The sequence below is a fragment of the Leptospira alstonii serovar Sichuan str. 79601 genome (assembly GCF_000347175.1).
Taxonomy (GTDB): Bacteria; Spirochaetota; Leptospiria; order Leptospirales; family Leptospiraceae; genus Leptospira; species Leptospira alstonii.
Genome location: NZ_ANIK01000093.1, coordinates 1 through 57,671, shown reverse-complemented (window position 1 = coordinate 57,671; position 57,671 = coordinate 1). Strand labels below are relative to the sequence as shown.

At 37.6% G+C, this 57,671-nt stretch carries 58 protein-coding genes (1 of these 58 running past the window's edge); 6 read left to right on the top strand and 52 right to left on the bottom strand.

Going from position 1 to position 57,671, the window contains the following annotated elements; all coding sequences use genetic code 11:
• The 52 genes from LEP1GSC194_RS17010 to LEP1GSC194_RS16760 all read right to left on the bottom strand — a co-directional run.
• Positions 1 to 60, bottom strand: the 5' end (the start) of a protein-coding gene (locus LEP1GSC194_RS17010; protein WP_020774724.1) for a class I SAM-dependent methyltransferase. Its footprint begins 672 nt before the window's first position; only the first 60 of its 732 coding nucleotides appear in the window; it begins with the start codon at positions 58 to 60; its stop codon lies off the left edge, out of view.
• The gene (locus tag LEP1GSC194_RS17005) at positions 53 to 958 is read right to left on the bottom strand and encodes a hypothetical protein (RefSeq protein ID WP_020774730.1); all 906 of its coding nucleotides are present in this window, start codon (positions 956 to 958) and stop codon (positions 53 to 55) included. The genes LEP1GSC194_RS17010 and LEP1GSC194_RS17005 overlap by 8 nt, the downstream gene beginning before the upstream one ends.
• Positions 955 to 1,527: a hypothetical protein gene (locus LEP1GSC194_RS17000; RefSeq protein WP_021064583.1), complete on the bottom strand. Its 573-nt coding sequence runs from the start codon at positions 1,525 to 1,527 to the stop codon at positions 955 to 957. The genes LEP1GSC194_RS17005 and LEP1GSC194_RS17000 overlap by 4 nt, the downstream gene beginning before the upstream one ends.
• 54 nt (positions 1,528 to 1,581) lie before the next feature.
• Complete coding sequence (locus LEP1GSC194_RS16995) at positions 1,582 to 2,109, bottom strand: GNAT family N-acetyltransferase (protein ID WP_231384494.1); 528 nt, start codon at positions 2,107 to 2,109, stop codon at positions 1,582 to 1,584.
• Between the two features lie 124 nt (positions 2,110 to 2,233).
• Positions 2,234 to 4,045 carry a carbamoyltransferase C-terminal domain-containing protein gene (locus LEP1GSC194_RS16990; protein ID WP_021064589.1) on the bottom strand — a complete coding sequence of 604 codons (1,812 nt, stop codon included), beginning with the start codon at positions 4,043 to 4,045 and terminating at the stop codon, positions 2,234 to 2,236.
• Between the two features lie 159 nt (positions 4,046 to 4,204).
• Positions 4,205 to 5,068, bottom strand: coding sequence for a class I SAM-dependent methyltransferase (locus tag LEP1GSC194_RS16985; RefSeq protein WP_020774711.1), 864 nt, complete (start codon positions 5,066 to 5,068; stop codon positions 4,205 to 4,207).
• A 90-nt stretch (positions 5,069 to 5,158) separates the two neighbouring features.
• Positions 5,159 to 6,136 (bottom strand): radical SAM/SPASM domain-containing protein, encoded by a 978-nt coding sequence (locus LEP1GSC194_RS16980; protein WP_017810302.1) that lies wholly within the window; start codon positions 6,134 to 6,136, stop codon positions 5,159 to 5,161.
• Positions 6,137 to 7,207 (bottom strand): iron-containing alcohol dehydrogenase family protein, encoded by a 1,071-nt coding sequence (locus LEP1GSC194_RS16975; protein ID WP_020774702.1) that lies wholly within the window; start codon positions 7,205 to 7,207, stop codon positions 6,137 to 6,139.
• Between the two features lie 14 nt (positions 7,208 to 7,221).
• On the bottom strand, positions 7,222 to 7,854 hold the full coding sequence (locus LEP1GSC194_RS16970) for an acylneuraminate cytidylyltransferase family protein (RefSeq protein WP_017810303.1): 633 nt from the start codon (positions 7,852 to 7,854) through the stop codon (positions 7,222 to 7,224).
• Positions 7,855 to 7,861: 7 nt separating this feature from the next.
• Positions 7,862 to 9,049, bottom strand: coding sequence for a DegT/DnrJ/EryC1/StrS aminotransferase family protein (locus LEP1GSC194_RS16965; protein ID WP_020774735.1), 1,188 nt, complete (start codon positions 9,047 to 9,049; stop codon positions 7,862 to 7,864).
• 22 nt (positions 9,050 to 9,071) lie between these two features.
• On the bottom strand, positions 9,072 to 11,333 hold the full coding sequence (locus tag LEP1GSC194_RS16960; protein WP_020774706.1) for an N-acetylneuraminate synthase family protein: 2,262 nt from the start codon (positions 11,331 to 11,333) through the stop codon (positions 9,072 to 9,074).
• A 24-nt stretch (positions 11,334 to 11,357) separates the two neighbouring features.
• Positions 11,358 to 12,506 (bottom strand): LA_1612 family putative O-antigen biosynthesis protein, encoded by a 1,149-nt coding sequence (locus LEP1GSC194_RS16955; RefSeq protein ID WP_021064596.1) that lies wholly within the window; start codon positions 12,504 to 12,506, stop codon positions 11,358 to 11,360.
• 227 nt (positions 12,507 to 12,733) lie between these two features.
• Positions 12,734 to 13,789 carry a nucleotidyltransferase family protein gene (locus tag LEP1GSC194_RS16950; RefSeq protein WP_020774727.1) on the bottom strand — a complete coding sequence of 352 codons (1,056 nt, stop codon included), beginning with the start codon at positions 13,787 to 13,789 and terminating at the stop codon, positions 12,734 to 12,736.
• 395 nt (positions 13,790 to 14,184) lie between these two features.
• Positions 14,185 to 15,345, bottom strand: coding sequence for a UDP-N-acetylglucosamine 2-epimerase (gene neuC, locus LEP1GSC194_RS16945; RefSeq protein WP_021064604.1), 1,161 nt, complete (start codon positions 15,343 to 15,345; stop codon positions 14,185 to 14,187).
• Entirely contained in the window at positions 15,342 to 16,343 is a 1,002-nt protein-coding gene (neuB, locus tag LEP1GSC194_RS16940) for an N-acetylneuraminate synthase (RefSeq protein ID WP_020774709.1), read from the bottom strand. Before neuB ends, neuC begins: the two co-directional genes overlap by 4 nt.
• Before the next feature lie 7 nt (positions 16,344 to 16,350).
• Positions 16,351 to 16,971 carry an acetyltransferase gene (locus LEP1GSC194_RS16935; protein ID WP_020774703.1) on the bottom strand — a complete coding sequence of 207 codons (621 nt, stop codon included), beginning with the start codon at positions 16,969 to 16,971 and terminating at the stop codon, positions 16,351 to 16,353.
• Positions 16,964 to 18,127 carry a LegC family aminotransferase gene (locus LEP1GSC194_RS16930; protein ID WP_020774719.1) on the bottom strand — a complete coding sequence of 388 codons (1,164 nt, stop codon included), beginning with the start codon at positions 18,125 to 18,127 and terminating at the stop codon, positions 16,964 to 16,966. Before LEP1GSC194_RS16930 ends, LEP1GSC194_RS16935 begins: the two co-directional genes overlap by 8 nt.
• Complete coding sequence (locus LEP1GSC194_RS16925; protein WP_020774725.1) at positions 18,127 to 19,119, bottom strand: NAD-dependent 4,6-dehydratase LegB; 993 nt, start codon at positions 19,117 to 19,119, stop codon at positions 18,127 to 18,129. Before LEP1GSC194_RS16925 ends, LEP1GSC194_RS16930 begins: the two co-directional genes overlap by 1 nt.
• Positions 19,120 to 19,121: 2 nt before the next feature.
• A complete protein-coding gene (locus LEP1GSC194_RS16920; protein ID WP_020774707.1) occupies positions 19,122 to 19,796 on the bottom strand; it encodes an acylneuraminate cytidylyltransferase family protein in 675 nt (224 codons plus the stop codon).
• A 200-nt stretch (positions 19,797 to 19,996) separates the two neighbouring features.
• A complete protein-coding gene (locus tag LEP1GSC194_RS16915) occupies positions 19,997 to 20,602 on the bottom strand; it encodes a class I SAM-dependent methyltransferase (RefSeq protein ID WP_020774715.1) in 606 nt (201 codons plus the stop codon).
• A 212-nt stretch (positions 20,603 to 20,814) separates the two neighbouring features.
• Complete coding sequence (locus LEP1GSC194_RS16910) at positions 20,815 to 21,747, bottom strand: NAD-dependent epimerase/dehydratase family protein (protein WP_021064603.1); 933 nt, start codon at positions 21,745 to 21,747, stop codon at positions 20,815 to 20,817.
• Entirely contained in the window at positions 21,744 to 22,148 is a 405-nt protein-coding gene (locus LEP1GSC194_RS16905) for a sugar 3,4-ketoisomerase (protein ID WP_017809393.1), read from the bottom strand. The genes LEP1GSC194_RS16910 and LEP1GSC194_RS16905 overlap by 4 nt, the downstream gene beginning before the upstream one ends.
• Positions 22,135 to 23,085 carry an NAD-dependent epimerase/dehydratase family protein gene (locus LEP1GSC194_RS16900; RefSeq protein WP_017809394.1) on the bottom strand — a complete coding sequence of 317 codons (951 nt, stop codon included), beginning with the start codon at positions 23,083 to 23,085 and terminating at the stop codon, positions 22,135 to 22,137. The genes LEP1GSC194_RS16905 and LEP1GSC194_RS16900 overlap by 14 nt, the downstream gene beginning before the upstream one ends.
• A 6-nt stretch (positions 23,086 to 23,091) precedes the next feature.
• Positions 23,092 to 23,622 (bottom strand): dTDP-4-dehydrorhamnose 3,5-epimerase, encoded by a 531-nt coding sequence (gene rfbC / locus LEP1GSC194_RS16895; protein ID WP_020774695.1) that lies wholly within the window; start codon positions 23,620 to 23,622, stop codon positions 23,092 to 23,094.
• Positions 23,623 to 23,645: 23 nt separating this feature from the next.
• Positions 23,646 to 24,422: a methyltransferase, TIGR04325 family gene (locus LEP1GSC194_RS16890; protein WP_020774720.1), complete on the bottom strand. Its 777-nt coding sequence runs from the start codon at positions 24,420 to 24,422 to the stop codon at positions 23,646 to 23,648.
• Positions 24,423 to 24,443: 21 nt separating this feature from the next.
• Positions 24,444 to 25,541 carry a DegT/DnrJ/EryC1/StrS family aminotransferase gene (locus tag LEP1GSC194_RS16885; RefSeq protein WP_020774738.1) on the bottom strand — a complete coding sequence of 366 codons (1,098 nt, stop codon included), beginning with the start codon at positions 25,539 to 25,541 and terminating at the stop codon, positions 24,444 to 24,446.
• Positions 25,538 to 26,767 carry a methyltransferase domain-containing protein gene (locus tag LEP1GSC194_RS16880; RefSeq protein ID WP_020774698.1) on the bottom strand — a complete coding sequence of 410 codons (1,230 nt, stop codon included), beginning with the start codon at positions 26,765 to 26,767 and terminating at the stop codon, positions 25,538 to 25,540. Before LEP1GSC194_RS16880 ends, LEP1GSC194_RS16885 begins: the two co-directional genes overlap by 4 nt.
• Before the next feature lie 207 nt (positions 26,768 to 26,974).
• On the bottom strand, positions 26,975 to 28,099 hold the full coding sequence (locus LEP1GSC194_RS16875; RefSeq protein ID WP_051185276.1) for a TIGR00180 family glycosyltransferase: 1,125 nt from the start codon (positions 28,097 to 28,099) through the stop codon (positions 26,975 to 26,977).
• A 51-nt stretch (positions 28,100 to 28,150) separates the two neighbouring features.
• On the bottom strand, positions 28,151 to 29,947 hold the full coding sequence (locus LEP1GSC194_RS16870) for an ABC transporter ATP-binding protein (RefSeq protein ID WP_020774734.1): 1,797 nt from the start codon (positions 29,945 to 29,947) through the stop codon (positions 28,151 to 28,153).
• A 248-nt stretch (positions 29,948 to 30,195) separates the two neighbouring features.
• On the bottom strand, positions 30,196 to 31,416 hold the full coding sequence (locus LEP1GSC194_RS16865; protein ID WP_231384495.1) for a TIGR04372 family glycosyltransferase: 1,221 nt from the start codon (positions 31,414 to 31,416) through the stop codon (positions 30,196 to 30,198).
• Positions 31,417 to 31,539: 123 nt separating this feature from the next.
• Positions 31,540 to 32,655, bottom strand: a complete 1,116-nt coding sequence (locus LEP1GSC194_RS16860) for a class I SAM-dependent methyltransferase (protein WP_021064597.1) — start codon at positions 32,653 to 32,655, stop codon at positions 31,540 to 31,542.
• 3 nt (positions 32,656 to 32,658) lie between these two features.
• Positions 32,659 to 33,384, bottom strand: a complete 726-nt coding sequence (locus LEP1GSC194_RS16855) for an SDR family NAD(P)-dependent oxidoreductase (protein WP_036043526.1) — start codon at positions 33,382 to 33,384, stop codon at positions 32,659 to 32,661.
• A complete protein-coding gene (locus LEP1GSC194_RS16850) occupies positions 33,381 to 34,604 on the bottom strand; it encodes a class I SAM-dependent methyltransferase (RefSeq protein WP_021064577.1) in 1,224 nt (407 codons plus the stop codon). Before LEP1GSC194_RS16850 ends, LEP1GSC194_RS16855 begins: the two co-directional genes overlap by 4 nt.
• On the bottom strand, positions 34,597 to 35,130 hold the full coding sequence (locus LEP1GSC194_RS16845) for a WbuC family cupin fold metalloprotein (RefSeq protein ID WP_020774739.1): 534 nt from the start codon (positions 35,128 to 35,130) through the stop codon (positions 34,597 to 34,599). Before LEP1GSC194_RS16845 ends, LEP1GSC194_RS16850 begins: the two co-directional genes overlap by 8 nt.
• The gene (locus tag LEP1GSC194_RS16840; RefSeq protein ID WP_021064579.1) at positions 35,123 to 36,304 is read right to left on the bottom strand and encodes a class I SAM-dependent methyltransferase; all 1,182 of its coding nucleotides are present in this window, start codon (positions 36,302 to 36,304) and stop codon (positions 35,123 to 35,125) included. The genes LEP1GSC194_RS16845 and LEP1GSC194_RS16840 overlap by 8 nt, the downstream gene beginning before the upstream one ends.
• Before the next feature lie 133 nt (positions 36,305 to 36,437).
• On the bottom strand, positions 36,438 to 36,785 hold the full coding sequence (locus LEP1GSC194_RS23375) for a hypothetical protein (RefSeq protein ID WP_017808261.1): 348 nt from the start codon (positions 36,783 to 36,785) through the stop codon (positions 36,438 to 36,440).
• Positions 36,782 to 38,353 (bottom strand): acyltransferase family protein, encoded by a 1,572-nt coding sequence (locus tag LEP1GSC194_RS16835; protein ID WP_020774696.1) that lies wholly within the window; start codon positions 38,351 to 38,353, stop codon positions 36,782 to 36,784. The genes LEP1GSC194_RS23375 and LEP1GSC194_RS16835 overlap by 4 nt, the downstream gene beginning before the upstream one ends.
• An 84-nt stretch (positions 38,354 to 38,437) precedes the next feature.
• Positions 38,438 to 39,103 carry a class I SAM-dependent methyltransferase gene (locus LEP1GSC194_RS16830; protein WP_021064592.1) on the bottom strand — a complete coding sequence of 222 codons (666 nt, stop codon included), beginning with the start codon at positions 39,101 to 39,103 and terminating at the stop codon, positions 38,438 to 38,440.
• 3 nt (positions 39,104 to 39,106) lie between these two features.
• Complete coding sequence (locus tag LEP1GSC194_RS16825) at positions 39,107 to 39,544, bottom strand: NUDIX hydrolase (RefSeq protein WP_020774728.1); 438 nt, start codon at positions 39,542 to 39,544, stop codon at positions 39,107 to 39,109.
• 3 nt (positions 39,545 to 39,547) lie between these two features.
• Positions 39,548 to 39,940: an LIC12192 family sporadic carbohydrate cluster protein gene (locus LEP1GSC194_RS16820; protein WP_017808121.1), complete on the bottom strand. Its 393-nt coding sequence runs from the start codon at positions 39,938 to 39,940 to the stop codon at positions 39,548 to 39,550.
• Positions 39,937 to 40,731, bottom strand: a complete 795-nt coding sequence (locus LEP1GSC194_RS16815) for a sporadic carbohydrate cluster 2OG-Fe(II) oxygenase (protein ID WP_020774710.1) — start codon at positions 40,729 to 40,731, stop codon at positions 39,937 to 39,939. Before LEP1GSC194_RS16815 ends, LEP1GSC194_RS16820 begins: the two co-directional genes overlap by 4 nt.
• 115 nt (positions 40,732 to 40,846) lie before the next feature.
• On the bottom strand, positions 40,847 to 41,779 hold the full coding sequence (locus tag LEP1GSC194_RS16810; RefSeq protein WP_020774733.1) for a transketolase family protein: 933 nt from the start codon (positions 41,777 to 41,779) through the stop codon (positions 40,847 to 40,849).
• 11 nt (positions 41,780 to 41,790) lie between these two features.
• Positions 41,791 to 42,588: a transketolase gene (locus tag LEP1GSC194_RS16805; protein ID WP_020774718.1), complete on the bottom strand. Its 798-nt coding sequence runs from the start codon at positions 42,586 to 42,588 to the stop codon at positions 41,791 to 41,793.
• Between the two features lie 12 nt (positions 42,589 to 42,600).
• Positions 42,601 to 44,220: a phosphotransferase gene (locus LEP1GSC194_RS16800; RefSeq protein WP_020774731.1), complete on the bottom strand. Its 1,620-nt coding sequence runs from the start codon at positions 44,218 to 44,220 to the stop codon at positions 42,601 to 42,603.
• Positions 44,217 to 45,209 carry an NAD-dependent epimerase/dehydratase family protein gene (locus tag LEP1GSC194_RS16795; RefSeq protein ID WP_020774722.1) on the bottom strand — a complete coding sequence of 331 codons (993 nt, stop codon included), beginning with the start codon at positions 45,207 to 45,209 and terminating at the stop codon, positions 44,217 to 44,219. The genes LEP1GSC194_RS16800 and LEP1GSC194_RS16795 overlap by 4 nt, the downstream gene beginning before the upstream one ends.
• A 3-nt stretch (positions 45,210 to 45,212) precedes the next feature.
• A complete protein-coding gene (locus tag LEP1GSC194_RS16790) occupies positions 45,213 to 46,742 on the bottom strand; it encodes a PfkB family carbohydrate kinase (protein WP_020774708.1) in 1,530 nt (509 codons plus the stop codon).
• Complete coding sequence (locus tag LEP1GSC194_RS16785) at positions 46,739 to 47,542, bottom strand: nucleotidyltransferase family protein (protein WP_021064582.1); 804 nt, start codon at positions 47,540 to 47,542, stop codon at positions 46,739 to 46,741. Before LEP1GSC194_RS16785 ends, LEP1GSC194_RS16790 begins: the two co-directional genes overlap by 4 nt.
• A complete protein-coding gene (locus LEP1GSC194_RS16780; RefSeq protein WP_020774697.1) occupies positions 47,523 to 48,512 on the bottom strand; it encodes an SDR family oxidoreductase in 990 nt (329 codons plus the stop codon). The genes LEP1GSC194_RS16785 and LEP1GSC194_RS16780 overlap by 20 nt, the downstream gene beginning before the upstream one ends.
• Positions 48,509 to 49,075 carry an SIS domain-containing protein gene (locus LEP1GSC194_RS16775; protein ID WP_020774732.1) on the bottom strand — a complete coding sequence of 189 codons (567 nt, stop codon included), beginning with the start codon at positions 49,073 to 49,075 and terminating at the stop codon, positions 48,509 to 48,511. The genes LEP1GSC194_RS16780 and LEP1GSC194_RS16775 overlap by 4 nt, the downstream gene beginning before the upstream one ends.
• 45 nt (positions 49,076 to 49,120) lie before the next feature.
• Positions 49,121 to 50,218, bottom strand: a complete 1,098-nt coding sequence (locus LEP1GSC194_RS16770) for an NAD(P)/FAD-dependent oxidoreductase (RefSeq protein WP_020774721.1) — start codon at positions 50,216 to 50,218, stop codon at positions 49,121 to 49,123.
• Between the two features lie 8 nt (positions 50,219 to 50,226).
• Complete coding sequence (gene fcl, locus LEP1GSC194_RS16765; RefSeq protein ID WP_020774692.1) at positions 50,227 to 51,183, bottom strand: GDP-L-fucose synthase; 957 nt, start codon at positions 51,181 to 51,183, stop codon at positions 50,227 to 50,229.
• Between the two features lie 4 nt (positions 51,184 to 51,187).
• A complete protein-coding gene (locus LEP1GSC194_RS16760; RefSeq protein WP_020774736.1) occupies positions 51,188 to 51,511 on the bottom strand; it encodes a MarR family EPS-associated transcriptional regulator in 324 nt (107 codons plus the stop codon).
• A 1,474-nt stretch (positions 51,512 to 52,985) separates the two neighbouring features.
• On the opposite strand from LEP1GSC194_RS16760, the gene LEP1GSC194_RS16735 reads away from it, so the two are divergent.
• From LEP1GSC194_RS16735 to LEP1GSC194_RS23240, 6 genes are all read left to right on the top strand, one after another.
• Complete coding sequence (locus tag LEP1GSC194_RS16735) at positions 52,986 to 53,603, top strand: hypothetical protein (RefSeq protein ID WP_020774716.1); 618 nt, start codon at positions 52,986 to 52,988, stop codon at positions 53,601 to 53,603.
• Between the two features lie 223 nt (positions 53,604 to 53,826).
• On the top strand, positions 53,827 to 55,272 hold the full coding sequence (locus LEP1GSC194_RS16730) for an SBBP repeat beta-propeller lipoprotein, LipL53 family (protein ID WP_020774726.1): 1,446 nt from the start codon (positions 53,827 to 53,829) through the stop codon (positions 55,270 to 55,272).
• Between the two features lie 285 nt (positions 55,273 to 55,557).
• On the top strand, positions 55,558 to 55,974 hold the full coding sequence (locus LEP1GSC194_RS16725) for an Hsp20/alpha crystallin family protein (protein ID WP_020774689.1): 417 nt from the start codon (positions 55,558 to 55,560) through the stop codon (positions 55,972 to 55,974).
• A 21-nt stretch (positions 55,975 to 55,995) separates the two neighbouring features.
• Positions 55,996 to 56,400, top strand: coding sequence for an Hsp20/alpha crystallin family protein (locus LEP1GSC194_RS16720; RefSeq protein ID WP_017808642.1), 405 nt, complete (start codon positions 55,996 to 55,998; stop codon positions 56,398 to 56,400).
• Between the two features lie 317 nt (positions 56,401 to 56,717).
• Positions 56,718 to 57,065, top strand: a complete 348-nt coding sequence (locus LEP1GSC194_RS16715) for a transposase (protein ID WP_232424466.1) — start codon at positions 56,718 to 56,720, stop codon at positions 57,063 to 57,065.
• Positions 57,066 to 57,411: 346 nt separating this feature from the next.
• The coding region (locus tag LEP1GSC194_RS23240; protein ID WP_332306703.1) for a DDE-type integrase/transposase/recombinase at positions 57,412 to 57,671 on the top strand (260 nt) is incomplete at its 3' end.

Below are 57,671 nucleotides of genomic sequence, written 5' to 3'. Positions count from 1 at the left end.
AGAGTCATTATATAAACTTGCGAGTTTAGACTGAAATGGTAATTTTTCTAAATCATTCATTATTTGTGTTTTCCTTGTTCTGAAGCAATTTTTCTCTTCTACGTTTTTCTTCCGGCCAATTTATTTTTGGTAATTGCGAAAGAAAATTTCTAATTTTCGGGAGTATTTCTTCATTCAATCGCTTTAACGTAAAAGGAGTATATTTTTCATATTTTGTTTTTTCAGAATACATCGCATTTCCTGAAATATTATCGTAACGCACCAGAACAGTCCAACGCGCATATAATTGATCTTCAAACTTAGGCGATGAATGAAACACTAATCTATTTAAAGCAATTAAATCACCATCCGTAACAGGGGCTTTAGAGATATCAGGATATCTATCTTGGTATTTCTCTGGAACACAGACATTATACAATCCCCATTCTTCTTCTATTTGTTCTTCATGTTCTACAGGGCCTTCATTATGAGATTTCTTCCAGTAACTAACCGCGCTTCTCTCCTCTACTAAATGTAGAGGGAGCCAATATGTGACACTATTTTCCGAATCCAAGGAGTTAATATCTTGGTGACATCCCTGGAAAAAGCATTTTTCCCATGGAAGATACATTTGGATTTTCAATTCTCTAACGCTAGGTTTATCTATATTTATCCCCATAGCGAAATTATTTAATATCTCTAAACTAGCTAACTCATAAAAAGCAGGAATTCTTTGGATATATTGATATAATAAGTTTCTCTTTTCCGGATTTTTACTTAAGATCCTCCAAATCAAATCTGACGTTATTTTATGAAATTCATTTGGATTATCTACATAATTGATTTTCTCTCCGCAAATTTCTTCAATCACTCCTATTATACTGTGTCTAATTTTTGATAGAATTTCTTTAGGAATTACGGAGTTTATTATTACCAATCCATCATTTAGATACGTTTTTTTTTTATCTTCTAAATTCATAAATTCCCTTTTATATCAAAATAAGATAATTTCCCTTCTCTATGTAACCTGAAAAAACAATTTCTAACAATTTGAGCATCATATAAAGCATTGTGTTTTTTAAATAATTTTTTATCCTCCACAAAAACTTCTCTATCGATAACATCGGGATCATAACCAGACAAATAAAAGATAGTATCTAAATCAAAGTGCTTACGATGCTTAAGATAATCAGGCAGATATCTTTCATAACTAAAATATTTTAATTCTGGATGTAAGAGGTGCCAAAGCTGAAAAATGAGTAATAAATCGAGAGACTTCCCTGCAGATATAAAACAAATTGCTTCTCCTTGAGAGTATTCACGGAGGAACGTATCCAATATTATAAACGATTCATAGGTAGATAATGACTTCTTTTCATCTATATGAACTAGTACATTTTCTTTTACCCAATTTGTAAGTTGCTCCTTATCATAATCGTTAAAAGTCAAATACAATTCTTTTCCTTCTAAAGTTACAAATCCAGCTGAAATCAAAGTAGTTTTGATATGAGAGCTTGTATATTCGCAATCTAAAAATACAATTTTCATTTAATAGTCCTCATAACTTTAAGAATCAGATTTTCAAATTAATTGGATTGTTTTTTATACGTTCGGGTCTAATCGAGCCATCCAAACCATATCGTAAAATATTCCGTCGAAACTACGAGCCTTATGCCAAGTCCCTTCTATTTCAAAGCCCGCAGCTAAAAAAGCTTTTATAGAAGCTGGGTTTTCAGAAAAAGCCGCTGCTTGTAACCTTACTAAATTCAAACCAATTGAACTTAATGCCCAATCTCCCACTTTTTGAATACACCGACGAGATATTCCACGGTTCCTCATTTTTTCCTCGCCTAATAAAATTCCTAAAGTTGCATGTCGATGGGGTTTTGAAATAGAAGTAAGAGTTATATTCCCAATGTGACTACCCTGGTAACGAATAGCAAACAAGATGTCAGTCTCGGAAGATTCCATTTTTTGCCAATATTGGTTTAAAGCGTCTTGATCATAAGAATGCATTCGAGGCCCTTCTAACCACTGAATCGTGTCAAAATTCTTTAACCAAGAAAGCCAAGGCCCCGAAAGATCTTTTTTTTCGATACAACCTATCCAAAGATTTTCATCAATATCCAATCGAAACGAAGTAGTCACTATCTGCCTTAGGAGCATATTACTAAATTTACAGAGCCATTATATTGCACTCTAAAGATACAAATCACAATTAAATAAAATGATCTAAATAATCCAATTCGACGCTTTAGGTATATTTTTTAAGAATCAAAAAATGATTCAAAATCAATCCATCTAAGCCTGAATTCAGTAATACATCGATTGCTTCCGACGGAGTATTTACGATTGGAAACCCGTGCAAATTGAAAGAGGTATTTAAAAGAGCACCTCTACCGGTTATCTGTTGAAATGCTTCAAGCAACGAATATAACTCAAGATTATCTTTCTTTTTTAGTATTTGTGCTCTTGCTGTTTTATCAGCTGGATGACAGGCTGCATTCATTGCATTATAACCTTCATCTGTTGTATCAAAGCTAAGGGTCATATGAGGCGATTCGAGATTTTTTGGATTTATAAGATATCGTTCTGCGAATCCATCCAAAACAACGGGTGCAAATGGCATCCAAAAATCTCTACTCTTAATAGCAGAATTAATTTTTTCTTTAATTTTTAAATGAATTGGATCTGCTAAAATAGAACGATTTCCTAAAGCTCTTTGACCAAATTCCATTCTACCAGCAGCCCTAGCTAAAATTTTGCCATCAAAAAGCAACTGAGCAATTTTACTGTTTTCTGGATTTTCAATAATGTCAAACTTTGTTTTGTCGAGTCCACTTACTGCTTTATTCTCATCTTTTAAATTAGATGATGGACCTAAATACAAACGCGTCAGTGGCTCTATGCTATTTGAGTTCCATCGGACGGATGATTCATTTGTTAGATCTTCCGCTAAGCAAATTCCAGAACTAATTGCCATAGACTCGTCACCCGATGAACCTCCAATAAATAGACTCGCAACTTCTGGCAAATCAGCAATCTTGCCCATTGCCTTAATATTCATTGCGACTCCTCCACTAATTACGATATCATGTATTTTATATTTCTTAATCGCGTTCCGCACCCATTCAACGATTAATTCTTCGGTCCACTTTTGTAATGCAAAAGCGATATTATCGAAACGAACACCTTCAAATCTCTCTTTAAACCAAAAATAACTATCTACGGGTTTCTCTTTCCACTTAAATTCTTCTCCGTCTACATAGAGCGTATTCCTCAAAATATCTAACGCTTTTTTTGCATGCGTTTCCTTTCCATATGGAGCCAAACCCATTACTTTAAATTCGTGCTCATTAGGTTTCATTCCCAGAAGCAAAGTCATATAACGATAAATTCTTCCGATAGCGCATTGATCACTTTCATAAAGTCTTGAATACGTGCCGGTTTCATCAAAAAGACCAATCGTAGCATTCTTTCCATCTCCCCAACCATCTATGGTAAGAGCCAATACCGGTTTATTACGGTATGCTGATGCATAATATGAATAGGCCGCATGACATCTATGGTGTTCAATTCTTCTCACTTTTCTTTTTTCGATTGATAGGAAATCAGCAAGAATTTGCTCCCTATCGACATCATATCTTTTTTGTCTTTCTTCAAAAGTAAGGCTTTCAAGATTTCTAAAATAATCAGTATTTATACTTATCTCCGCTTTTTTCTTTTCTGGAAATGTCTCCAAAACAGATTTAAGTGTCTTATCTCCATTTACTAAAAACGGCTTCCACCTTAAATGCTGTTCTCTTAAATAATCGTCTATAGTCCATTGGCTTTTAAGTAGCATTATATCATCGATAGGACTACTAATACTTGCAATTGCTGCACCGTCCAAATCTGAAGATTTAATTTTAGCTTCTTCTAAACAATATTTTATAGAGTTGGCCGGAAATGAATCTTCGTTCTTAGATCGCGTAAATCTCTCCTCGTGAACCGAAGCCACAACTTTTCCATCTATAAATAAAGAGGCGCTAGAACAAATTCCCCAATAAATTGATAATATTTTCATTTTTTCTATTTTCTTCTTCGTGAAATTTATTAGAAATAAATTTCAAAAATAACGAATTCTCCTTTGAAGTTTTAAGAATGCATAACAATTAATTTAAGATTTCTGACAGAGGATAGCTATTCAAATAGACGTGAATTGAAAAAACGCTCGATAAATATTCTAAATTTTATTTAAAGAAACGCTTACAATAATTGTATCGCATAGGCCAAGTGAGGCAAGTTGCGATTCGTAAATCTGATGGAGCATTTCATTTTCCAGAAAGGACCACTTCACGTGACCACCGGGCTTTTCTTTAGAAAGCCAATAAAGATGATTGGACAGAGGATATCTTTGAATTTGCTTAATCCAATTTAATTTCAAACCCGTCTGCTGAATTAATTTAGTCAAGGTAATATTATTAAATAAATAAAGATGCTGGCTCCAATAAGTAAATTTAGAGAATGCATCAGATTGATAAAGAACAAGCAAGGCATCGTTGGAATTTGGCACTTCAATAACTAACTCTCCGTCATCAGAAAGCATTGAAGCCAATTCTAAGATTGTTTTTTTGGGATCAGTAAGATGCTCAACCACATGAAATGCTGTAATAATATCAAATCGTTTTCCTTCATCGAATATTTTTTGTAAGTTCGTCCATACTTTCAACCCGTTCTCATTATAATATTCTTGAAGCCTTAATTCTAACTCAACGCCTTCTGAAAGTGAGGTGTCTTTTAAAGATTTCAAAAGAAATCCGCCTGCGCCGCAACCGAAATCCAAAAGCTTTTTATTTAGTAATTTGGTTTTCAGAAATTCATATCTTCGAGTATCGTCAGCATCCGACTCCCTTACCCAATTTTGTATAGATATCATTTCTTCACCATGCATACCTGAGTTTACATAATGTTCTTCAGAAATATGCTTTGAGTTTGATAAAAATACGAGTCCACATTCTGCGCATTCTAAAACTTCTAAATCTAGATTGTCTCGCACAACACCATCTTTTCTGATATTCGACACTGATTTGCATAAATAACATTCCATTAATATTACATTATCCTTAAAATAACATACCGGACTGATCTATTTTATATACATTATAAATGCAAAAAAATTGATGATTTTGATTTTTTATTAACCTGACATTTTGGAACATTTTAAACATATAGGGTTTTCATGATATCGACCCTCTTTATGCAACTTTCGCAAGTCTTTTGCTTCTTTACTATTCCATAGATCTGCAAGATTTAAATTTGATGTATTACCCAATTTCAAATAACTGCTAAACATCGCGCAACAAGGAGTAACATCTCCGTTACCACGAATATACAGCCTCTGCCAAGGTTGATTGCATCTAAAGTTATAGTTATTAGTTTTTTCTTTTCCAGCAAGCTTTTGAAAATCCCCTTCTATATCCGGCGTCATAAAATCTTGAATTACTATGAAATCAACTTTATCATTCCAATATTTAATAAATTCATCTATTTCCGCTTCATTCTCTTTCATTCGTACGAAATTTACTCCGACAATTGGAAGCTCAGAATTTAATTCTTTACGAATTCGAAGAAAATTATCTATATTTTTCATCACTTGATCAAATTTTCCTCCAATTCGAATTTTTTTATACGTATCTTCATTAATCGCATCTAAACTAAATCTAATTCTAGTCAGTCCAGATTTAATAATCTTTTCGGCAAGCTCCTCTGTTACAAGCGAAGCATTTGTATTTACCATTACATCAAGATATCCGAATTCAATAGCGAGTGCGAACCAGTCGGTAATCTCTTTATTTAAAAATGGTTCATTATCACCTTGAAAAGAGACGGATGGGGTATTATATTTTTTCCCCTCCAGCAAAATCTTAGTAATACTCTCGGTGGTCATTTTTTCTTTATAACCGAATTTCTCTTTCAATTCAGGTACGCCTTGCACGCACATAGGACATTTAAAATTACATTTAAAACTTGTTTCTATATGGAGAAACATTGGGAACTCAGTTTCCAATTCAAAACTGTTTACTAAGTCCCATTTCTTTCTATATTCTTCGAACTCAATCCCTTTGACACGGGTTAAAGTTTTTAATGCATCCGACTCTTTTTTGTAACTTTCCATTTACATCCTCTCGTATAAGCTAACTATTTTTTCTGGTGTCATTTTATCTTTCCAATTGTCACCAAGTGCATTAGTTAGAGGTCTTTCCATTTTAAGAGTCATATTTACCATTCGTTCCATAGCAGCCTTATCCAAGGAGCTACACACGTTTGTCGGCAATTGTATATTATGAATTTTTAACATTTCCCGAAAACGATTCACCCATTGACCGTAATATTCATCTAAAACATTAAAAGCAACGCAATTTGCAAAGCCATGCCTAAAGCCCAATTCAAGACTAAGGCCATATGACAACGCATGGCAAACTCCAACTTCGGAATTAACAATAGAAACCCCTCCCATATACGAAGCCGTAAGTAGCATATCATCGTCACCATTTGATAGAAAAACTTTTTCACAAAGTTCTAATGCTTTGCTTGCATTTCCCTTGGCAAGTTCGTTAATCATCGTTCCTTGTAAACTTTCTACACAGTGAATATAACAATCCATACCCGTGTAAAATCTTTGAGTAATAGGAACATCCTTTATCAAAGTACTATCTAATATAATTGCATCAAACATGCTATGATCACTATTAATTCCAAACTTACGCTCTTTTCCCATTAGCACGGCCGTCCGACTAGCCTCCGCTCCAGAGCCTGCTATGGTCGGAATTCCAATCTTAAAAATTCCAGGCTTTGGAACAAGATCCCAGCCTTGGTATTGAGAAGCAGAACCTTCGTTACACATCATCACGGATAAAGCTTTCGCCACATCCATAGTACTACCCCCACCTATTCCAATGACGGCAGTAGGTAATTTATGATTTCGGATTTGAAGAAATTTATCCTTCAATGCATCTATTTGAAGCGTCGAAGGTTCTTTAGCACTAGCTGGAAACCATTCAACTGCATCTTCATTTTCTTTCTTTAATCTGTTAAATAAAATTCCTTTTTGGTGAACATCATCTATTATATAAATATAATAATCGTCGGCTGTGTTTTTCTTAGGCAATAGTTCATTGATTCGATCAATCGTATTACTACCAAAAAGCAAACGAGGTACTTGTTTAAAAATTCTAACAGGGGTCATTAAATTATCCTTACTTAGTTGCGAACTGATCTATATTTATTCAATAAAGCTTCTAGTATAACAAAATCGATTTCGTCATCTATCTCAAAATTTTGATGTCTTGAAATAACGTGTCTGCATACATTGTCACTAAACCAAAGCCCTTTTGAAACCAGATTTTGTGATAAAATATAAATATTGCCGTCGTCATAAAAAAAACCCTTATAATCTTGACGACGCATGTTATTATGTTTTCCAAATTCCTGATATTTACACCAAAATCCAGTGGCCAGGTTAGAAAAGTTGCCTTTTTCATATATATCCAGACACTCATCAATTAACCCAGCGTCTCTAATTGGCGATGTTGGTTGCAAGAGAATGAAGTTTTCAGCTTCTGGAATTTCTTTTGAGATTTGTCCAAGGACGGCAATCGTCTTCGCTTCATCGGTCGCTAACTCGGCAGGTCTTTTTAAAACTGCGCAATTCCAATCCTTTGCAATAGCAGCTATTTCTTCACTGTCAGTCGAAACGACAATTTGATCAATTCTTTTCGCTTGCTGAGCTGCTTCAATGGACCAGGCAATCAATGGCTTACCACATAAGTTCTTAATATTTTTCCCAGGAAGACCTTTACTACCGCCCCTGGCAGGAATTACAGCTAAATTCATTCTAAGATTAACTGCGCAACTCGACCAGAGCTTGTTTAATTGAGGCTATCATATAATCAAAATCCGATTCATTCATCCATATATGAAATGGGAAGGAAATCATGTTATCAAAAAATTCATCGGTTTCAGGACAGACCGCTTGTCCATACCCCATTTTTTTGAATAGATCGTATCTATATAAAGGGAAATATTGGACGATAACTTGAATTTTATATTTTTTACTTAAAATAGAAATCAAATCGTTTCTATCCTTTTCTTTATTTTTCGCTTTATACTTAGCAACTAATAAATGATGACTATGAGAACTAGAATCGTTCTGCTTTTGAAAAACTAATTCCTCAAAGTCCTTAAATGAATTAATAAATTTTTGTGCCCTTTTTTTTCGATCCTCCGTTAGAGCCCTAATTCGTTTTAGCAAAACAGATCCTAGGGCAGCCTGAGCTTCCGTTAAGCTAAAGTTATGCGGCCAAATTTTATCCAGATCCAAATCCACATTGGACATAGCTGGAAGCCAATATTCAGTCTTATTTAAAAAGGGAGCATGTCCATTATGTCTTAAACCGGGAACTTTTTGGACAAGAGAATCGTTATTCTTCAAGGTAAGAATTCCACCTTCACCCATAGTAGTAATATTTTTTTGACCATGAAAACTAAAGGCCGCAAAATTTCCGAATGTGCCACAAGGTTTTCCATCTAAGATAGCGCCCAGTGATTGAGCACAATCTTCAATTAATAAAATATTCTTAGATTTTGCAAATTTAGCAATTTCGGCAATGTTTGGAATGATCATTCCATATAAGTGAACAACTACAATTGCCTTAGTTTTACTTGTGACCAATTTTTGAATCGACTCAAAAGATATTAAAAAAGTTTCAGGATCGATATCTGCCCATACTAAAGTAGCTCCTGTTCTTCCGAACGGGATTGCTGATGCACAATAGGTATGTCCAGGAATAATGACCTCGTCCCCATCTTTCAAACCTGAAAGGTCTGCGATTAGCTCTAAAGCATGCGTAGCATTAGTAACCCCAAAGCAAACCTGTCCGCCAAGATAACTTGAAAAATCACTTTCGAACTGTTGTAGATATTTTCCTTGAGTTTGCGGGTCTGCGGTCTTCATCACGTTTACAACAGTATCTATCTCTTCCTGAGTATAATCGATAGAGCGGCCAGACCACTTAATTTTAAAATCCACTTTAAAACCTCTAAAATTATTTCTATAAATAAAATTTTTCCAAACGAGTTAGGGAAATGAGAAACCCTTCGCCATTATTCTTATGCCCTTGCCAAATTTCAGGTATAAAAGAGGCCTTAGGGCTTTTTTCTTTAAGAATTTTGGCAAGCATATGAAAATCAATTTCTCCTTCTCCGACTTGTAATCCTTCTCCATCCACACCTTTTGCATCTACTATATGTAGGTGTGCAGCAAAAGGAGAAACTTGCTCTACAAATTTACTAAACGACCAGTGGTAGTGGTTACAAGCTAATTTAGAATGAGAAACATCGAGACAAATTCGCACAGAATAACGTTCACAAAATTCAACGATTTCCTCAGCTGATAGAAAAAGGTTATGATATCTCTGACCGCCAAAAAGCCAAGGAAAAGGAGGCATCGTTTGTGGAATAATCTCTACTCCTTCTGAATCCAATTCACTTAAAGATTGAGCCAAATTTTTATACAATCTTTCGCGTATCGTTATGTCTAACGGTTTATTTAAAGAAAAACCGCCAACATTAGTAACGATTAATGGTCTCTTATTTGAGTTTGGAAAAAATTCTTTTAACTTTTTTGTTACATGAATAACTTTTTGAATTTCGGTTAAAGACTTTCTTCTATAATTTTCATCATCTGTGCACAAATCCAACAAATGATCATTCTCAAAAAGTTCAGGACAGTGTACTACAAAATCAATGTTTAATGGTTTTTCAATATATTCGGAAATTTCAAGATTTAAGTCTTTATAGCTAAAATGAAATTCAACTAAGTCCATTTCAACCGTAGACAACATTTGCTTCAGATCATGATAACGAACGGGCAATCCCCAAGGTCTTGAAAAAGTAAATATCTTTTTAAATTCAACAACGTCATCGGCTATATCCGATTTATAGAAAAAATCCCCTTTTTTAAGATCTCTTTTTGCCGATTTTCCAATCAACCTTTCCTTAAAATAAGGTGGTAAACCTTTACCTGGACTTCTAATATCAACCATATCTGAAGTAATCATTTCACCGAACTTTAAATTTCGATTAATTAGTAAACTTTTACCTAATGTTTCCCGATTCATCAATTCGCCTTGAGTTATTTGGCGAAAGTTTTTATTGCCTAAAGATTCTTCTATTTGTCGAATACCTTCGACCATATCTTTAAATTCATTCGGCAAGAGACTTACCTTATGATCATTGCCTTCCATTTCTCTATCTAACGTAAAGTGTTTCTCTATTACTTTCGCGTCCAAAGAAATTGCAGCCAATGCGACGAGATATCCACGTTCATGACCGGAATATCCAACCAAACAATCTCCGATCTTTTTCAAATGTTCGATATATCTTAGATTTATATCCTTAAAAGGAGCGGGATAAGTAGAATTACAGTGCAATAAGATATATTGAGCACCTAAATCCTGCAAAATATGAATTGAATCTAATATTTCATCCTCTGTGGTCATACCTGTTGAACAAATAATTGGCTTACCCGACTTAGCAACCAATCGAAGCAATTCGTGGTTCGTAAAATCCGCCGAAGCAATTTTATATGCGGGTACTCCATATTTTTCTAATTTAAAAAAGCTTTCTTCATCCCAAGGAGTACACAGCGGTATCAACGACTCTTCACGGCAATAATCGAAGATGCGAAATAATTCATCGTCCGAAAGCTGAAATTTATTCAATAGATCAAGAGTATATTGAGAACCTAAATCCTCTTCCACATCATTCGCATTTCCGGAATTTCTATATAAGGCGTTCAAATTTCGCATTTGAAATTTGGCGCAGTCAGCACCTGCAAGTTTAGCCTCACGAACTAATTTTTTTGCTAATGCAAAATCTCCATTATGATTGTTACCGATTTCGGCAATTATGAAGGTCGGAGAATTAGAGCTTACCGATATTCCTTCAATCAATATCTCTTCAGAAGTTTCTCTCGCAATTGCTTCTAAAACACCATTTTCATTGATGAGTGGAATGATTGAAATTCGACTATTGAATGAATTTCGAATTCTTCTCGAACTTTCGTTTACATATAAATACTTAAAATTTGTATTAACAATATTCTTTACATCTTGGTCCAAACTACGATCGAGTACACCATCATTCAGCAACCATCTACGAAAGTCCCCGTCAGTAATGACCCCGACTAGCTTATTTCCCTCGGAGACTACAAAAATAGTCTTAGATTTATTTGCTTCAATTTTTTTGAGCGCATTCTTAATGCTATCTTCAAGAAAAACGACGTACTTTGAAATATTTTTATCAATTATCATAAACGAAATTGGAACCAGTATCCGTTATATATTTTCTTTCAGCGGGACATTCAACTCTTGCATTAAAGCAATAAATTGCGAATTTCCTGGATCATATTCCATCAAATCCTTTATATACTTTAAACGAGTTGTTTCCCATTCTGAATCGGTTGCTTGGGTTATATAATCCATCATCCGTTTAAATTCAAACTCATCCATTTTATTTGTCCAAAAGGGGCCGCTCTCAGGATAATCAGCTGGCCATGCAAATCTTCGGGATCGATCAAATACGCTTCTTAGAGTAAAAAAAGCAGTGCGGTGTCCCCTAGCGATAGATTCATAAACTAAAGTAGAATCAATTCCTACGACAATTTGCGATTGATCAATTAAGCTGTAAGCGCTTGTGTATTGATCTCTTTCTAAAAAATCAAAATTTTCATGTCCTATTTTCCTTTTAAAAAACGCATACTGCTCTTCAATATCTTTCGAATTAGAAGGTTTAATTGCAAATCGAAAGCCATTTCGAACGCAATATGTGCTTAATTTATTTAATAGAAAATCTTCTGCCAAATAAAATTCATCGTAAGAAATTGGTCGTTCATCTACAAAAGAAAAAATCGGAGAATTATTTTTTGGCCGATACTGAGAAATGAAAAGAATGGTTCTTTTTTTACTTTTCGGTGAAATTAAATGATAATTATTTAAAAAACTACCGCTTCCAAATGTGATTCCTTTGAGATATTTAGAATAGATTGATCCAATATTTTTGTTAAAAAGAAACATATAATCAACTAAGTAGCCTTTCATATCTTCTCGCCCAAACTGTTCATCTAAGTTGCCTCTCCAACCATTCTGAACAAGCACAGTTTGAATATCCGGGAACCTACTTTTAAAGCTGTAAAACTGCCAATTATTATCAATAAAAGTTACAACAACCTTAGGCTGCACGGCGCTTATATAATAAGCATAATAAAATTTCACAGAAATTTTTAATGTTAGTATGCATTTTAAAAGAATATAAAAATTAAAGCTCTCCCCCCTTATATCAAGAACTGAAATTAGCCTTTCATTGAAATAGTAAAAGAAATTATTTGATCCATTCCTATCGAATATCAAAACATGTGCGCGCTTTGGCTTAGCCCAGACTTTTCGAGCATTCCAAACAAACAATAGCCTTCTGAATATTGCTTTCATTTTAAAATATTTTTCAGATTTCAAATAATTCCCAATTATTTGGAAATCAACATAAATACAAATCGATATAGTAGAGCATTGTAAATTCTGTATTTAGACATAAAACTTCTTTAATTTCCGCATGAAAGGCTATCAATATAATTAGAAAGCAAAACAAGTAATAATTCCTAATGAGTTTTTAATTAAATACTTTTGCTACTTTAATCTTAACCTTGCTTTTAAAAATATCATTCATTAAATAACTTCACCCAGTCACCTTGAGCACGCTCAAACTCTTCCATCCTTCCGATATCTAACCAATACTCATGAATTGGAAAAATATTTACTTGTTTTGAAGATTTCAATTCCTTTTCTATAAGACTAGGCATATCGATCTTAAGACCTTTATCAACAGTCTTTACGAAATCCGGATTTAATAGATATATACCTGCATTAATGTTAAAACGTTGCACAGGCTTTTCAATGATTCCTACTACACGATGGCCTTCAGTCTGTACTACACCGTAAGGAACTTGATAATCAAATTCTCTAACACAAATTGTAGCAACTCCACCTTCCTTTTCATGAAACTCTAATAAAGACAGATAATTGAGATTAGTTAATAAATCTCCATTCATCATAAATATTGGCTGATTGATTTGACTATGCGGCAGCAATCCAAGAGCTCCACCTGTTCCTAAAGGTTCTTCTTCATGAATATATTCGATACTTACATTCCACCGCTTACCGTCTTCGAAATAATTTCTAATCATTTCTGGCATATAGTGAGTAGAAATAAAAAAGCGATGAAAACCGGAAGCTACAAATCCCTCTAAAATTAACTCTAATATTGGTTTACTGCCTACCTTCAGCATTGGCTTAGGGCAATTATTAGTTAAAGGATACAATCGAGTTCCAAATCCACCAGCCATTAGAAAAACGGGGTTATCAAGCTTTGGTTTTTCTAAAAGTCCATGTACGGTTTCTAAACCGGCAACAGTACCTTCCTGATTTACAATGGGCAAATGTAAAAGTTCATACTTCTCCATTTCCAAAAGCATACGTTCTTTGGTCCAGTTAATATAAGCAACTTTCGGTTTCGAGGACATAACTTCAGTTACTAAAATGGAAAGTTTTTTGTTTTGTAACAAAGCGCGACGAATATCACCGTCAGTCAATGTTCCCAAAAGTTTATTACTATCGTCTACGATCAAGACAATGCGCAGTGCACCTTTGTCTAAAACATTGATCGCATCTTGGAGACTCAAATTCGGATTAATAAGAACATTTTTCCAATTTTTCATATTAAATTTTAGTTTAAAAAGATCTCAAAATTGTATAAATAGAGGAATATCTTATCTTTTCGTAGTAGTCAGAGAGAAAAGTTACATTACATTTTTTCAAAGTGCCACGATACATAAGACTAAGATAGAAGAGCTAATCTATTAAACTTACTTTGACCGTAATTTTCTTACTATCTCCGCAAGTCCATTTTCACCACTTGTTTAAGTATTTTTTTGCATCAATTAAATCAATAGCATTAATTAAACTTAAAAACTCCTTATACGAATCTAGATTGCCAATGTAACTTCAAAAGAACTGAGCAATTAATGACGCTAATTATTTTGATTTCGAACGTTTTCACGAATTTTTAGTTCGTAGATTTGAAAACTGACAAACCTCAGTCGTTTTTAAATTATCATGAAAGATCAAAAAATCTCTTCTTTAGAATTCCCTCAACTTTCACTGTTTCCAATATCTTAACGATCTTTTCACTCGCACCACCCTCTCCGTATGGGTTTACGGTTCCAGGAAGATTGCCTTGAAAGTCAGCAGAATAAAGTTTTTCGAATGCATTGAGAATGCTATTTCTATTTGGTTCGCAATCGATAATACTACTCGCTTTTAACCTTCCTTTCTGTCTATCACCGATATTGATCGTTCCAATTTTAAAACTCGGAGCTTCAAGGATTCCGCTGGAAGAATTTCCAACTACAGCATCTACAAATTGCAAGCAGGATAAATAGCGAGCCTGACCAAGAGATGTAAAATAGCAAACATTGTGATGTGATTCTGCGAACTTACGGATCAAATCAAAAATGATTCTACTATCCGTATCCGAATTCGGCATTGTAAATATAATGTTCGTTTCTTCATTTAGCTTTTCTAAAGCCGTCAATAGCTCTTTCATTTGATCGTTTGCAGTGAAGTTTTCAAGGGTAACCGGATGAAACGTGACCAAAAGATTTTTTCGATTCAATTTAAAATCTAAAGATGATTCTAATTCTTCCTTTTTCAGAAGATTTAATTTTTGAATTCCATCAATACCCAAGCCGCCTACCAAAAAGACATGCGAAGGGTTTTCGCCCAATTGAAGAACTCGATTTCTATATTCCTCCGCCGCTACAAAATGTAGATGCGACATCTTTGTTATCGAATGTCGAATACTTTCGTCAAAAGCTCCTTCTGAAGTTTCTCCTCCATGCAGATGTGCTACTGGAATCTTTGCTATAAGAGCTGCAGAAACCGCAGAAAGAATTTCAAAACGATCTCCTAAGACCAGGATAATGTCTGGGCTTAGGTCATTATAGGCCTCGGAAAATCCGATCATTCCCAAACCAATGGATTTAGAAACACCGACTGCACTGTCCGAACTTAATAAAATTTCTATTTTTCTATCGATCGAAAAACCATCTTTCTCTATCTCTTTATATGTCAGTCCAAACTCTGGAGAGAGATGCATTCCAGTCGCAATCACCTGTAAATCAAGCTTTGGTGACTGAGTAATACCGCGCATCACCCAAAGAAGTAAACCATAATCGGCTCGAGTTCCAGTTACGACGCATATTTTCTTTTTCATAGCTCAATCAATTCGTCGGTATTAAAATCTCTTTTAGCAATCCTTCCAATTACTATATCCCAACTCATAGGGGATAGTCCATCACCAGGTCTTTTCGCTGTTAAATTCGATTCAGAGAAGACTTCGTCCTTTTTAATATTCCTAGATGCTACGATCGATTTTCTCGCAATCGGAATGTTCTTCTTCTCGCTCTTACTTGGCCTTTTAATTCCATCACCCATAGCTCTTTCAATATTTCTAATTGAAGATACCATAAGCTTCAATTCATCGGGTTCAAGAGAAGCTTTATGATCTGGACCGGCCATGTTTCTATTAAGAGTAAAATGCTTTTCAATCATCGTAGCTCCCATTGCTACCGCCGCAATCGCAACTTCTATACCTGAAGTATGATCTGAATAGCCCACTTTTGTATGAAATGCAGAACGAATGGTATTCATTGCATTTAGATTCACATCTTCAAAAGGAGTAGGATATTCAGTATTGCAATGAAGGACGGTCATCTTTTCTCTTTTCGTTCCACTCTTCTCCAAAGTATCAATGGCATTTTCGATATCAGAAAGATTCGCCATTCCAGAAGAAAGAATGATATCTTGATTAAAACTACCTATTTTCTTTAAATATGGGAAATTGGTAATTTCTCCGGAAGGGATTTTCCAAAGAGATAATCCGAGAGATCTCAGAAATTCTAAACTTTCCAAATCAAATGCCGTTGATAAAAATTGAATATTCTTTTTTTCTGAAATAGCTATCAATTCCTCATATGAAGCTGGATCCAACTCAAGTTTCCGAAGCATCGAAAATTGAGAACTTTCTTCTCCAATATTTGCCTTTTGATACTCGGCCATTCCTGCTTTTTTCGAAACAAGAAGTTCGGATCGAAACGTTTGAAATTTAACAAAATCCGCTCCGGATTCACTAGCTGCGCAAATCAGTTCTTTCGCAAGACTGAGATCTCCGTTATGGTTTACTCCGGCTTCGGCAATGATGATTGTTTTCATATTTCAGTTACTGTTTAATCAGTGTTTCCTTATCAGAGAGGTCCTTCAATACTTTCGAATTCATTCCGATAAAACACTCTCTGCCGATCCGAATTCCTTCCCGAATAATACTCCCACTTCCGACAAAGGATTCGTCACCAAGCTCAACTCCTCCATTTAAAACAGAAGCAGTTGAAATGTGACAATGATTTCCAATTTTACAATCATGCTCGATAAGCGCCTTTGAATTGATAATCGAATTTGTGCCTATGCTTACTCCAGGGTTTATGATAGAATGATGCATTAGAATAGTTCCTTCTCCGACACTCGAATACTTGGAAAGATAAGATAGCGGAGATCGAATAACAGGGAGAACGTATTCTATCGATTTTAGTTTATTATAAATTTCCTTTCTAAGATTCGAAGTTTTAATTTGACCTACAACAATCAGCGCATTTTCAACAACCTTTCGCAGATTCTGTAAATCGGAGTCATCCCCGAGAATTTCATAACCGAGAATTGATTTACCTTTTTCTTCCGATCTACCGATCAAGCCGATGATACGAAATTTATCCTCCAACTCGATAACATCGATACAAACTTTCGAATGACCGCCTGCTCCAATGAGAATGATATCCTTCTTATTCATTGATAAGATTTGCACTACTCGGAATATTGATAAGTCTTCTTTCCAATGATTCGGCCACGGAGAGTTCCATTCGAAAACAATCTTGATACGGTTTAAGCGTATGGAGTAAAGTCCATGCAGGTCTTGTCATAAGACCGGAAGCATTTGTATCCGCAAGAATCGAGTTTTTCGCACTCGTCACTGACGGATCCAAGATCAAAGTCTGGAGCCAGTAATTGCTTTTGCAGCCATTCGGTTCAGATTGAATCTTTACTTCTTTAATCATAGAAAAAGCATTTTTGTAACTGTTGTAAAGATTTCTCTTGGAACTTAGAAACTCCGGGAGCGATTCCAGCTGAGCGCAACCTAATGCAGCATTGATATTCGGCAGTCTAAAATTATATCCGATCATATCGTGCGTGTATTCCCAAGCATGGGAAATTTTAGCCGTCGTCGTAATGTGTTTTGCCAAAATTGCTAAATTCTTATCATTCGTAAGAATCGCGCCTCCCCCTCCAGTCGTAATCGTTTTGTTTCCATTAAAACTGAGAGTTCCAAATAAGCCGAAGGTTCCCGTATGTTTTCCATAATAATAACTTCCGAGAGATTCCGCCGCATCCTCAACGACCACAAGATGAAAATCTTTCGCTACGCTTAATATTTCGTCCAAATCAACCGGATGCCCAAAAGTATGCATTGGAACGATAGCGCCGATTCTGTTGCCCGTTTTTTTATTAATACAATTTCCAGATCGAATCTCCGCGATCGAGTTGAGATGCTCCCGAAGTGCAAGCGCAGACATTCCCAGAGTATTCTCTTCGCTATCCACAAAATGAGGAAACGCCCCTAGATAACTCACCGAATTTGCAGTAGCAATAAAAGTCAACGTAGGAATCAGAACTTCCTCATTTGCTTTTACTCCCGCAAGTTTCAAAGCGATTTGTAAAGCAGCTGTTCCATTCGCGACTGCAATCGCGTATCCCGCTCCTGTAAATTGGGCAAGATCTTTTTCAAACCGATCTACGAACTTACCGACGGAAGACACGAAAGTCGTGTCCAAACATTCCTTTACATAGAGCCATTCATTCCCTCGAAAGATCGGCTCATGTAAAGGAATAAATCCTTTTTTATCCGCAAGGACCGATTTTAGAACTGATACGATTTGTTCGCTTAACATTAAATGTTATATATGTCCGATTTATAAAGAGAAAGATTCTTCGTATCACTAAACCAAACGATCGTTTCTGAAAGACCTTTTTTAAAACCTTCTTTTCCGCCGTATTCTGGAGACCAATCGATCAGATCTTTTGCTTTCTGATTAGAAGCCCATAATCTTTCTACTTCACTTCCTGCGGGGCGAATTCGTATATCTTCGGATTCGATTACTATTTCCGTTTTCATAATTTCTGCGATGAGCTGAACGGTCTCTCCGACCGACACTTCAAAATTGCTTCCTATATTGATCACCTCTCCGATACTTTTCTCGGACTCTAAAACTTTGATAAATCCTCGAACTGTATCGGTAACATAGTTAAAATCTCTCGTCGGGTGTATGGAACCGAGTTTTATTTTTTTCATTCCCTTCGCAATCTGAGTAATGATAGTAGGAATGATAGCTCTCGCCGATTGTCTCGGACCATACGTATTGAACGGACGAATGATAGTCACCGGAGTTTTAAAGGATTGATAGAATGAAATCGCAAGTTGATCCGCTCCAATTTTACTTGCAGAATATGGGGACTGTCCTTGCAAAGGATGATCCTCTGTTATAGGAACGAATCTTGCGGTTCCGTAAACTTCGCTCGTGGAAGTAACGACCAGCCGAGAAACGTTTAATTCCTTAGCCGCTTGTAAAATGTTTAGAGTTCCCTTGATGTTTGTATCAATGTATGTATCCGGTGAATGATAAGAATAAGGGATCGCAATCAATGCGGCGAGATGAAGAACTTCATCGCAACCTTTCATTGCCGCACGAATTCCGTTCGGATCACGGACATCTCCGGAAAAAATTTCAAATTTACCTTTGACCTCTTCCGAGCATTGATCCAACCAACCCCAAGAATTAAAGGAATTATAAAGTACGAATGCTCTTACTTTTTTACCGTTTCTCACGAGAGTTTCCACAAGATGTGAACCGATAAAACCGTCTGCGCCAGTCACTAAAATCATATTTATATTTTATCCAAAAGTAAAATCTCGGCTAATTTCCAATCAATCATATCATCAATATCCACAGAACTCTCCTTGCTCATAATAAAAGCGAGTGTGTCTTCGGTTATGAATTTTTTTCTCTCTCGAAAGTAATTTACTTCGGATAAATAGATAGAGCCGTTCAAGGAAAAAGTTTTAGGACTGTCCTGTCTACGGGATATATCGTCTGTATTTAATAATTTGGACATTTTCAGAGAATCATCCAAACGAAACATCCAGAAAGGATTCTCTTGAGATTCACAAACAGAAACTAAGCTCTTAGCGTTTTTCTGAATCGCAAATTCGATACAGTCGTCTATATCCGAGTTTGTTCGAAGGGGTGATGTAGGTTGTAAAAGCATCACATAATCGAATTGAGGTAAATTATCTAACGCGTGTAAAACGGGATCGATTCCGGAAGATTGATCTGTGGCAAGTTCCGAGGGTCTGAGAAATGGCACGGAAGCTCCCGCACTTTTCGCGACTTCCGCAATTTCAAGATCGTCTGTAGAAACAACAACCGAGGTCAAATACTTTGATTTCAAGGCGGCTTCGATCGTCCAAACGATCAACGGCTTGCCTGCAATGAATCTTATATTTTTTCTAGCTATCCCCTTTGAGCCGCCGCGCGCCGGAATTAAGCCAAGAATTTTCATTTTTAACCTCGGAGGAGTAATTTTATTTTTGCCAACCGAAGTGTAGATTTCTATACGATATTCAAAAATAATAACTAGTTAGAAATTACAATGGAGACATTCAATATCTAATTACAACCTTTTAGTATTTGCCGTTCATGACATTATTTAAAGTTATCCGCTTATTAATATTCGATAATCTAAATCAAGAGTAAGCCAGTTTATTCTTTTTCAACGACGCATCGAATCATTGGATCACGATCAGACTTCCATAAAAAAGTTTCCAATTTAAGAATCTTAAAATTTAGAAACGCCATCATCTTTTCAATCTTCTTCTTAGAGTAACAATTTTTATGGTATTGACCTTCACCATTTTGGCTCCCATAAATAGTCGCAATAATATAGCCCCATCGGTTTGTATAATCATAAGTATAGGTCCCAAACCAATGATTCTTCTTTATATCTTCTTCTGAATCACTAAAAAAATCCTTCCAATCATCATCCAATTTCAACCAAATTTTACAAACTTCTTCAAAATCAGGCACACTGAATTCAAAGACACCCCCTTTTTTCAAAACTCGTTTTACTTCATATAATAATCGTGGCTCATCTTTAAATGAAAGATGTTCTAACAGACCATCTGCTCTCACTTCGTCGATAGAATTTTCAGCGTAAGGGAGATTAAAAATATCATGATTTTCAATCACAAGACTATCTTCAAATACTTTGTTAGGATATCTTAATCTAATATCGTTTAATGAGTCCTGGTCAATATTTATATAGTCCGGTAATGGCCTTCCACCACATCCTATATTAATTTTTTTCATAAATCACCTCTTAACTTAATCGTTAAATTTAAAAACATTCAATCTTTAATCTTAAAGGAATCATCAGAACTGCAGCATCACACACATTCATTTTTCAATGATCATGTTCTATTGCCGAAACACTCCAATAAATTTAAAGGCATTCAATACTCAGTAGGATGAATTTAAATTCGGATTATGAATTTAAAGTTATCGTAAATAATTTCAAAATATCAAATTGCATTTAGCAATTTCAATTCAGCTTCAATACTTTGCTCTAACCCTTCTGCGAAGGAAATATGAATTTTATTGAGAATTTTTTTATTGCTCACTTCATAACTCAACTGATTCATGATAGCGCTATCTACAAATTCCACTTTCAAACCGGGAACATACTTCCGAATATTTTCTACGATCTGTCTAACGGTAGCATTGGTCGTTAAAACGTTATAAATCTCGCCATCGAAAATATCTTTCTTAATAAACTCTACAATCGTCTTACAAGCGTCATTGATTTCTAAATAAGGGCGCATCTGATCATAAGCGGTTCTCCAAACGGTAATCGGTTTTTCAAAAGCCGCCTGCCAGCAAAATTTATTTACTGCAGTATGAAAACGAATTCCCGGAGAAACTCCTACAATTGTCCCAAAACGAAACGTAACAACTTTTAGATTCTTCTCCAAAAACAAGGATCGAACCAACTTTTCTTCTTTTAATTTCGTAGTCGCATACGGACTTTGCGGTTTCAATTCAGATTCGGAACAATTCTCGTCCACCAAGTCGTTTTGAGTCCCATAAACGCTCGTTGATGAAAGAGTGATCAATCTTGCGCCCGTTTTCAGACAAGCTTCCGCTACCTTTTGAGTCGAATTAAAGTTATTGTTCTCAACAACGTCCGCCTTATCAAAACTTCCCGCCGCATCAGTGATCGCAGCAAGATGAATCACAACGTTAGCCCCGGAAAAGATTTCTTCCAAATTAATTGTTGTTATATCACCTTCCACAAACCGATACCGAACATTCGAATTCAAATTAAAAAGGGAACAATATCTCTGAGTCATCAAATTATCGATCATCACAATTTCCGCATCCGGGAAAGATTCCGGCAGAACTCTGACCACTAAGGAACCAATGTGCCCTAAGGCACCAGTAACAACTATCTTCATTTTTGATTCTTTACCCATTCTAAGAATTCATCGTAATTGCGGATATAATCCTCGTCTTCGTATCCTCGATCGCATAACACGAGTAAAACGGAACCGAGATCCAAATATTGTTGAGTCGACCAAATTCCAGGCGGAATCAAAAGACCGCCGTCCATACTTTCAAGGATATATTCGCTGATTGCGGTTCCATTATCACAAGTAACCTTAATCTTCCCGTGCATAGATACAAGTAACTGAGAACATTTGCGATGTGAATGTTCGCCCCGAACGTCATTCACGTTTGCGGTCACGGAAAAGACTCTTTGAATTAAAAAAGGCACCTGCTTATTAGATTCAAAAACACTTAAGGAACCATTTTCATCCGTAAAGGAAGGAAACTGAATAAAACTAGGTTCTATCATGTATTTGTCTCTCTTTTGTTATGTAAGAATGGCGAAGACCCGACTCTAATGAAAATCGGGGATTCCACCCTGTCGCGTTCTTAAAAGAGCTTACTTCGTAAGTGACGCTTCGGTTATCGATCGGCGGGCTATTTTTTGGAGGATCAACGTATTCGATATTCGATCGGGCGCCGCCTATTTCAAAAGCAATTTTCGCAGCGGTCTCGAAGGCTTCCTTGATGGAATGAGATTTTCCGGTACCGACCAAAAAATGTTTGCCGTTTGTTTTCTCTATACTATCCGCCGCATTCACAAACGCGGAAACCACATCGTCAATATGGATATAGTCCCTTAGAAACGAACCATCACCGTAGATTTGGATCGTTTCGCCTTTTAAAGCCCGATGAAAAACTTTATCCAAAATTCCTCGATCCTGTTCCTGCCCGGGTTTACTTCCGCCATATACATTTGCTAAACGTAATATACAACCGAAAACCCAGCCTTCTCGAACACATTGTTTTAAATAGTGTTCGGCCGACAATTTACTGATATCGTAAAAAGTCAGTGGTTCGTCTCGGAGAGTTTCATCAATGATCTCCCTATCGTGCAATCCCGTTTCGGTAGTCGTACCCGCGAGGACCACAATCGGTTTCTTTTTTTGCCGTCTTAAACACAGTAGAAGGTTCAAAAAACCGAGCAGATTGATTTGGAGATCGAATTTCGGATCCGCTTTAGCTCGCGGAATACTTGTCTGCCCTGCTAAATGATAAACGACATCAAATTCGGGTAGATTCAATTTTTCTAGATCAGGATCAGTGAGATCAAATTGAATCGTCCTTTTGTTGGATTCAATATTAACATTCCGAGAATGATAATAAACTTCCTTTCCCAAAAACTTCAGTCTTTCAGCCAAAGCCGAACCGATCAAACCCGAAGATCCAGTGATCAAAATAGACATGAAAATTTAAATTAGATCCTTTAAGTAAGGAAGACTTTGATCTTTTTTAGAAACGATCGGATTTTGAATCGGCCAAGAAATGGCAACGGTAGGATCTGCAAAATTCAAACCGGCGTCGTCATATGGATCGTATTTCTCGCTCACCTTATAATGTAAGTCGACCGTATCAGATAGGGTACAAAACCCATGAGCCAGTCCTGGCTCCATATAAACCTGACGAATTCCATCGTCGCTCAATTCCAATCCGAACCATTTTCCAAAGGAAGGAGAGTTTTTTCTAATATCAACGACAACGTCAAAGATCCTCCCACGCATCACTGTCAAAATTTGAGCCTGCGGTCTTTTTTTCGTAAAGTGCATTCCTCGAATTACGTTTTTGACGGAATGAGAATGATTATCCTGAATAAAATCTTCTCGGATCCCTATCAATTTATATCTGCTCTCTTCGAAAGTTTCCAAAAAGAAACCTCGATCGTCTTTGTAAACATTTGGATAGAGTATCAGTAATCCGGGTAAATCTGTTTTTTCAAATTTCATACGTCGATTCGATCTAAAAGAACTCAGTTATTTTTTTGAAAAACTACAGAAAGAGAATATCTCAATCTATATTCCTTCGGGAAATGATCCATAGGTTTGGGCTGATACTGGCCTAAAATCGGAGTATGAAACGGCTGCTTTAAAATCAAACGATAGCCTTCTTTACACACTTCTTTTTTAAACTTTTCGAAATTCAAGAATCGATGCGGAATCTTTTTCTCATAACTGATCTGATTGGAAAAGAATTCTTCGTTGTCTCCCGCATACAAATCATCTACCAAAATAAATTTCGGTTTCACCTGTCCTATGATTTCCAATAGATGTTCGTTCGTAGGAAAGTATTGAATTACACTGTTCGTATAAAGCAGATCGCAGGAACGAAGTTTTTTGTAATCCGTAAAGTATTGTACCTTATCAGGGTGGGCAAATCGTTTTGACCTAGATACAATATCAAAAACTTCTAAAATAAAGTATTTTCGAATCCTGTTCGAAAGAGTATTCGAGTTGAGATAGTCGTAGATCCAACCGGAGGAGCCGCCTATATCTATGATCGTTTTTGAATTCGTAAGAGAAACGATTGCAGGTAAATTGGTAGGCCTTGGTGGAACCGCAATTCCGAATTCCTTTATTTCCGCGCGGAAGGAATTTAGCTGATCTAAGATTCGCTCAAACCATCTTTCGTTTGAGAAACCTTTTTCTCCGTCTGCACCGCCAGCAGAACGAACAGCCTCTTCCCAAGATGAAAAAACACCGTCCCAGATTAAGTGAGGTTTTGAAGTTTGAATCATTTTTTTCTTCATAAATAACAATTCTCAAATTGTTTAGGAAAGAAAAGAAGAGACCGAAGAAATTACTTTATCTACGTCATCCAAAGACAATTCGGGATACATCGGAAGCGATAACACTGTTCCCGATAATTCTTCAGTCACTTTCATCGAAGAAGCTGTTTTGATCTTTCCGATATATGCAGGCTGCAAATGGATTGGACTCGGATAATGCACCCCAGGAAAAATATTCTCCGATTTTAGATGAGCGATTAATGCTTCCCTACTTTCCACTTGAAGCACATAAAGATGATATACATGTTCGGAGTTGAGATTTTTCGCCGGAATCTTAAGTGCTGTATTCTGTAAGAATTGATCGTATTTTGCCGCAATGATTCTACGTTTTCCATTGTCGGAATCCAAATTACGAAGTTTTACTCTCAAAATAGCGGCTTGCAATTCATCTAACCTGGAATTACGCCCTGCAAATTCACTAATATATCGATCTTTCCATCCGTATTCTCGGAGCATCTTCATCTTAGAAGATAAATGAGAATCATTGGTCGTTATAAGACCTGCGTCTCCAATGGCTCCTAAATTCTTAGTTGGGTAACAACTAAAACAAGCGACGTCGCCTATGCTGCCCAATCGTTTCCCTTTCCACTTTGCACCGTGAGCTTGAGAAGTATCTTCGATCAAATAGACTTCTTTTTTCTTACAGAAAGCTTGTATCGTATCTAAATCAACCGATTGACCGTAGAGATGAACAGCAATCACAGCTTTCGTATTTTTCGTAAATACCTCTTCTAGTTGAGAAGGATCTAATGTAAAAAAACTAGGATCAACGTCGACTAAGACCGCTTTTGCCCCTACCGCTTCTATTGCGGCGACTGTCGCAACCGCAGTATGGGAAACCGTAATCACTTCGGAACCCGGCCCTATTTTCAGAGCGCGTAACGCAATTTCCAATGCGTCTGTACCGTTTGCCACTCCGATAGAATATTTTGCACCTATATAGGAAGCAAACTCAGATTCCAGAGCTTCCACTTCTGGCCCTAAAATATATCGATTACTAGACACGACAGATAAAATCGCCTTTTGGATTTCATCCTTATAAGAATTATTTTGAGCGAGAGGATTAGCGCAAAGAATCATTGGACCACTCTTACAGAAGGGACATGAGTGATCCACTTACCGCCAGATTGCATAAATGCCTGTTCGTTTGCCATAATTTCTTCCGAATGGTTCCAAGCTAAAAGAAACGCATATTCCGGATAAACAGATTTAAATTCAGAATATGCCTTTACTGGAATATGAACTCCAGGAGAAAATTTACCTTGTTTAATCGGGGTCGTATCAGAAATAAAATCGATCAAATCAGGACCGATCCCGCAATAATTCAGAATTGTTGTACTCTTTGAGGTTGCAGCATAACCAACGACTCGTTTTCCTTGTGACTTGATTTCCTTTAAAAGAGAGACCAGATCAGTTTTCGATTTTTCCACGTTCCTTCTAAACTGAGTGAATGTTTCTAATTTATCAAGACCTTGTTGTTTTTCTTTTTCTAAAATTCTATGGACTGCTTCGCTAACCGGATAAGCACCTTTGTGAGCCAAAACATATCTCATCGAACCACCATGTGTTTTTTGAGGCAATAAATCGATCAACTCAAAATCATAAAGATTGAACAGATATTGAATGGAAAGAGCAGAGAATAAGAATACATGTTCGTCGTAAATCTGATCGTAGGAAGTTTTTTCGACGACATCTCCTAAATAAGGATCTTCAAACATTGCAACACCGGTTGGCTTTAAAAGGGCCGCAATTCCTTTCACGACGCTTTTGATATCAGGGATATGGCACATAACGTTTGCAGCGAGGAACGCGTCCGCTTGCCCATGTTTGTCTACGATCTTTTTTGCCACGTTCGCATCAAAGAATTCGGAAATCGTTTTCACACCGTTTTGATTCGCAATTGCGGCGACGTTTCGGGAAGGTTCGATACCTAAATGATCGATATTTTTCTGCGCGAAATTCTTAAGCATGATTCCGTCATTACAACCCAATTCCACCACAAATGGTTTTTCTTTGGAAAGAAATTTCGATCCAAGAATCAATTCAGCAAATTCTTTAAAGTGTTTTTCCATGTATTTTGAAGTACTGGAAAAGAAAGCATACTCTTCATGAAACATCTTCTCGGGTTCCGGCTGTTCAAGCAACTGTAGCATTTTACTCGTTTCCGAAAATCCTACTTCCATCTGAAAAAAATATTCATCTTTAAATTTGTCTTCTGATAAAAAGCCGTTTCCAAGGGGTTGACGACCCAAATTTAATATCTTTTGCAATGGTTCATTGCAAACTCTGCAATTTACTTGTTTCATTTATAAACTCTTTAATTTTAACGTAATTTAGTTTCTATAATATGCATCTAATCAAATTCTAAAAATGCGTTCATCCTTAGGGAAAACCAATATCTTATCGGTTCGTGTTTCTACTCTTTTTATAGAAACTGAAACAAAATTACTCCATCAAAATTTCTCAGACTTACCCTCAGAACAACCTAAAGCGATAATTGAACGAAAGCAAGATTAATCAAATTCCTTGAAGAGTAAAACCTTGGAATACAAATCCGAATGTTTTAAAGTTTGACGAACTTCATCCAATTCGTTTTTGACTTTTTTCAATTGAAAATCATCTAAACCTTGCGATTTCAAAAACTTGAAAATTTTATTGATTTTTGCACGGCCGTAAAAACGGCGGATCAACGAAAAATCTTTAGCTTTCGAAATCATTTTTTTCAAAAAGGATTTCTTATAAGCATTCGTCATCGTTAAATGATTTTCAATAATCATTGGCATCGCATCTACATAAACTTTTCTCAATATTGTATCCAATACAGACGCATTAGAAACGGACGTAAACTTTTCAGCACGTCGAATAATAGCAGGCACCATTGATTGAAAATCACCCATCCAATCAGAAAAGAAAAGACGATTGATCCACGGAGTAACAGACGCATGAGTTTCAGAACTTCCCAATTGACGCAAGTAAGACGGTTGTATTGAGAAAATTATTTTCCCTTTGATAACAAGAGATAAATAGATAAATCTTTCCCAAACATCAAAGTTTTTAAAATTTATTTCTTTTACCTCTTTAAAAATATCAATCCAAGCTTCTGTACGCGTAAGGGAGTAAAAAAAGTAATACGAGCGATTTAAGAATTGTTTAACTCTCACTACACAATCCTCTGCGTCATAATCAATTCCTCCTTGGGAAGAAAAGTTATACAGATCGCCAAGAATTCGAAGCTGATCGAATTCTGAGTTCTTATCCTTGAGGGCAAAATTTAAAGCAGTAGAACAAACGCTTATACAATCAGAATGTGTTTCAAGAAGATTTTCTGCGACTAGGACAGCGTCGGAAAGAATAAAGTCGTCGTTATCAGAGAACATTACATATGGAGTATCAATTTTTGTAATTATATCCGCCAATTTAAACCAATAATCTTCTAGTGAATTATCCTGATAACGAAAGTATTTATAGTTCAAATTCGGAAAGTTTTTAGGCTCAGAAAGTAAACGTACAATTTCGGGATAATTTCCTCCATCAGCAATTACTATCTTAAAAGGCAATTGAATACGATTATGATGCCATAACCAACGAAGAGTATGCAGTGGCCTTCCTTTTAATGTGAGTAAAATTGTGACGTTCATAGGATTATGAGTAATTTCGTTTAGGTTCATGAAAATTTTGGAACAAGAAACTTAGTCGTTAGCGTTCAAAGTTTTCGAGAATTGCTGTGTACTCAACATATTATTTAAAATACCATTTTCTTTGCGACTCAACGAGTCAAAAGAACCCTCTTCCACTAAACTTCCGCTTTGGAATACATATACTTGGTCGGCCTTTGCAATTGTCGATAACCTGTGTGCTATAACTACAATAGTAGTATGACTAGCCACTCTTTCAATTGACTGTTGAATTAACTTTTCGGATTCCGAATCTAGAGAACTCGTTGCCTCATCCAAAATCAGTAATTCAGGTTTTCGCAAAAGAGCACGTGCCAATGCAATTCTCTGTCTTTGGCCACCTGAAAGTTTAACACCTCTATCGCCCACCACGGTTTCAAGTCCAAGTGGTAATTCTTTAATAAAACGATCAGCATTGGCAAGAGAGAGGACATCCCAAATATCCTTATCCGTAGCACGCCCCAATGACCAAAGTAGATTTTTGCGAATCGTATCATTGAATAAAAAAGGATCTTGAGGAACATAACCGATTTTCTCTCTAAAGCTATTTTGCCTCCATTGATCCAAAGGCAAATTATCTAACAAAACCTCTCCTTTATCCGGTATCTGTAGACCCATTATAAGGTCTATCGCCGTAGACTTACCCGCCCCAGATTCTCCTATAAAAGCAGTCATTTTACTTTTGTTAATAAGTAAACTAACTTCTTTCAAAGTATCGGTGCGACCAGGATAAGAAAAACTAACATTTTGAAATTCAATTCCATTCTGTAATACAACAAATTCTTTACTTCCTTCTTTTTCTTCGAATTTAGCTGCTCTATTCTTTAGTAGCATAAGCTGCTCGTAACTTGGAAGAAAATTACTTATCGTAATATTACTCTGCAAGAGAGAGGAAAGAATTGGGAGTGAGGATAGAAGGCTCCACATTACTGCAGCCAATTCTGAAATTAAAACTCCTTTAGATAAAGCCAATCCCATCGCAACGACAGCTGAAAGCATTGCAAAGGGCTGATACAATTTCGGAATAGCCGTCATAAGCGTCTGAGAACGCAAAGTTGTTCCCACGTGCTGATCAAGCCTCTCTAGATAAAGATCACGAGCATGAGTTTGTTTTCCGAAACCTAATATCAGTCTAGCTGCACCTAAAATTTCACTTAATGTCCCCATAACAACATTTGCTGTTTCAGTATTTTGCTTTCCTAAGCGATAACTCAGCCTATGAAAAAGCAAAAAAGGTAAACCAAAAAGAACAGACAAGCCAATTGCAGAGAACGTTAACTGAGCATTCAACCATAGAGGCACACTCAAATAAATAGCAAGTTGAATTATCTGAGCAAATAAAGAAGCCAAATGCCCTAAAGAATCTCCGATGGTATTCAACTCTTTATTCATAGTGTTAAGTAATAGGCCATTCTCGGAACTACTAAAGAACTCCCACCTTGCTTTAAAAAAAATATGTAAAGTTTCGCCTATTAAGCCACGAATGACAGCATATTTAATACGCAAGATAGCATATCGAAGGATAACATCTAATATTCCCTTAACTAGGTTCGAACTAAAAAACAATAAACCAAAAGACCAAAAACCAATAGCAATATTAGAATACTCAAATATTGCTGTAACCACTTTAGTAATCTGACTCGGCTTCTGCAAGGATTGGTCTAATAAAAAATCCGCTAAAGGAACCAATGAAAACACAGAGACAGCAGCCATTGAACCTTCAATGATCAGCACGAAAAATAACCATAAAAATTGTTTGAAATTTTTAAGGATAAAATCAGAAAAAATCGATACTATAGAGCTTTTTTTCATTTTAATAGACTTGGGTTTAGTGACATTGAAATCGTTAACTCGAATTTACGTTGTTATCAAAGATTTACAGAATCGCATATTTGGTAATATATTTTTCATTAATAATTACTTCAGAGCAGTTTTTAATGTCCCTACAGAATGAGTTAATTTTTATTTAAAGCTCAAAGCTTCATAATTGGAAAAATCTCGTATTGATTTCATTGTAATTTTGAAAATCAATGCAATATAGGCTGCCAAATAAACTTCAATTACTCAAAAAAAGCATCTCCCATTTTTCTTAAAAAATGAGTACCGACCCTTGCTTCAGGATGTATCCAATTATGATAAATAGAAAATTCTGGAAATTTTTTCAATATCTCCCAGAAACATTTTTGTCTATTTAGGTCATCGTCAGTATCAACCCAAGATCCCAAAAGCCTCTGTTCTTGCTCTTGTATAGCATCTAAAATATCTTGAGAAGTCAAGTCTACAACTTGTATTCCAGCGTCTTCATAAAACAGCGTTTCTAAATGATGATTGGATAAATGTTCTTTTAAGGTTAAATACTTTCCAGTGGATTTCCAAATCAAATATTTTGGAACCCATGTCATATGGTGCGATGAGTTCAAATTGATCAATGGCAATGCATTTAAGTAAAGTGAAACAGGAACTTTATACACATTCGGTAATATGTCAATACCAGTTCCTGTACTAATAAAAAGTTTAGCGTTGAGAGTTAACCAAATATCCAAAAGATCATCTTGATTATCTAAAAAAGGATAATCAATGAATTTTGAATTACGAATAGAAACGGGTTTTGCACAAATTTTTCCCATTCGAATCACCCAATAACCGCGTTCTAAAAAATACTCAATTCCTTTAACGTAGGTATCAATATCTGAATCTCTATAACTGTGGTAGGTCCAATTCTCCCTTGAGTCAGCAAAGCTTTTATTATTCGGGTCTGAAATAAGATATTCCGAATCTCTCACTAATAGGCATACAAACGGTTCACCATCAGTCCAGCCGAACTTCCGCATCCACGATTTTGCTAATTCATTTTCGTGTTTAGAAATTGAAAATCTTTCTATTTCTCTTTGAAATATCCCATCCTTATCCCTAGATGCAGGTAACGCAGGCACGATATGAGATTTCCCACCTGGAAGTTTATAATTTAAATAATCTAAATACTTTACCCAAGGATGAACAAATAAATATCTTCGAACTAACGAACTCCAATATAAGTTAGAAATACCTGGACTGAACCAAAACCAATGATATATTTTGGGAAAACCTGAAGACTTTGGTAAAGTAGCTAAGTAGAAGCTTGAATCAATAGCAAAATGACCAATTCTAGAAGTTAGTATAGTAGTAAACTTAATTAAAATCAGAGGTTTTACAATTCGTAAGATTAATAAGAAAGGAAAAGCCCAAATAAAATTAATACAAGTTATAAAAATATAAAATGTTCGCTTTAAGATTTGAATCAACTTAACAACCATGTATAAAGTTTCAATGTTAGTTTAAAATCCTTTAGCTTAATTATATTTTTTCAATAGAACAATTTTATAGAATGTCTGAAAAAACATAAGCTGAAAAGCTATTAGCGCTTATTAAGCAATATTCATCAAACTTAAATATTGTTGGCCCCTTCCCCACCAATGTGGAAAATAAAGTAAGGGTTTATTTAAATCCCCATCCTTTAGCCATGTTACAATTTCATTAAGTGCTTTCGCAGTTTCGGGTGCGGGTTCTAAAAGTAAGGTAAGAATGTGAGAAAGATTTGTATATAGTTCATCCCAACTTTCATCTTCGTTCTTTTCTATTCTGCACATAATATCCCATGTATCATTGCACAATTCCTCTAACTTCATTCCAAACTCTTCAGAATGTTCGGCAAATCTAAAACGATAATCTATAAAATTCAAATTTTTTCTATAATAAGAATCCAACGCTATCTGATTGTAGCCTTTTATTTTAGAATTTATATCCTTATACCACCTCCAATCGTCAATAAATTTTGGAGAGGAAGAAAGAACCTCAAATCTACCGTCAAGATGATTAATTACTTCCGGAATCGACAACAATCGAACTTCATGTAAAGGCTGGATGATACTATCAAGGATCCAATCTTCAACCGGCCTACTCATATTAATCAAAGTTTTTAAATGCGACTCATAAATAGGTATCAGCAGCTTCAATTGCTTTTCTGCAGGTTCATTTTGTGAAAAAAGTTTATCTCTAATTATTCTACGAAGCGTTTCAGTAAGGTATGAAATACCGTTAGCAGTCGTGATTAATAAAAGACCACCCTTATCAACAGTTTTACAGATATGATCCAGCAAAAATAAGGGCTCCTTTTGATGCGGGAGACATCCCTCTGCTATTACTAAATCATACTTTATTTTAGAATTAAAATCCTGAAACAAAGTATGAATAACTTCAATCCTATCTTGATTCATAAACCTTTGTTTAGTCGCCTCAAAACCGACTTTACTGCCGTCCACAAGAGTATACAGTTGAGGATTCAAACTTGCAGTATAAACTGCATTATGCCCGCTCCCAGGTCCAAACTCTATAACCTTTCTGTTATTTATATAACCCGGCAATATTCCTAAAGAAATATATAAAGATTCTCGTCTGTAATAATGCATTTCCAAATCCGCTATATTTTGGCGAACTGGAGATATGTTATTCTTATTATAAAAATCAACGAATGGTATTTCCATAAATTATTGATTTAAAGAAGTCAATCTTCGCGCCAAAGACTCTTGCCCTTCCAAAAATCGTCCCCCATCTATATAGATTGATTGTCCTGTAATATAACGCGACTTTTCACTAGAAAAAAAATCAACGGCATTTACAACGTCAGATGTCTCTCCTAATATTTGAAGTGGGGTAATTTGTTTTAATAAATTAGTCACTTCTTCATTAGTCTGATAAAATTCCTTATTCGATTCCTTTAGAATCGTGCCGGGCATAATACAATTAAATGTTACGCCTAATTTTCCAAAATTTACGGCATAATATTTTGCTAATTGCTCTAAAGCCGCCTTACTTATATGATATGCAAGCGGCTGCTCTTTTACAATAAATCTACCGGCAGGCGAACCTATAAAAACGAAACTCCCCCCTTTCATCAACGGAATAATTCCTTCCACAAGAATCTTAACTGATTTTAGCTGAATCATCAATTCGCAATCTAAATCCGAGGGGTTCGATCTATTCTTTTGAGAAAATACTATGTATTTAAACTGAATTTGTTTTTCCTGAATGAAACGAATTACTTGATTCAGACTCTCCTCGTTAGATAAATCTGCTTCAATGTGCTTACCTTCCCAGGCGCCTTTATTGCGAGACAAAACATAAGTATCGTCTCCGCGTTTAACAAATAATCTAGCGATTTCTAAACCGATCCCCTTCGAACCACCGATGACTAAAGACAAATTACTCATTATTTTGAACTTTGTTTTTTCAACTCTGGAAGCGGGCATATCAAAGTTAGTTTATGATTTTTTAATTTAGATTGAATCAAATCAAAGTAACGCCAAGCCAAGACGACTAAAACTGCATCTTCCTCGGAATTGATAGCCTCCGGATGTTTTACAGGAATGTGCAGACCAGGGCTATAAGTATCAATCTTTCCGGGATTGTCATCCACCAGATAATCCAAATATTTATCCAATTCAAAATGATAGATTAGAGTAGTCGAAGTGGCAGACGCGCCATATCCGATGATCTTCTTTTTTCCCTTTGATTTTTCGAGTTCTTGTATCAATTCGGCTTTAACCTTGTCGATCCTATCTGCGTATTCTTTAAAATACGACTCAGTCATGTTCTTTTCCTTTTCGATCTCTATAAATTTAGAAACTTCTTCGGAAACCGAGTGAATCGAATTTTTACGCGCCCAATAATATCGAAACGATCCCCCTTTCGTATCTACGTGCTGCAGGTGAATCAACCTAAGACCAAACGAATCGAAAAATTTTATTAGAGGTAATATCGAAAAATAAGACAAGTGTTCATGATAAATGAAATCAAAAACCATATTGTCCACCATGTCCCCTAGATAGGAAGATTCGATCACAACTACGCCGTTCGGCGATAAAAGATATTCCAAACCTTCGGTGAATGAATGTAGATCATCGATATTCGCATACAAATTATTAATGGTAATCAAATCTGCGGATCCGGCCTTTTCTTTTATCTTTCTTGCAAGATTTAGATCGAAGAATTCGGGCAGGGTTTCGATTCCACGTTTCGTTGCGTCTTCCGCGGTTTTTATAGAAGGTTCCACTCCAAGCACTTTTGCATTTCTCGCCTTAAAGTGACTCAACAGAGTGCCGTCGTTACTTCCGATATCTACGACAAAATTTCCCGCACCTAAATTCAGTTTTTCCCAAACGTCTTTCGCATAATTTCCAAAATGATTGCTCAATCCGGAAGAACTGGTTGTCACATAGATATAATCCCTATATATAATTTCCGGATCAACCACACATTCGATTTGCAAAAAACCGCAATTTTTACACTGAAAAAGATCAAGCAAATAGACTTCTTGATTTTTCTTCTCTTTCAAATAGGCATCACATAGTGCGGTAGGAGCCAACGGCAAAACCTTGACCAAATCTACGGATTTACAAAGTCTACAATCTTTTCTTAAGTAAAAATTATTCATTCTTCAATCTCTGATCTATCTTATTCATAAATTCTCGGACACTTTCCGTATCGTGATCATCCGGACTCCAAGGCGCTAAAATCGTATCTTCTTTTCTAAACGGCCCTTTCGTAATCTCTAAAAAAACCAACCATTCGGATCGAATCATCAAAGTATGATAGGCGGAAGAGCGCATACTATCATAGAAAATTTTGCCGGTATGATATGCTCCCATGCTCATTCTATTTTCCACGTTACCATTTTCGTCGAACGTTATGAAATCCACTTCGCCTTCTAAGATCATCATGGATTCCGGCTTGTCTATATGCTTATGAGGCCTTACATACGCGCCTTTAGGATGAACGATGAACATCTCCTGTAGAAACTCGTTACTATTCAAATGAGAACAAATTCTTGCTCTCCGACGTTTTGTTCCTTTTGCTATCTCGATTAAGTTATCAATGTCTTTTTTTTGGATTCCCAAAAGTCGATGTATAGAGTGAAATACTTCTTCGGAAACTTTCGTTTGTTGATTGTAGTCAATCATAAATCATCCGCTTCCAAAATTCCGGTAATAATTTACTAGGAGGCAAGATAGAATGGAACGTTAATGAACTTTTATCTAAACCTTTCTTTCTAAGAACCTTAAACTCACTTTCACTGTTTACGCCCAAAAGCACATGTTTGGAAAACGATGTAAGATTCTCGGAATTTTGCACCTTTATTTCACATCCGGGAACAATTGTATTTTGTTTTTCCTTTTGATCATCAATAAATACTTTAATTCTATCTTTTATTCCGAGAAAATTTACGAAATTACAGGATCTCGACCCGCAACCGTATATTATAATATCTCGATATGAATCCAAATATTTCTCTAAGGCTAACTTAAACTTGGGAAACGCTTTACCATAATTTGTTGTTTTTTCTAAATAGTTGTTTTTTAGCTTTGGCGTTCCGACGTTCGTTTTTTCACAAAACACAAGCATTGCTTTTCCTGAAAATAAAGTAGTCTCGCTATGAATAATTTGAAATCCGTTCAGCGCCAGTAAATTTCTCAAAGACTCAATGGTGAAATAATTTACATGCTCTTCCCAAAGAGCATAATCAAGATAATTGAGATTCCATTCGCTGTCAGGTATTTCAATGATGAACCCTCCATCGTCTTTTAATGAAAAATGAATCGCCTGCATAAAGTCTTCTAAATCGGAAATATGTTCTAACACTTGACGAGTGACTACTATATCGAACTTGCCTTCTGCCGATGTAAAATCTTTCGCATATTCGTGAGTCCAGAATTTATGAAATACTTTATGCCCCTTTTCTTTAGCAATCTTGGAAGAATCCAAGGTGGGTTCTATGCCCGTAAGATTTAAATAACCTTTTTCCTTTAAATAGTCTAAAAAGCTACCGTCGTTGCAACCGAGTTCGAGAATTTTATCCGATTCCTTTAAATTAAAAATCGAACTCATAACTTCCACCAGCCTAGGAACATGCGGCTGGCTTTTCCAACCACTAACTGTGAAATAGTTTTCATACAGTATATTTGGATCGATCGGTTTTTCAATTTGAACAAAGCCGCAACGTGAACAATGCATCAAATGAAATGGATAAAGATTATACCCCTTTTTTTGATCTCGAATCAAATTGTGAACAATTGGCTGATTCCCAAAATCTATAAGAGAGATTAAATCTTTACTATTACAAAGTCGACACTGCATTTAAGCACCTCATCGTTAATATCATTTGTTATTTTGTTTTACCGACATAGATTCGCTAAGGAGCCATTCTATTGAGCAGACTTTGTTGAATATTTCTATTTTCACTAAAGATAAATTATAAAATTGAATTAACTTACTTAATAGGTTTAGAAATATAAGCACCCAATTCAGGGAAAATCTGTCTGATAAAAAATTCAGTGCCAATTTGAGTCAGATGCCCATGATCAAACGCGACCAAACTATCCGCCTTATCACCAATACGAGTAATACAACCTTCCGAATTGCAAAGATAACCTATTGGAGAAATATAAACAATATCTAATTCTCTAGATAACCGTCTGAATTCCTCATCCAATTCCACTATTTTGTCGAATTTCTGGGGAATCATCCGTTCCGGAATATCCGTCTTCTTATCAAATACGATTCTTTTGATTAGAACATTAGGCAATCCGCCTTCCCATTCCGGCAACGGTCCGATCAAAACAAGATTCGCGGTGTCGTGTCGTTTCGTTTCAAAGTAATTATGGATTCTTTAAATCGGCTTAAGTCCTTAGCAAAGGTAACTTCTCGCGGAAAAAAATATGCCGGCCAATAAGCCGAAAGAACTATCAAAGAAGGATTTAATTTCGGAATTAATTCCTTCCCGATATACTGATTCGTTGATCCGCAAAGCGGATGCCTGCTCGCCTCGAATTCGAAGATCGGAGGACAAGCTGCACTTGAATACTGTGCGATTCTAAATTTCTTTTCAGCTTTTAGAATCTTAAATCCGTGAATCAGCTGAGCCGCATAGGAGTCGCCCCATACAAAAAGAATCGGAGAATCTTGCTCTTCTGGATCCAAACAATCCTTTGAAAAAGAATTCTTATCCTGGTCCTGAAGCAAACATGTACCCGATCTAAAGATTTCTTTCGTCTCATAATCCTTATATTTATCCAACTCAAATACAATCTTAGGATAACTATCAATAAATCCGTTCTTACTATATATAAAAATTGATACGGATAAAAACAAGGTCATCAGCAAGATCAAAGATCGAGCGATTAAGACGTTTTTTTCTTTTAGTTTTACGTTTCGGATTGGAATTTCAATCCATCTATATGTTATAAAAGAGAATACAAAGCTAACTAAAACCGCAGAAATGCGGATCAATTTTGCCTCATTTGAATTTTCATAATCCATCAAGCCTGCGATCGTTAACAGCGGCCAATGCCACAAATACAAAGGGTAACTGATTAAACCAGTGATTACGAATAAAGGATTACTCAATAGATATTTATTAACGAGAGCCTGTTTTCCGGCTGAAATTAACAAAAAAGCCCCTATCGTAGGCAACAAAGCCCACCATCCCGGAAAAGACTGGTCCTGATTGATCCAATAGAAAGCCAAACCGATCAAGACCAGACCAAAGAAAGAATTTAGGTGATTCATTAAGTTGCTAAACTTATGATTTAAATGCTCCTTCTTGAAGACCGTAACATAAGCAAGAATACTCCCCATCATCAGCTCCCAAAATCTTCCTTGAGGAAGAAAAAATGCGGATGTCAAATCCTTTCCCGTCAAGAAGAGATTCGTCAAAAAGGAAAAAATCCAGAGAGTAACAAGGATCGTTATATAGTTTTTTTTATACTTATAGATAACAAATAAAATGACAGGCCATAAGATATAAAACTGTTCTTCGATACCCAAAGACCATAGATGTAATAGATACTTAATTCCTGAATTGAAGTATCCCGCTTCCGACCAATAAACTATATTCGATAAAAACAATAAGCCAGCTATGATGTGTTTACTTAATGTTTTTAGATCGTTTGCCAAAAGATAGAAATAACCGTAAATCATTATAAAAGCGAATAAAACGATCAGAGCCGGAAAAATTCTTTTGATTCTTTTTAAATAAAAATCCTTAAAACTAAAAGTATCCGATTCGAGACTCTTAAAAATGATATTCGAAATTAGATATCCCGATATGACGAAGAATATATCAACGCCTACAAAGCCACCTTTAAACCTATACGGAACGGTATACCAACAATATTGCGATTGCACGCAATCCGTCGATATCCGGTCGATACTCTTTGTGAGTCGGAATTCTAAAAAGATTTTGTAAAAACTGGTTCATGAATCCTATGTTTACTCGAAGTAGATAAATTCGTAATCGCCGCTATAACCAAATTCATTATACAACCAAATCCATTCCGAAACTTCCAAGAGCGATTCTGCCGTTAAAGCCCAACATTCCAAATTAAAAAATTCTTTTTCATTTCGGTAACTTTCGAGCATGAGATATCCATTCTTTCCGACTCTTTCCATTTCTTTTAAAGCGGACTTCAACTCGAATAATTTCAAATTATGAAACGTGGTAAGCGATATGACTAAATCGAATTCCTTATTACCGAAGGGATATGGATCTTGTGCTTTATATTGAAACAAATAAGGTTTGATTTCCTCTTTCGCGTTTTCAAGCCCATAAACGGAAGAATCAAATCCGACAATCTTTAAGCCGGGTTCGATCAGCAACATTTCATAAAGCAAATAGCCTTTCCCACAGCCGATATCCAAAACCTTAGATCCGAATTTTAAACCGTAATCTCGAATGAGCGCTTCCGCAACCGGCTTCCATCTTCCCGGAATGTATTTGTATCCACCGTATCCGAATCGACGATCTCCGTCCCAATAATCAAAACCGTATTCCTTTGCTTTGATCATACATTCGACTTTATTATCCTGCATACGAGCTAGATAATCTCTCTGAGTCGCTTTATGAAGCGGCGTAACTATGTTCTTTAATTTTCCCATTCCCTATCTTCTGCCAGAAAAAGTTTTATCTAAAAATTCTTTAATTTTATCAAGATTTTCGGCGATACCCGGCACTAATGGAAGTCTTTCATGTAACTCTTCCCATCGAAACCATTTCATAGCCAAACCTTCATTTAGAACGAGAACGTCTTCCTTTACTTCTAGAAATACCGGCAAACAATGATTGCAGGTTGGAGATTCTCCCTTCCATTCCCATTGAAATAATTCCTCTCCAATGTTGCCCGGAACACATCCGAGTTCCTCTTGCAACTCGCGCGTTAACGCGTCTTTTAAATTTTCACCGGATTCTACCTGTCCGCCAAAAAAAGTCCAATAGCCTTGAAAAATAATTCCCGGAGTAAAATCACGTTGTTGTAATAAAATACGACCGTCATTTCTATATATTAAAGCCTTAACGGCATGACCGATCGAGTTGTCCATATTCTAATAATGTAAACAATAAGGTAAGATCAGCTTGATTTTCCATAGATTCTCAATTCGTTCCGCATCTTCTCTGTTGTTTAGTTGTAGACCTTCCACAGCGAAATAACAGTTTTTTTGAGAGGAAAGGATCCGATCGTAAAAACGATTTCTAATTTCGGAATCCATCGGGAGTTGGAATAAGCTGTATAAAATCATTCCATCTAGATTGGCCAATTCATCCAAGACTTGTTGTAAAATTAAATGACAGTCTTCCATCGCGTATTCAGTCGCGCTGAGTAAATAATGGAGACCGTTTCTCTGACAGTAGTCTCTGATTACGATATTCTGAACGTGTTGTGGCACCCTTTCACCGAGAAAGGATCTACTAAAGATATAACCTCTTACACCCTTCATTTCACTTTTGGAAACTGATATTCCATTCCTATTTTCGAAGCCGCTCTCAAGGTGATCGGCTCGAAAAATTCCCCGAGTTTTTTATCTCCATAAGGAGTAAATACGGATTTAAATCTACAGTTCATAGACCATCTCGTATCGGATTCTTCGTTCACGCGGTTTCCATGCGGATAACCCTGATCAAATAAGAGAACTTCCCCGTATTTGATTTCCAGCCACTGAACCTCTTTAGAAATCGATTGAAATAAATCTTCGCTGCTCACTCCGGACTGATTCTTAAAATCAGAAATTAACTTTTTGGACGACGTAGGCGGAAGCAAATACATAGATTTTGTTTTATAACAATCCACAATCGGCAACCAGACTACGATTTCATATGGAGAATCTCCTGACCACGTATCCGAATGAACCGGAAGAAGAGAACTATCATCATTGGGAAATTGAATGCTCAGATTCACTCTTAACTGCATGGACAATTCATTTCCGACTAACGTTTCCAGATACGGTTTAGCTACTTTATAATAATGATATCTAAAATCTTTTAGAGAATTCATAGACTGAATCACTTTCAAACGAAAAGAATTCAATTCAGTTACCGAGACTTTTTTATGAACTTGGTTTAAAAGAATATCAGAAGGTTCCTCTTTTGTAAGTCCCAGAATCTCCCTAACAATATTTGCGATACTTTCTCGGATCCAATTTAAGGAATTTATATCGGCGGCTTTTTGAATGGTATACCCATTCTGAATATACTCATCTGTCGTTTTTTTTTCATATTCAGATAAATACATATTCTTCTCGTCTTTTGATCTTTTAGATAAGCTACTTAGACAAACATTATGTAATTTTTATAATGTTCACAGAAGTCTCAAATGATTCCGATAAAAATCAGCGACAATGCGATTTCTACTTTTTCGCCTGAATGACTTCTTTCATTGTATTCACTAAAAATTCTTTAGTGATCCCAAAATGATTCAGTAAGGATTCTTGACTTCCGTATTTATCAGCAAAGCGATCCGGTAATCCGATCCTTCTAATTTTTCCGGATTCGTTCGGAATCTCTTCGTTGCAAAATTCAAGTATGGCGCTGCCGAGGCCACCAATTCGAGTGTGTTCTTCTACAGTAACTATGCCGGAAACTTTCGGAATCCATTTTTTTAGAATTTCTCCGTCCAGAGGTTTTATCGTATGCATATGAATTATGCCACAACTTGCTCCTTCCGATTCTAATTGTTGGACGGCTTCTAAAGCGAGCTGAGTCATAACTCCCGTAGTGACAAACATGCCGTCTTTGCCTTCTTTCAAAATAATCGCTTTTCCAATCTCAAAACCGAGCTCCGGTTTGCTTACTATCTTATCTCCACCTTTTGCGAGTCGGATATAAATTGGATGAGGCCAATCCACCGTCAGAGGCATCAATCTTTTCATTTCTTCCGCGTCACAGGGAGCAATGATCGTCATATTTGGTAAGGCGCGAAGAATCGCGATATCTTCCACCGCTAAATGTGTGGGACCGAGAGGAGCATAGACGACTCCTCCACCGCTCGCAATCAATCGAACCGGAAGATTGTGCAAACACAAATCCAAAGCGACTTGTTCATAACATCTTCTCGTAAGAAAGGTAGCAATGGTATTGATATAAGGAATATATCCTTCCATCGCCATTCCAGCAGCCATTCCGATGATATGTTGCTCGCTGACTCCTTCCATAAAGAAACGATCCGGAAGATTTTGTTTCATTTCTTCCAGCACGCCGGGACCAAGATCCGATCCGATGAAAACGACTCTATCGTCTTTTTCCGCTAATTGATTGACAATTTTTAAACTAGTATTGCGCATTTTGTTACCTATTATTGCAAGCAAGCATACATTGCTTCGATTTCTTCTTTAGAAAGTTTTGATTTATGGTGCCAATGGGCGTTCCCTTCTGCAAAAGGAAATCCCTTGCCTTTGATCGTATGGCAAATGATTGCAGAAGGTTTATCCGAATGAAACGGAAGTCTATTTAAGACGGCTTTAATTTCCTCTATATTATGGCCGTCGATTTCCACGGTTTCAAATCCGAAACTTTTCCATTTATCAACCAGAGGCTCTAAATCTAAAACTTCTTTGGTCAAACCGTAAGACTGAAGTTTATTATAGTCAACCATCACGGTTAAATTGGAAAGTTTATGTTTCGCCGCGGACATCGCGGCTTCCCAAACAGAACCTTCATTGATTTCGCCGTCTCCGGTTAGAACTACGACTTTGTAGTTTTTCTTTCTGATCTTTCCGGCAACTGCCATTCCTACTCCGATCGGAAGTCCATGACCAAGAGCGCCAGTTGATGCCTCCACTCCCGGAATTTTTCCTCGTTCCGGATGGCCTCCTAAACGAGAATCCGACTTACAAAAAGTTTTTAATTCCTCCGTTGGAATAAAACCTTTATCGGCGAGCACCGCATACAACGCAAGGCAGCCGTGTCCCTTGCTCAAAATAGATCTGTCTCTATCTGGAGAAGAATAGTTATCTTTGGAAATATTTAAATAACCGTCATACAAGACGTGTAAAATTTCGATCATGGACATGGAGGAACCCAAATGACCGCGGCCTCCTCCCTCCAATGCTTCCACTACAAGCTTTCTCAAACGTTTCGAAACTGGTTCCATGAATATTTTCCTTTACGCGATCGATTTAATTTTATCTAATAATACTTTAGATTTTTCTAATTGAACACTTTGTATAGAAGAAAGCTGTTCTTTTCTTTCCGGATTCGCGTTAATTCTATTTTCTAATTTTATTTTAAGGAATTCGTTTAGAAGAATCAAACACCACCTAATACCGTAAAGAGGATGATACAAAGAAAATCTTTTTTCGATTCCCTTATCTTGTTGATCGAAAATTTTTATCAACTCATTCAACCAAAGCTCTTTTTGTTTTTCAGTCAAATTCATACCGGGATGCCAGAGAAAATCCGAAATCAATTTCACCGGATCGTCCCAACCGAAATATTCCAAATCGTAAACGTATAAGTTTCCGTCTTGGTCCAGCTTGGAATTATGAAATCCAAAATCGGAAGGACTTAGGACCCTAAATTGATCTTCCAATTCTTTAAAGTAATCTTCTTTATAAAACGACTTTGCCTTATCTAAAAAACCCTCAAACGCGGGAATCAGATCGTTCGACAAAAATCGATTCAATTCAAAATTGTTTAAGAATTGTAGAGCTTCCAAGCGCCTTTTGATTTGAGACTCTAATTCAATACCCGAAACGCAGGCTTCCGAAGCTAAACCAAAATCTTCTTTCGAGAAGCGAGGCTGCATTTCTTTTAATTTAGAAACAAATCGTAGAAGTTGAAGAATTAAATTTTCATTATATTCCTTGATTTCATCCCCTTCGATCCAACCATACAATCCCCAGTTCAAGTCTTCGTCTTTTCGAACGGGTTCGGGAACCAAGAGTTTATGTTCAAATAACCGAAAACAGCTGTCGTATTCCGTTTTCAGTCTCTCTCTCGGATCCAACTGCAAGTCGGGATAAATCTTTAGGATATAAGATTTCTCACTCGAGTCCGTTTTGTAAACCCTACTGTTGCCATTTGCCTTTATCGTCTGTATATTAGAGAATTTTAAATCTTTCCATTTTTTGTTTAAAATGAAAAATATGTCTTCCGACACAAATTCGGGAAAAATAAAATCTGAAATTTTTTTCCAACTTTTAAAACTGATCAACCTTTCAATCGTATGATCAGTAAAGCCCGAATTTCCGAACAAAATCTTCTGCGTATTCGAAGAAAAATTCTTCTCTTCAAATACTTCAATCAGATCGTCTATAAAAAAAGAGAGTTCGAGTTCGTTTATCTTTTTTACTTTTTCAGCCCTTGTCTCGGCGAAAAAAACATTCTCGGAGGGAATATGAAATTCTTCGGAATCAAAGAATCTTTTTTCAGCCATCCAATCCAAGGCGGCAGTCCTCAGGTTTATTTTTTCCTCATCGAAATGGCCGTAAGAAGTCTTATGGCTTACTATAAAAACTTCCGTCCCATTGAATTTACATTTCCATAAGAATTCGGCCACACCGGGAAAAAGGGTGGCCCGATTCATAAACTTACCGTAAACTTTTCCTTGAATTTTTTGCCAGATCAGTTCTCCGTCGTCTAAAGTTCGAATATAATCCCTTAGTTCTTTTTTGGAACCCGTCCAGTCTTCTGCTATGAGCTTTTGCACCTTCGTAGCGGATGCAAAAACCTTATCATAACAAGCAAGAGTATTATCGAAATCCAATCCGATTCTTAGAGTCATCTCAAACTTACGGACTGCATACGCTTTATATTGAAATATTTTTCATCGGTCAAAGAGTTTGGAAGAAGCCCTGAATCAAACGCTTTCTTTAAATCTTCTGCCGCCAATTTAATGGAACGATTCGCCCTAAATCCCAGTTTATTGAATATTTTATCGGAAGAGATATGATAGGATCTGTTGTCATTCGTCGGTGTAGTAACTAACTTTACATCTTCTCCGATCACTTCTTTTACCATATTTGCGATTTCGGAAACTGTAAAATTAAGATACCCCGCGTTAAAAACCTCACCTGCGATTTTTTCCTTGGGGGCGCGCAAAAGAACCAAATAAGCATCCACCATATCGTCGATATGGATATTCGGGCGAAGTTGGCCTCCCCCGAAAACGCTGATCTCACGTTTATGATACGCGAGATTGGTTAAAATATTTACTACGACGTCCAGTCTTTGTCTAGGAGAATATCCGCAAACCGTAGCCGGGCGAATCGTAACAGTCGTGAAGTCTTCGCTCAAGTATTCGTTTAATATTTTCTCGCAATCGGCTTTGAATTTTGAATAATCGGTAAGAGGTTCTAAAATGAAATCTTCAGTTACGTTCGGCTCTTCTTTGATTCCATAAACGGAAGAAGAAGAAGCATAAATGAATCGTTTCACTCCATTTTTTTTGGAGATCTCTACGAGAGGTCTGAACGCATCCAAGTTAATGGATTTTCCTAAATTAGGATTCAATTCAAAACTAGGATCGTTTGAAATACAAGCGAGATGAATTACGGAGTCGTGACCTGGAATCGTTTTGTTCAATATATCCTGATCCCTGATGTCCCCTTTAATCTTAGTTAGATTAGGATGGTCTTTGAGTACGCCTTCTCCATAGATCATAAGATCCAGAACAGAAACCTTGTATCCTTCTTCTAAAAGACGAGGAACGAGCATCGCTCCGACATATCCCGCTCCTCCGGTAATATAGATATTCTTAATATCCTGAGACATTCTTTACTCCAAATTTCTAATGTAATTTTCTAGTTTTTGATGAGAGACCGGTATATTTCCGACCGTTTGTACCGCCAATGCCGCCATACAAGCTCCGATGATAGACGCTTCCATCAAAGTAGCGCCGGAACACATACTCGTAGCAATGGCCGCCAATAAGGAATCTCCGGCACCGGCAACATCGACGGGATTGGAAACCAAGGCGGGAAAATGTTCCTTCTTATTAAAACCGCCAGGAATATCGTTCGAGTACGCGATAAATCCGTCAGCGCCTAATTTGACTAATAAATTCTTAGATCGAGTTTTTTCCAAAAGAGTGTTGGCAATCCATTCCACTCCGTCTTCATGATTACTGAGCGCAATTCTTGCTTCACGTTCTGTCGGGCATAATAAATCAAAGTCTTCGAACTTCGCAACGTTACCAACCTGACTGCTGCATTGCAAATCTCCAAAGAGTCGAATGTCGTTTTCTTTTGCTATCGATCGAATCTCCGAAAGAATTCTCGGAGTGACAACTCCGTATACAAAATCACAAATAAGAATCCCGTCATAGTCTTTTGCAATCTTTCTGAGTTTCTCGATGAATTGATCTTCTATCATTTTTGAGAGAGAATGTTCTTTCAGACGACTGACTCGAAAGAGTTTCTGATTCTCCACCATATAACGAATTTTGAAAGTAGTTGGGCGACTACTATCTCCGATCAGTTGAACGTCAATTCCCTGCTCTTCCAGGTTCTTTTTGACTAAATTCGCATTTTCATCTTCGCCTACTACCGACAAAAATGTACAGTCCGTTCCCAAGGCTTTCACGTGAGCCGCTACTACCCCTGCACCGCCTACGAATTCCTTCGTTTCCAATTCTCGGACTACAAGAACGGGAGCCTCTGCGCTCATTCCAATCGCATCACAAGCAACATATTGATCTACGATTGTATCACCTATTACGAGAATTTTAGAATTTGAAAATTTACCGATCTGATTCAAAAGTTTTGAAAGTTCGATTCCTTGTCGTTTGCAAGCTTGAAGAAACAAATGTTTCCTTTCAGATTCAAGGTCTTGCTGACTACCGTGGAGCAAATCTGCGCTCGCGTAGTGAACCTCGCCTGCATGAAATATTACCTTCCCGTTATATCTTTCGATCGCAGAAACGGCCTCTTTGATGTCTTGTCGATCGGAATTCTCAAATTCTTTTCCTAAAACCAAGACCGAAGGTCGAATCCGAATCGATAAATCTTCCAGAGAAATTTTATCCAAAACATAAACCAAATCCACGAAGTGTAAGGAAGCAACACCTTCCGCTCTCTCCATCTGATGGAAGTATTTATTTCTTTGAGGTTCGGGAATACTTTGATCTCCGAGAACGGCTACTTTCAATTTTTTTCCGAGACTTCGAGCATATTGTAAAAATCGAATATGCCCCGGATGAATTACGTTAAAATGCCCGTAACAAAGTATGATCGAATCCTCGGACTGAGTTCCGTTCAGCGCAGATGCATCCGCTATCGAAATAATTTTATGTGAATTCGGGATCATAAGATTGAATGAATCAATTGATGAATCGGATTTTTTAAAAATTCAACTTGCCATTCGTCCAAATCGGACTCGACCTGAAATGACACTTCTTTTTGTGCTTTTGCTAAAGAATCTACATTTCCAATGTCTCGCATAACGTCTTTGTTTTCCCAGGTGGCAATTTTTCCGAGAAACTCAGGTAGAACCTGATTGCTAAAGTCGCTGATGGATTCTCTTTCTTCAATCCAATCGAGCACTTCGGGTTCGATCAAGTAGATGGCCGCGTTCGCGAGATTTCCGGGCGGATTCTCTATTTTTTCATGAAATTTTTGAACGACTCCATTCTCGTCCAATTCTACGATCCCACAGGTCTTAGGAGAATCGGTTCGAAACACCATCATCGTAATCAAAGCGGAAGGATGTCTTTCGAAAAGATGAAAATTAACGAATGCCCCCATATCGCACAGACAAAGATTGTCTCCGTGAATCAGAAGTGTGATTCTATTTTTAAAGAAGTTATAATTCTTCCGTAGAGTTCCGGCAGTTCCCAATAACTCTGATTCATAAACGGATTCTACCCAATCCTTATACTTGGGTCTTTTTAAAAAGGAAACGACCACATCGCTTAGATAATGAAGGTTGACTAATACTTTAGAAATTCCTAATTTAGAAATCTGTCCCAACCAAATTTCAAGAAGGGGCTTACCTCCGATCGGCATAAGACATTTTGGCCAGACATCCGTTAGAGGTTTGAGTCTGGTACCAAGTCCCGCCGCCAGGACCAAGGCGTTGATTTCGTTTTTAAGAATTGGATCCGCCAAGATACTTGAACCAATCGGAAGTTGCGGTCGCAATTTTATCGGGCGTCCACACGGGAGCCTCTTTCCAATAATCTATGTTCTTTAACAATTCTCCGATTCCGATTTCAATGGAAATCTTAGGAGACCAACCGAGATCTTTTTTGATCTTTGTGATATCCGCAAAGGTGCTGTCCGGTTCCCCCGGACGTTTCGGAATGTATATGACTTCCCCTTTCAAGAGTTCCACAATCCGATTGACGGAGATGGTTGCACCGCTACCGACGTTATAGATTTCCCCGGTTTTGTCGCTTTTAGCGGCCGCATATATAGCTTCGGCGACATCTCTTACATAGGTGAAATCTCGGGTTTGTTTTCCATCGCCGACAACCGTGTATGGTTTTCCTGCCAGCTTTTGAGCGAGAAATACTCCAAATACGGCTCCATACGTTCCGGAAGTTCTCGATCTTGGCCCATAAACATTAAAAAATCGTAATGATAGAGCGGGAAATTTATAAACCTGAGCCCAGTGCATCACCAGCTCCTCACCCATTCTTTTCGTAAGGGCGTAAGGATATTGCGGGAGAATCGGAGAGGTTTCCGGAGTTGGATACACGTCTGGAATTCCGTAACAAGAAGAAGAAGCCGCATAAACAAATCGTTTTACATTCTGATGCCTACTCGCTTGTAAAACGTTCAAAGTAGCCGTCACATTCGATTGAAAATAACCTTCCGGATTCTGAATACTCGGAACAATATCGGCTAACGCAGCAATATGAAATACGTAATCGACGGATTGAAATTTTTTGATCCAATCTCCTTGAACGGACAAATCACATTCAACTAAATTAATATTCTTTTTTACGTGATCCAAATTTAAAGCCCGGCCCGTGCTGAAATTGTCCAGTACGGTAACTTCAAACTGATTTTCTAATAAAACGTCAACAAGGTGACTGCCTATAAATCCGGCGCCGCCGGTAACTAAAGCTTTCATTTATGATTTTTAGCCTCACACAACCATTGCATACACATGTGACCAACGATCACTTGTAGATCTTCCGATATCTGCATATCGTTGATCGGAAAGTGAATCGGATATTTTGCCAACTCTTTACATTTACCGCCGGAGAATCCTAAAATTGCATAAGTTTTCATGCCAATACGATTTCCAACTTCGAGGGCCTTTACGACGTTAGGAGAATTTCCGCTTCCAGAAAGCACGATCAATACGTCGCCCGAATTTGCTTTTACTTCCAACTGCTGAGAATAAATGGAGTCATATCCTTCATCGTTCGCAAGACAAGTAATTACCGCGGCATTTGCGGGTAAGGCTTCGATCCTGAGGCCAAGTCCGTTTTTTTTATCAATACCATAATTAAAATCGTTTGCTAGATGAATCGCGTTCCCTGCACTCCCCCCGTTTCCGCAGATAAAAACCCACTTTTTCTTTTCCCAAGCATCCTTTAAAGAAAGTGCAAGATGTTCAATCTCCGGGGCTCGTTCCGGAACGAGTACGGATTGAAGGCGGGTAATGTAAGCGTTATAGTGGTCTAACATTTTTAATTCTCCTTTCCATAGTAAAACGACTCAGCAGAATTTTAATCAAATCAAAGATTTAACCAAACGAGAAACTTCTTCTCCTATAGATGGAGAAGAAGTAAGCCCAGGACTTTCAATTCCGAGCAAATGAATCCACGGTTTGTTTTCAGGATATTTTCTTATGACGAAATCGGTAACGGGATTATTGTCAAAAAACAATCTAGGCCTAAGTCCCACATAACCTTGAGTCAAATCTTCTTCTGTATAATAATTCGTAATATTCTTTAAGGAATTAAAAAATACGTCCCTGGAGGTTTGAAACGTATAATCCGATTTGGAACTCGCCCAATTGGAATTGGGGCCTGCATAAGACTCTCCGTTTAGATGAAACGTATAATGAACTCCTAATGCAGTACTCGAGTAGGAAGGAAGAGGATAAACCAGCTTTTTAAACGGAAGTTCTTTTTTCAATCGATAGTATTCGCCTTTGTTAGGACGAATCTCGTATTTCGATTCCCCCAGTTGTTGAATCAACTCGTCCGAGTAAAGTCCTCCGGCATTGACAATACAATCCGCTTCGACTCTTTCTAAAGCGCCTGAGCGCATGTCACAAAGGGACGGATTCCCTTCCTGAAAGACAAAATTTTTTCCTTTGATAAAAGTAACTCCCGAATTTTCACACTCCCTCCATAACGCTTTTAGATAAAGGGAAACATCAACGACTCCGGTTTTCCCGAGATGAATCGCGTTCTCTCCTAAAAGAGAGGGATATTCGGAAGAAAGATTTTTTACAAAGCTGGTACCCTGAATTTCATACTTAACGGATTTATTATAAAGTTCTTCTAATTTTTCCCTTTTCTTCAATTCAATTAAAGAATCTTCCTTTGCGCCAATAGTAATGATTTTTCCGCAAATACTATAAGGAACTTTAAATTGATTAAAGAATTCTAAAGATAATTCATAACCCCTTAGACAGTGTTTTAACTTTTCAGAACCTTCCGAATAATAAATGCCGGAATGCAAAACGCCGGAATTTCTTCCGCTGATACCGTCTCCTCGATTTTCAGAGGAATCACATAAATAAATGTCCGAATTAGTATGTTTGGAAAGTTGATACGCAACCCAACTTCCAACGATTCCCGAACCTATTATTAAAATCAAAGATCTACCTAATTCTTTGCAATACGATTTTCTAGAAAATCCTTATAAGCCAACCGGATTCCGTCCCTCAACTCCACCTGATGTCTCCAACCCATCTTGTGAAGTTTAGAAACGTCCAAAAGTTTGCGAGGAGTTCCGTCCGGTTTCGTAAGATCAAAAGTCAACAGACCTTGATATCCGACGACTTCCTTCACTGTCTCAGCCAACTCACGAATGCTTACCTCGATCCCGCTACCTACGTTGACGTGTTCACCGCCTTTCGGATCTCCGACAACGTCGTAGTTCTTCATTAAGAAGACGCAGGCACGAGCCATATCGTCGGAATATAAGAATTCTCTTAAGGGTTTACCGGTGCCCCAGACGACCACCTCGGGAAGATTTTTCATTTTGGCTTCGTGAAAACGACGAATCAAGGCCGGAAGAACGTGGGAATTTTCCGGATGATAGTTATCTCCGGGACCGTAAAGATTCGTAGGCATCACCGAAATGAAGTTGGTGCCGTACTGGCGATTGTAACTCTGACACATTACAATTCCTGCAATCTTTGCGACCGCATAAGGTTCGTTAGTCGGCTCCAGTTTTCCGTCCAACAACTGACCTTCGTCCATGGGTTGTTGCGCAAACTTAGGATAAATACAGGAAGAACCCAAGAAAACGAGTTTCTTCGTTTCAAATCGATAACAAGCGTCTATGATATTATTTTGAATTTGAAGATTAGAAAAAATGAATTCCGCCGGATAGGTATTGTTCGCGTAAATTCCGCCGACTTTGGCAGCGGCGAGAAAAACATATTCCGGTTTTTCAATATGGAAGAATTCGTTTACGTCCGTTTGTTTCGTAAGATCCAATTCGGAATGAGATCTTCCGATGATATTCCCGTAACCTTCTTTTCGCAAAACGCGTTCGATCGCCGAACCTACGAGACCTTTATGACCGGCGATATAAATCTTAGCGTGCTTTTCCATCGCCTTACTTATCTTGCCCGACTTCCTTTTGTAACTCTTCGATCTCTTTCCGGATTTGTTCGTATTCCTGCATTTTGATCTTTAGATAACGAACCGTAATGAGAGCCTTCTCTTCGATTCCCATCGGAGTCAAAAAATACGCATACGCGAGTTTGTTCTTACTGTTTTTAAAGTTCTTCGCCTTGATCCAGCCCTTGTCCATCAAAGCCTTCAAACAATAGTTCACCTTGCCTAAACTAATCCCTAAAATCTCGGAGATTTCTCTCTGATTGACTTCGGGGTTTTCTTCCAATATTCTCAGAAGTTTATGTCTTAGTGCGTCGTCCATGAGTTAGGGGTTAATAGATAAATGTCAGAGTCAATAGATGGAAATCAAAAGTTAGGACTTTACACAATAAAATGCAAGTGTTCCGACAAGAATGGAGCTTTTTACTTGCAAAAAGTATGATTTTATGATAGAGAAAATCTCCCGAGTCTTCCCACCTCCTATTTCGCGACCCGTAGGGAGTGAAATTGAGTTCAACCTTTCGCGACCCGTAGGGAGTGAAATTGAGTTCAAGAAGCAATTCATTGAGTTGCCCACCCAAAATCAAGGGGGAAACTCAGGTGCAACACTCTCTACGGATCCGCGTTGAAGAAACTCAACACAACGCTTCTTCCTAAGGGAGCGTTGCGCGGCCGACTTTTCACGGAGGATTGTCGTAATTCCGACAGATTTATCTTGAGATCCGAGTATTTGCGGGAAGGTAATATTTAGTCACTAGAGGGTTCCAAATCAAGAGCATCGGGCAAAATTATGATCCATAGCCCAAAGAACCCAAAAAAGAAGGAAAATTCAAAGAAAAACGGAATTGAACCAAAGTTCTTGGCGTAGCTTCGCCGGGTCAGTCCCAGGATTGGAAAATCTGGATTCATAAAAAAATCGTAAAGATATCCTGTCAATAAAATTTGTTCAACGATTGAACAGACATCGGACTTTGAGTCCATTCGGCTTTCTAAACAAATCCGAGGGAATTTCTTTAAAAAAAACGAAGCGGGAGGAGCGGCTTTCGACTTTAAAGGAAATGGGTTAAAGTTTTTCTCATCGGAATCATGAATTCGTACCAAAACTTAGAATACGCCTCAAAACCTCGTTTCCCATTTGGGCAAAATTTTCTTTCCAAGGCTTGTCCCAAATCCCTTTAGAAGTTGTGATAAAAAAATTTTCTTTCCTGTGCGAATGAAGAAAGCGTTGGATCTTGAAAGTTTTACTATCGGCTACAAAATAAAATACCGATTCAATTGCCAAAAACGAAGATAAATTGTGGGAGTGGTCGTTTCGTTAAAAACAACCGAAAACTATTAGCTATGTAACTTTTTCCGCAAGAAAAAGTTTGTACGGAAACCTTTGTTACTCATAGTTATAAAATTGAGTACCGTTAATTTTTATCGCAAAACACTGCTTCAATGCAAAATATTAGGTACTTATTATATAGCTACGAGTAGGAGAAACTCAAAATGAAAATTGACCTTACAAGGTTTCCGCAGGTTCGCCTCAAAATCGAACTTCATTTTTGCAAGAACCGGTTTCACACCAAATCGGTGTTTTACGAAACTCAAGCAATTCGTATACGAGACTTCGTTCTTTATAAAAATGCGCCAAATTTAAAATCCGACCTTGCGGATCCTGTCTACAAGGTTCCACTCAGTGTTAAAGCCAACTGAAACCTGGATCCGGTTTTTTTAGTTTTTTCTTGCAGAAAGACTTCTTCCAACAAACTATATCCAATTTCTGTCACATAATTTCAGGAGATTCTAATAATATGGCCGACTCTGTTATTGTCCAAAAATTGGACACAAGGCTTATCGAAGAGGGCATTCTCGATAGGGCTTTCGAAAAAGATTATTCCCTAGTCCACCAAAAGCTTAACGAAGAGATTCGTAAAACGGGAAAATTCGCCGAGTCCAAGGTAAATTTCGAACTCGGAGAAAAGATTCTCAGAGATTGGTTGCTCGGACTGGCTCGTCAAGGAGCCTCTCAAGACAAGCTAACGAATTATCTGCGCTGCGGGCTCGCCCATCTTTCTTACGAGCGCATCGAATCCGACAACGAAGAAACCGACGTCGACAATCTGATCCTACGCGCGCTCGTTTCTTTTCAGGAACAAGATTTTGAAAAATCATTCTTTCGTTTGAGCGACCAAGAAAAAGTAGTCGTTCAACCCGTCGTCGTCGCGCCGAAAAAATCCGCAGCGAAGAAAGCCGCAAAGAAAAAGTCCGCTAAAAAGAAATCTGCAAAGAAGAAAGCGACTCCGAAAAAGAAAAAGACCGCGAAGGAGGCCGCCAAAAAGAAAGTAGCGAAGAAAAAAGCGCCTAAGAAAGCCGCAAAGAAGAAGACTTCTAAAAAGAAAACTTCCAAGAAAAAGACGAAAAAAAGGTAATCCTTTCACCGAAAGTTTAATCCCAATTTCAAAAATCTTGGAGCCTGCAATTGCAAATGTAGCTCCAAGATAATAACTCCCGATCACCCTTCATCCTAAAATGTAAGCACTCTTACATCCATCTTATCCTTTCGGATAGGGCGAAACGCCCTACTTCCACGGAAATTTCTATCCTAAAAATCCGCGTTAGTTTTAGTCGGAAATGATCAGGGAAACTCATATCATGAATTACTTTTTCATTCTTATTTGTCTATTGTTTCAGACTTGTAATCCGGCTAAGTTACTCAACGTGCCGCCTCCGAATACAAACGGAAATTGGATTCAATTTTTATTTCGGGAAAAACTCGAAACGATCGATACCGTCTTACCCGAAAACGTTCCGAGCGATGAAAATCCAAACTCTTTGGAATTAGAATGGACTCTGTTAGCCGGGACACCTAACACAATGACTACGAATAAAGGTTTTGCGGTGGATCAAAACGCTTCCATCTATGTCGCCGGGGATACAAACGGCGGCGTTTACGGACCGGGACCGATCGGCACCAGGGATCTCATTCTTGGAAAATACAATTCTCAAAAAAATACAATCTGGACGCAGCAAGTCGGAACGGCAGGGGTAGGATTGCAAGTAGAAGGAGTCGCGGTCGATCCGAACGGAAACGCGTATGTAACCGGTCATACAAACGGTGATTTTGCGAACCCTCTTGTCGGGGCGGAGGATCTGTTCTTAATCAAATTTAACTCCGCAGACGGAGCTCGAGTCTGGACCAGACAGATAGGGCTACCCGGAGTCAGAATCGTAGGAGGCGGATATTCCATTGTCCCCAAAGGGATCGCCGTGGATACATTCGGAAATTCTTATATTGTCGGAAATTCGACCGGCGCGTTCGGAGGCCCTGAGACCGGACCCAACGGATTTATCATTAAGTTTGATACCGACGGAAATCAAAGATGGGTTAGTCAACTTGCGATCCGAAATGCTCAAAGTTTTCCGAGAGGAGTAGCTTTTGACAGGATCACGGGTAACGTTTATATGGTCGGTACGGGAACCGCAAACTTTGCGACCGATACGTTTCCCGGTTTGGGCGGTAACGCCAACTCCGATCTTTTTATTCTTAGATACGACGCAAACAACGGGAATCGACAATTTTTCGCTCAACTCGGTTCCGCACTCAGAACGACAGAAGGCAGTTCCATAACTGTAGATTCGTCCGGAAACGTTTTTGCGGGAGGCACCAGCAAGGCGGATTACGGATCGGGAGCCGACGGAACGAGCTGGCTTGGAACCTTAGTAAAATACAATTCGCTCGGAGTTCTGCAATGGGTTCGGCAGGTTGGTCCGATCCGCGGCGCGGGTAAACAGACGGTAATCGAAACAATCGTAAGCGATACGGAAGGGAACGTTTTTACAACGGGCCGTACCAATGGGAATATTCCGGATGGGAGCGCCGATTCCCTAGGAAGAAACGATGCCTTTCTCACAAAACACGATTCGTCCGGACAAAGTCAATGGTTGCGGCAGATTGGAACTCCCGGTGCGACGATAACCGGAAACGGAATCGGATCCGATCGAAATGGAAATTTATACGGGTCCGGAAGCACCGACCGCGAAATCAACGGAGTTCCTGCCCAAGGCAACTCTGACCTATTTATTGTAAAATATAAATAGATAACGACCTTTCTATTGAACTCGGATTGGGTATAAGAACATTGGACTCAACGGCGCCGGGCCGGTCTTTCCCGTAAAAAAACCTTTCGAAAACCGCCAACTCCTAATACTCAAACGTTGAATTGCAACACAATCGGCCGTTCGTTTTGGAACCAGGGAATAGGACTAAGTCAGCCAATACTGGCACTCATAAAAAAAGATTGCTAATTTTTTAAAAAAATGCTGGAACTTTTTTAACATTTTGGCACTCTAACTTTTAGATTGCTAAAAGAGGAATTAAGAACCATGAATGAATTTAGAATCTTTGAAGATCTTCATAAACTCCAGAATCAGTTCTCCAGCCTTTGGGACCCGTTTTTGCTCAATGGTGGAAGCGCGTATCCGGCCTTAAACATCCATAAAGGAACCGACGCGGTAACGATCACGGCTCTGATTCCGGGAATCGAATCCGAAAACCTGGAAATCACAGTAAGCGGAAACCAACTGCATCTGAGCGGGGAAACGCCGACAAACGTTCCTAAGACGAGCCAAGGAACCAATCGTGTGGAAAGATTCCATGGAAAATTCCACAGGGCTTTGGAACTCCCCACGGAAGTGGACCCTGATAAAACCGTAGCGGAATTTAAAAACGGAGTTTTGGTTCTTACGCTCCCCATTCGGGAAAGTGTAAAACCGCGTAAAATCCAAATTCAAACTAACTAATATACTTTTAGGAGAAAAAACATGACAAGCGCTGTTCTGAATCAAGAAAATCATTCCGTCCGGGAAAATCATACTTCTCAGGAAACAAAAAAGGAAAGAGTAAGAATTCTCGCTCCAAGAGTGGACGTCTACTCCGACGAGGAAAACATCTTTCTTTTTGCGGATCTTCCAGGCGTGGAAGAAAAGGACGTTCAAGTAAAATTAGAAAAGGACCAACTGACTATCTCCGGTAAAACTTCGGGGAAGGATATTTCCGGAGAACTCAGATATTCCGAGTTCCGCACCGGCGAATACAAAAGAGCGTTCACGCTCGTCGAGTCCATAGAAGAGGATCGTATCTCTGCGGTTTATAAGAACGGGGTTTTGAATCTCACTCTTCCCAAAAGAAAACCTCTCACGAAAAAAATCGAGGTCCGTTCCGAATAATTTCGCACCTTGTCGAAGGGGGCCTTTCATTGAGGCCCTCTAACGTTCCCGTTATACTACCTGAAGTCCAAAACCCGCAGAGCGACCCATAGGAGAATGAGACTTTAGTTTCACAAAAATGTGGGAACTCCTACGTTTTTAAACGAACGGTAAACTCCGTGCCGTTATGGATAAAGTCAGAAAAATTTTAACTCTGTCTTTGCCTGAAATACGTTGACCTTTTTTTTTGCCTGAAAAAAAGGAAAATGAACAAAAAACAAAAGTTAAACCATCTGCGAGAAATATCGATCCGCCAGTTACGAAGATTCAGTGAACCATTGAAACGCCAAATCGTGATGGATATAGAAACCAAAGTGACGACGATTGCCGAAGTAAGTAGAGAATATTCGGTAACGAGAAATTCGATTTACAAGTGGATCTATTCGTATTCAAAGAATAGAAAAAAAGGAGTGAGAACGGTCATCGAAGAAGAAAGTGTCTCAACGAAGTTAGAAGGGCTGAAAAGCAAAATCAAAGAATTGGAAAGTGTTATAGGACAGAAGCAAATGAAGATCGACTTTCAAGAGAAGATGATCGAGTTTGCGGAAAAGGAATACTCTGTAGATATTAAAAAAAAATTTGGTTCCAAACGCTCCTATGGTATTGGGAAGAACGATCCCGATTGAAAATAAAAATGTCTTTGTTGTATACGGTCCTGAATATTAGTAAGCAGTCCTTTCATCAAAGACTGAAACATTATTTGTGTATGCAGGAGGAACTTGGTTACCTATTACCGATGATTCGAGAAATTCGCGACGATCATCCTAAAATGTCCGCCAGAAAAATTTATCGAATGATACGTCCTAAAACGATAGGTAGAGACCGTTTTGAGGCATTCTGCTTTGAGCGCGGTTTCCAAGTAATCGTTTCTAAGAATTATAGAAGGACTACAAATAGTTTGGGTGTTACGAGATTTCCAAACCTTATCATCGGACTCAAGATTTCGAGACCGAACCTTGTTTGGGTTAGCATATCACCTATTTTGAGTTAGCTGGTCGATGGTGTTACTTAACTTTCATCATAGACATATATGCAAGAACCATAATTGGTTTTACGGCTAGCAAAGAACTTTGTGCGGAACAAACTTCAATTCCCGCTCTCAAGATGGCGATTCGATTCCGTAAATCTTTCAACCACAAGATCACAGGTGTCATTTTTCATTCCGATGGTGGCGGTCAGTATCATTCCAAAGAGTTTCTGAAGTTGACAGGTATGAACCACATCAAGAACAG

Excerpts from the sequence above, each read along its gene's own strand:
- LEP1GSC194_RS17005 (WP_020774730.1), bottom strand. The coding sequence starts at position 958 with ATGAATTTAGAAGATAAAAAAAAAACGTATCTAAATGATGGATTGGTA.
- LEP1GSC194_RS17000 (WP_021064583.1), bottom strand. The coding sequence starts at position 1,527 with ATGAAAATTGTATTTTTAGATTGCGAATATACAAGCTCTCATATCAAA.
- LEP1GSC194_RS16990 (WP_021064589.1), bottom strand. The coding sequence starts at position 4,045 with ATGAAAATATTATCAATTTATTGGGGAATTTGTTCTAGCGCCTCTTTA.
- LEP1GSC194_RS16985 (WP_020774711.1), bottom strand. The coding sequence starts at position 5,068 with ATGGAATGTTATTTATGCAAATCAGTGTCGAATATCAGAAAAGATGGT.
- LEP1GSC194_RS16980 (WP_017810302.1), bottom strand. The coding sequence starts at position 6,136 with ATGGAAAGTTACAAAAAAGAGTCGGATGCATTAAAAACTTTAACCCGT.
- LEP1GSC194_RS16975 (WP_020774702.1), bottom strand. The coding sequence starts at position 7,207 with ATGACCCCTGTTAGAATTTTTAAACAAGTACCTCGTTTGCTTTTTGGT.
- LEP1GSC194_RS16970 (WP_017810303.1), bottom strand. The coding sequence starts at position 7,854 with ATGAATTTAGCTGTAATTCCTGCCAGGGGCGGTAGTAAAGGTCTTCCT.
- LEP1GSC194_RS16960 (WP_020774706.1), bottom strand. The coding sequence starts at position 11,333 with ATGATAATTGATAAAAATATTTCAAAGTACGTCGTTTTTCTTGAAGAT.
- LEP1GSC194_RS16955 (WP_021064596.1), bottom strand. The coding sequence starts at position 12,506 with ATGAAAGCAATATTCAGAAGGCTATTGTTTGTTTGGAATGCTCGAAAA.
- LEP1GSC194_RS16950 (WP_020774727.1), bottom strand. The coding sequence starts at position 13,789 with ATGAAAAATTGGAAAAATGTTCTTATTAATCCGAATTTGAGTCTCCAA.
- neuC (WP_021064604.1), bottom strand. The coding sequence starts at position 15,345 with ATGAAAAAGAAAATATGCGTCGTAACTGGAACTCGAGCCGATTATGGT.
- neuB (WP_020774709.1), bottom strand. The coding sequence starts at position 16,343 with ATGAAAACAATCATCATTGCCGAAGCCGGAGTAAACCATAACGGAGAT.
- LEP1GSC194_RS16935 (WP_020774703.1), bottom strand. The coding sequence starts at position 16,971 with ATGAATAAGAAGGATATCATTCTCATTGGAGCAGGCGGTCATTCGAAA.
- LEP1GSC194_RS16930 (WP_020774719.1), bottom strand. The coding sequence starts at position 18,127 with ATGTTAAGCGAACAAATCGTATCAGTTCTAAAATCGGTCCTTGCGGAT.
- LEP1GSC194_RS16925 (WP_020774725.1), bottom strand. The coding sequence starts at position 19,119 with ATGATTTTAGTGACTGGCGCAGACGGTTTTATCGGTTCACATCTTGTG.
- LEP1GSC194_RS16920 (WP_020774707.1), bottom strand. The coding sequence starts at position 19,796 with ATGAAAATTCTTGGCTTAATTCCGGCGCGCGGCGGCTCAAAGGGGATA.
- LEP1GSC194_RS16915 (WP_020774715.1), bottom strand. The coding sequence starts at position 20,602 with ATGAAAAAAATTAATATAGGATGTGGTGGAAGGCCATTACCGGACTAT.
- LEP1GSC194_RS16910 (WP_021064603.1), bottom strand. The coding sequence starts at position 21,747 with ATGAAGATAGTTGTTACTGGTGCCTTAGGGCACATTGGTTCCTTAGTG.
- LEP1GSC194_RS16905 (WP_017809393.1), bottom strand. The coding sequence starts at position 22,148 with ATGATAGAACCTAGTTTTATTCAGTTTCCTTCCTTTACGGATGAAAAT.
- LEP1GSC194_RS16900 (WP_017809394.1), bottom strand. The coding sequence starts at position 23,085 with ATGTCTATTTTGATCACTGGATCTTCGGGTTTGATCGGTTCGGCTTTG.
- rfbC (WP_020774695.1), bottom strand. The coding sequence starts at position 23,622 with ATGAAATTTGAAAAAACAGATTTACCCGGATTACTGATACTCTATCCA.
- LEP1GSC194_RS16890 (WP_020774720.1), bottom strand. The coding sequence starts at position 24,422 with ATGAAGAAAAAAATGATTCAAACTTCAAAACCTCACTTAATCTGGGAC.
- LEP1GSC194_RS16885 (WP_020774738.1), bottom strand. The coding sequence starts at position 25,541 with ATGATTCTTTGCGCTAATCCTCTCGCTCAAAATAATTCTTATAAGGAT.
- LEP1GSC194_RS16880 (WP_020774698.1), bottom strand. The coding sequence starts at position 26,767 with ATGAAACAAGTAAATTGCAGAGTTTGCAATGAACCATTGCAAAAGATA.
- LEP1GSC194_RS16875 (WP_051185276.1), bottom strand. The coding sequence starts at position 28,099 with ATGAACGTCACAATTTTACTCACATTAAAAGGAAGGCCACTGCATACT.
- LEP1GSC194_RS16870 (WP_020774734.1), bottom strand. The coding sequence starts at position 29,947 with ATGAAAAAAAGCTCTATAGTATCGATTTTTTCTGATTTTATCCTTAAA.
- LEP1GSC194_RS16860 (WP_021064597.1), bottom strand. The coding sequence starts at position 32,655 with ATGGAAATACCATTCGTTGATTTTTATAATAAGAATAACATATCTCCA.
- LEP1GSC194_RS16850 (WP_021064577.1), bottom strand. The coding sequence starts at position 34,604 with ATGAATAATTTTTACTTAAGAAAAGATTGTAGACTTTGTAAATCCGTA.
- LEP1GSC194_RS16845 (WP_020774739.1), bottom strand. The coding sequence starts at position 35,130 with ATGATTGACTACAATCAACAAACGAAAGTTTCCGAAGAAGTATTTCAC.
- LEP1GSC194_RS16840 (WP_021064579.1), bottom strand. The coding sequence starts at position 36,304 with ATGCAGTGTCGACTTTGTAATAGTAAAGATTTAATCTCTCTTATAGAT.
- LEP1GSC194_RS16830 (WP_021064592.1), bottom strand. The coding sequence starts at position 39,103 with ATGGGAAAATTAAAGAACATAGTTACGCCGCTTCATAAAGCGACTCAG.
- LEP1GSC194_RS16825 (WP_020774728.1), bottom strand. The coding sequence starts at position 39,544 with ATGGACAACTCGATCGGTCATGCCGTTAAGGCTTTAATATATAGAAAT.
- LEP1GSC194_RS16820 (WP_017808121.1), bottom strand. The coding sequence starts at position 39,940 with ATGAAGGGTGTAAGAGGTTATATCTTTAGTAGATCCTTTCTCGGTGAA.
- LEP1GSC194_RS16815 (WP_020774710.1), bottom strand. The coding sequence starts at position 40,731 with ATGTATTTATCTGAATATGAAAAAAAAACGACAGATGAGTATATTCAG.
- LEP1GSC194_RS16810 (WP_020774733.1), bottom strand. The coding sequence starts at position 41,779 with ATGCGCAATACTAGTTTAAAAATTGTCAATCAATTAGCGGAAAAAGAC.
- LEP1GSC194_RS16805 (WP_020774718.1), bottom strand. The coding sequence starts at position 42,588 with ATGGAACCAGTTTCGAAACGTTTGAGAAAGCTTGTAGTGGAAGCATTG.
- LEP1GSC194_RS16800 (WP_020774731.1), bottom strand. The coding sequence starts at position 44,220 with ATGACTCTAAGAATCGGATTGGATTTCGATAATACTCTTGCTTGTTAT.
- LEP1GSC194_RS16795 (WP_020774722.1), bottom strand. The coding sequence starts at position 45,209 with ATGTCTCAGGATATTAAGAATATCTATATTACCGGAGGAGCGGGATAT.
- LEP1GSC194_RS16790 (WP_020774708.1), bottom strand. The coding sequence starts at position 46,742 with ATGATCCCGAATTCACATAAAATTATTTCGATAGCGGATGCATCTGCG.
- LEP1GSC194_RS16780 (WP_020774697.1), bottom strand. The coding sequence starts at position 48,512 with ATGAAAGCTTTAGTTACCGGCGGCGCCGGATTTATAGGCAGTCACCTT.
- LEP1GSC194_RS16775 (WP_020774732.1), bottom strand. The coding sequence starts at position 49,075 with ATGTTAGACCACTATAACGCTTACATTACCCGCCTTCAATCCGTACTC.
- fcl (WP_020774692.1), bottom strand. The coding sequence starts at position 51,183 with ATGGAAAAGCACGCTAAGATTTATATCGCCGGTCATAAAGGTCTCGTA.
- LEP1GSC194_RS16760 (WP_020774736.1), bottom strand. The coding sequence starts at position 51,511 with ATGGACGACGCACTAAGACATAAACTTCTGAGAATATTGGAAGAAAAC.
- LEP1GSC194_RS16735 (WP_020774716.1), top strand. The coding sequence starts at position 52,986 with ATGGCCGACTCTGTTATTGTCCAAAAATTGGACACAAGGCTTATCGAA.
- LEP1GSC194_RS16730 (WP_020774726.1), top strand. The coding sequence starts at position 53,827 with ATGAATTACTTTTTCATTCTTATTTGTCTATTGTTTCAGACTTGTAAT.
- LEP1GSC194_RS16725 (WP_020774689.1), top strand. The coding sequence starts at position 55,558 with ATGAATGAATTTAGAATCTTTGAAGATCTTCATAAACTCCAGAATCAG.
- LEP1GSC194_RS16720 (WP_017808642.1), top strand. The coding sequence starts at position 55,996 with ATGACAAGCGCTGTTCTGAATCAAGAAAATCATTCCGTCCGGGAAAAT.